A 56,352-nucleotide genomic window follows, 5' to 3' on the forward strand; every position below is an offset into this window, starting at 1 on the left:
CTTAATACATGCTCAGTTCGTTCTCTGAATTAACAAAACTTCTATCAACCAGTTCAGAACTGAAAATCTATTAAAGATTCCGTTCCGAACAGGTCTCACACGTTTGCTTGCCTGATTGTTAAAGAGCTTGGAAGCCTTGGCTTCCTTCACTGCGTCCGTGGCGTGTTGCCGTGTCCGCCGTGTCTGTGGAGGCGCATTCTAGAGATTTACGGGGGACCGTCAACACTTTTTTCATGTCTTTTTTATCAAACGGTCACGTTTTAGCCGGGACGGATGAAAAACCATCAAAAAAGGCCTAAAACGCTCAGTTCTTATGCAATACAGCTATCCCCCCACCCTGCGTTATCCGTAGTAAATACGCTAACGCAGGGCAGATACTTCACCCTCCACACACTTTTTCCTACTGATTTCGCTTTTATTCCCCAATCCCACCACCAACCCGCTGTGAACACAGATAAAAAAAGGCGCCTTGGGGCGCCTTTTTTATCTCGCGTAAGCGACTAGTGCTTACGAAGTTGCCAAATACTCATCACCAATCCAACTGCCACATAGATGACAGCCACACTCAATAGCACCAAAGGCGGATCGAGGAAGACAATCGCGAAGGCAATAATTACCCCTAGAAGCATCTTGAAGGGCACCCTGCCGATGTGAAACTCCTTAAACGAGTGGTATTTCACCGACGACACCATCAACAAGCCGGCCCCTGCAACAACAAAGGCCACCAACCAAGAGATATCTGCCCCCTCAATACCGCGACTGGCTCCCAGCCAGACCAGGGTTGCCACCAGGCCCGCTCCAGTAGGACTGGGCAGACCGATAAAGAAGCGCTTATCCGTGCTTTCCGCTTGCACATTGAACCGAGCCAGCCGCAGGGCCGCACAGGCCACATAGATGAAAGCAGCCGCCCAGCCAAACTTGCCAAGCCCGGACAACGCCCACGCATACGCCACCAACCCCGGCGCGACGCCAAAGGCCACACAGTCGGAAAGCGAGTCGTATTCCGCACCGAACTTGCTCTGGGTATTGGTCATTCGCGCCACCCCGCCGTCCATCCCGTCCAGGACGCCGGCAATGATGATCCCCAGAGCGGCATTCTCAAAATGCCCGTTCATCGCCGCCACGATGGCGTAGAACCCGGCGAACAGGGCCGCCGTAGTAAACAGGTTCGGCAGCAGATACACCCCCTTGCGGCGAGCACCTGTACGATGCTCTGCTTCCACGACCTCGAAGGTCTCCGGCGTATCCGTCGCTGTTGTCTTGTCGTTATCCTGCATGGCTATCCACCCATTAATGATGGCGTTAGTGTAACGCAGTGCCCGCAAACAAAAAACGCGGCCGAAGCCGCGTTTTTTTTGATCAAGACAAGCGCTTAGTTCTTGCTCTTGTCTACGATCTGGTTTGCCTGGATCCAAGGCATCATTCCGCGCAGCTTTTCACCCACCTGCTCGATGGGGTGCTCCGCATTATTGCGACGGGCCGCCGTCATGGACGGGTAGTTATGCGCGCCTTCAGCGATGAACATTTTCGCGTACTCACCGCTCTGGATGCGCTTGAGTGCATTGCGCATGGCCGCACGGGACTCATCGTTGATCACTTCCGGGCCAGTCACGTACTCACCGTACTCCGCGTTGTTGGAGATGGAGTAGTTCATGTTGGCAATGCCGCCTTCGTACATCAGGTCAACAATCAGCTTCAGCTCGTGCAGGCACTCGAAGTACGCCATTTCCGGGGCATAACCCGCTTCGGTGAGGGTCTCGAAGCCCGCTTTCACCAGCTCAACCGCACCGCCACACAGCACAGCCTGCTCACCGAACAGATCGGTTTCGGTCTCGTCCTTGAAGGTCGTTTCGATGATGCCGGTGCGGCCGCCGCCCACGCCACAGGCGTAAGACAGTGCCAGCTCTTTGGCGCTACCGGAGGCGTCTTGGAAGATGGCGATCAGGTCAGGGATGCCGCCACCTTTGGCAAACTCGGTACGCACGGTGTGACCCGGCGCTTTCGGGGCGATCATGATCACGTCCAGGTCGGCACGCGGAACGATCTGGTTGTAGTGAATGGCAAAACCGTGGGCGAATGCCAGGGTAGCGCCTTCTTTCAGGTTCGGCTCGATGTCGGAGGTGTACAGCTGCGCCTGGAATTCGTCAGGTGTCAGCACCATCACCACGTCGGCGGAAGCAACAGCGGACGGCACGTCCGTTACGCTGAGGCCATGGGCTTCGGCTTTGGCGATGGACGTGGAGCCAGTGCGCAGGCCAACGACCACATCCACACCGGAATCTTTCAGGTTGCAGGCATGGGCATGGCCCTGGGAACCGTAACCGAGAATGGCCACTTTCTTGCCCTGGATAATGGAAAGGTCGCAATCCTTGTCGTAATACACTTGCATGCTCATAGCTCTGGCTCTTTCAAGTTAGAAAAAAGGGGAACGGCTAGGCACGCAATACGCGCCCGCCTGATGGGCCAGTACTCTAGGGCATCCACTTTGTTGCGTAAAATGATATATTTGAAACATTGCATTCCATTATCTGCAACAAAAAAGCCGCGGCACCAACTGGGTACCCCATGGACACCAAACCCCTGCGCCTGTTCCTGACACTTGCCGACACCCTGCACTTCGGACGCACCAGCTCCATGTGCCACGTCAGCCCTTCCACGCTCAGCCGCACCATTCAGCAGCTGGAGGATGAGCTGGGCGTGCCGTTGTTCTACCGGGACAACCGCAGCGTCACTCTGACCCGTGAAGGTCAACGCTTTCAAGAATACGCCCGCGATACGCTAATGCGCTGGGATGGGCTGCGCCATGCCTTGCAAGAAGACCGCCGTATTCTGCAGGGTGAACTGAGCCTGTATTGCTCAGTCACCGCCAGCTACAGTTTTCTCTACGATTTGCTAAGCAGTTTCCGGCATCAATACCCACGCATTGAGCTCAAGCTGCACACCGGCGACCCTGCCCAAGCGGTACAGCGCGTCCAGCAGGGCGAGGAAGATATCGCCATTGGCGCGCGCCCCGATCACCTACCCGCCGGCATCGCCTTTCGCCCCATCGCCCGCTCACCGCTGCTATTTATCGCCCAAGCCGGGCAAACCCAACAAGCAGAACGGCTTAACGGCCCGGCTAACAAATCGGCCTGGGAAGACATCCCCATGATTCTCTCGGAGGAAGGGCTAGCACGGGACAGGGTCGACCGCTGGTTTCGCCAGCTTGGCGTCAAACCGCATATCTATGCGCAGGTAGGCGGCAACGAGGCCATCGTCAGCATGGTGAGCCTGGGTTTCGGGGTGGGAGTGGTGCCCAAGATTGTGCTGGATAATAGCCCTCTGGCCGGGCGCACCCGCCAACTGGATGTGCAACCCGCCCTGGCACCTTACGAGGTGGGGCTGTTTACTCAGGAGCGGCGCCAGGAAGAACCTCTCATCAATGCCTTCTGGTCGCAGCTGGGGGACACTTAAAACCAAAAAAACCGCTCCAAAGAGCGGCTTTTTCGTCTGGCATCCAACATCAGGCGTCGAGCGTTACTACAAACTCAACACTTTCTCGCCGCGGGCGATCCCGGACACGCCGGAACGCACCACTTCCAGCACTTGGGTTTCCCCGATGGCACCGATAAAGGCGTCCAGCTTGTCCGATGCACCGGTGAGCTGAATGGTATAGACCGTGCTGGTCACATCCACGATCTGGCCGCGGAAGATATCCACGGACCGCTTCACCTCGGCACGCTGAGCGCCAGTGGCCTTCACCTTGACCAGCATCAGCTCGCGCTCGATGTGCGCCCCCTCGGTGAGATCCACCAGCTTGACCACTTCGATCAGCTTGTTCAGGTGCTTGGTGATCTTCTCGATTTGCAGGTCATCACCGAAGGTGGTCAGCGTCAGCCGGGACAGTGTTTCGTCCTCGGTCGGCGCCACCGACAGGGTTTCGATGTTGTAACCCCGCTGGGAGAACAGACCGATTACCCGGCTTAGTGCGCCCGGCTCATTTTCCATCAGAATAGAAATAATTCGACGCATCAGGTCCGCTCCGTCTTGCTCAGCCACATATCGCGCATGGAACCGTCTGCAATCTGCATCGGGTACACGTGCTCGGTGGAATCAACATAAATATCCATGAATACCAGGCGATCTTTCAGGGCAAAGGCTTCATCCATGGCCCCGTCCAGATCCTCGATCTTGGTGATCTTCATGCCGACGTGGCCATAGGATTCAGCCAGCTTGACGAAATCCGGCAGGGACTCCATGTAGGACTGGCTGTGGCGGCCACCGTATTGCATGTCCTGCCACTGGCGGACCATGCCCAGTGCCTGGTTATTGATGTTGATAATCTTCACCGGCAAGCCGTACTGCAGGCAGGTGGAGAGCTCCTGAATATTCATCTGGATGGAGCCTTCACCGGTCACGCAGGCCACCGTGGCATCGGGGAACGCGAACTGCACCCCCATGGCCGCCGGTAGCCCAAAGCCCATGGTGCCGAGGCCGCCGGAGTTGATCCAGCGACGGGGCTTGTCATACGCGTAGTACTGAGCCGCAAACATCTGGTGCTGACCCACATCGGAAGTCACATAGGCATCACCCTTGGTGGCCTTGTACAACGCCTGCACCACCTGCTGGGGCTTCATGGGGCCGTCTTCATTGGTCTCATAACGCATGCCATGCACTTTGCGCCAGCCGTCGATTTCTTCCCACCAGCGCTCCAGCGCTTTACGGTCCGGCTCGCCACCGTGCTCATCCAGTGCCGCCAGCATCTCTTCCAGCACCTGATGCACCGGGCCCACGATAGGGATATGCGCCATGATGTTCTTGGAGATGGTCGCCGGGTCGATATCGATATGAATAATCTTGGCGCCCGGGCAGAACTTCTTGACGTTGTTGGTCACACGGTCGTCCAGACGGGCGCCCACCGCCAAAATCACATCAGAGCTGTGCATGGTCATGTTGGCTTCGTAAGTGCCGTGCATACCCAACATGCCCACGTTCTGACGATCAGTGCCGGGGAAGCCCCCCAGCCCCATCAGGGTATTGGTCACCGGGAAATTGAGACGGTGAGCCAGTTGCGTCAGCAGCTCGCTGCCCTCGCCCTGCACCACACCACCGCCGGCATAGATCACCGGGCGCTTGGCTTTCATCAACTCGTCCAACGCCTTGCGGATCTGGCCGGAATGCCCTCGACTGACCGGTGCGTAAGAACGCATCTTCACTTTCTTGGGGTATTCGTAAGGATTCTTGACGTTCGGTGCTGTCTGGTCCTTGGGAATATCCACCAGCACCGGGCCCGGACGGCCGGTGGTGGCAATGTAGAAGGCCTTCTTCATGATTTCCGGAATGTCTTTGGCGTCACGGACCATGAAGCTGTGCTTCACCACCGGACGGGACACGCCAATCATGTCGGTTTCCTGGAAGGCATCATCGCCAATCCAGTCTGAACGTACCTGCCCGGACAACACCACCATGGGAATCGAGTCCATGAAGGCCGTCGCCAGACCGGTAATGGCATTAGTGGCACCCGGGCCAGACGTCACCATCACCACACCGGCTTTGCCGGTGGCACGGGCGTAACCGTCTGCCGCATGGGTGGCCGCCTGTTCGTGGCGGACCAGAATATGGTTGACCTTGTCCTGCTGGAACAATGCATCATAAATGTGCAGTACGGATCCACCGGGATACCCGAAGATGTACTCCACTCCCTCGTCTTGCAGCGCACGGACCACCATTTCCGCGCCGGATAACATTTCCACGGTTGCTACCTCAAATCAGAATGCATACAACCCACTGCCACGCAGCGGGACGGTGTTCTAGCTGCCTGCGGATAAAGCACCGTATTTGGGTGCTCTGGGGTCCTGTCGGAGGTGGCCGACACGAACGCAGGCTGGGAGGGCGACACGGAGAATCTGCAAACCTGAAAGGGAATACTCCCGCTTTTAGGAATGAGAAACCTCCGGAGGCTCCCACAGCGGGACGAGAGTGCAGTGATACTGCTGGCAGGACATCGCGGTAACGGTGCCCCGGGTCCCGGCCTCACACACGCCGGTAAGCGAATGCGGGTCCCGATCTCCGGAAAGCCATAATTTTGGCAGAAATGTGCGGCCAATCAAAGCCCTTGATCGACTTTAGGTTGCAGAAAATCCCCTTATCACGTCATGCTAAAGTCTGATGGATCAACCGAAATCATAAGAAGACTGACACCATGACAAAATTCAGCCTGTTCCTCGGGTGCGCCCTGCTTGCCCTTTCCAGCCTGAGCCCCGCGGCCAAGTTTTATAAGTGGGTGGACGACAACGGCGTCACCCATTACGACGCACAACCCCCACAGGGCGGGAACGTGACCGAAGTGAACACCCGGGCCAATGCCAGCTCAGACCAGAGTGAAGCCATTGACGCTCTTGAGGCCAAACGCAGCGCAGCACAGAAGGCCAAAGAGGCGGCAGCTACCCAGGCCAGGGAAGAGAAACGACTGGAAACGGAGCCGGAAGCTGTGGCTCAAGAGCGGTGCGAACAGCACCGCAAGAATCTGGAAACCCTGACCAACAAGCCCACCGTACGGCGCAAGAACCCGGAAACAGGCGAGCTGGAAGTGATCGATCAGAAAGTTAGAGAGGATATGCTCGCCGAGACTCGTAGCGCCCTGGAGAAATGCGAAGGCCGCTAGGTGATACTAAGAGCCCTCCAACAAAAAAGCCGCCGGCGTTAAACCGGCGGCTTTTCTTTACCTGGCCCAAAAGGTTGATTAATGCCTAAAGGTAAAACGCTCCTCTTCCACCTCCACATGGATGGTATCGCCCTGAACGTACTCCCCTTTCAATAGCGATTGAGCCAACGGGTTTTCCAGCTGCTGCTGGATGGCTCGCTTGAGCGGCCGCGCCCCGTAGACCGGGTCGAAACCGGCATCCACCAGCTTGTCCAGCGCCTCGTTGCTGAGTGCCAGACCGATGTCCCGCTCCGCCAACCGCTTGCGCAGGAAGTCCAACTGAATCGACGCGATGCCCTTAAGCTGGTCCTTGGCCAGCGGATGGAACACCACGGTCTCATCCACCCGGTTGATGAACTCCGGCCGGAAGTGGCTGCCCACCACCTCCATCACCGCAGATTTCATCGCCTCATAATCACTACCGGATTCTGCATCAACGCCCGCCAGTTTCTGGATCAGGTCCGACCCCAGGTTCGAAGTCATCACTATCACGGTATTCCGGAAGTCCACCGTGCGGCCCTGGCCATCCGTCAGGCGCCCATCATCCAGCACCTGCAACAGAATGTTGAACACATCCGGGTGGGCTTTTTCCACTTCATCAAGCAACACCACCGAGTAAGGTTTGCGCCGCACCAGTTCGGTGAGGTAGCCACCCTCTTCATAACCCACATACCCCGGAGGCGCACCGACCAGCCGCGCCACAGAGTGCTTCTCCATGAACTCGGACATGTCGATGCGCACCATGGCCTCTTCGGTGTCGAACAGAAAATTCGCCAGCGCCTTGCACAGTTCCGTCTTGCCCACCCCGGTGGGACCCAGGAACAGGAAACTGCCGTTGGGCCGGTTCGGGTCCGACAAGCCAGCCCGTGAACGACGCACCGCGTTGGCCACGGCTTCCACTGCTTCGTCCTGGCCGACGACCCGGTCGTGCAGGGCCTCTTCCATGCGCAGCAATTTGTCTTTCTCGCCTTCCAGCATTTTCGACACGGGAATCCCGGTCCACTTGGCCACCACCTCAGCGATTTCCTCGTCGGTGACCTTGTTACGCAGCAACTGAGTTTCGGCCTGGGCCTGCTCTTCGCGGTCCTGGGCGTCTTTCACTTTCTTTTCCAGTTCCGGAATCTGCCCGTATTGCAGTTCGGACATGCGACTCAGGTCACCGGCGCGGCGGGCCTGCTCCATTTCCACGCGGGCCTGCTCCAGCTCAGCCTTGTACTCGGCGGCGCCTTGCAGTGCGGCTTTTTCTGCCTGCCAAATCTCTTCCAGATCCGCGTACTGTTTTTCCAGTTCGTCGATTTCATCTTCCAACTTTTCCAGCCGCTTGCGGCTGGCGTCGTCGTCTTCCTTGCGCAGCGCTTCGCGCTCCATTTTTAGCTGGATCAGCCGCCGGTCAAGGCGATCCATTTCTTCCGGCATGGAATCAATTTCCATGCGGATACGGCTGCCTGCTTCGTCAATCAGGTCGATGGCCTTGTCAGGCAACTGCCGGTCGGTAATGTAGCGGTGGCTCAGCCGCGCGGCGGCAATGATGGCGCCATCGGTAATATCCACGCCATGGTGCACTTCGTAGCGCTCCTTGAGCCCCCGCAGAATCGCAATGGTGTCTTCCACCGTGGGCTCATCCACCTGCACTTTCTGGAAACGACGCTCCAGCGCCGCATCTTTTTCAATGTACTGTCGGTATTCGTCCAGGGTGGTGGCACCCACGCAATGCAGCTCGCCACGGGCCAACGCCGGCTTGAGCATATTGCCCGCATCCATGGCCCCTTCGCCCTTGCCCGCGCCGACCATGGTGTGCAGCTCATCAATAAAGAGAATGATGCGCCCTTCCTGCTTGCCCAGCTCATTAAGCACGGCCTTCAGGCGCTCTTCGAATTCACCCCGGTATTTGGCACCGGCGATCAGGGCCGCCATGTCCAACGACAACACTTGTTTGTCTTTCAAACCTTCGGGCACTTCGCCGTTGACGATGCGTTGGGCCAAACCTTCCACGATGGCGGTTTTACCCACGCCCGGTTCACCGATCAGTACCGGGTTATTCTTGGTGCGACGCTGCAAAACCTGAATGGTGCGGCGGATTTCATCGTCACGGCCGATCACTGGATCCAGCTTGCCGGACTCGGCCCGCTCGGTCAGGTTGACGGTGTACTTGTCCAGCGCTTCGCGCTTGTCCTCGGCGTTGGGATCGTTCACCGATTCGCCCCCTCGGACTTCAACAATTTTCTCCGCCAGCACCTTGCGGGTCACGCCAGCATTCTTGAACAGCTTGCCCAGCTCCCCGTTATCGTCACAGGCGGCCAGCAATACCACTTCCGTGGACAAGTACTGGTCGCCACGCTGCTGGGATTCCCGGTCGGCAATGTTCAACATCCGGCCTGTTGCCTGACCCATCTGCACATCACCATTGAAGTTATTCACGGTGGGCAGCTTGTCCACAGCCATATTCAGGGCGGTAATCACATCCGCGCTGTTGGCGCCGGCTTTTTCCAGCAGGGGGCGAGCAGCGCCCCCCTGTTGCTGCATTAACGCCAACATCAGGTGGACCGGTTCAATAGTGCTATTTCCCTGCCCCACGGCCAAGGATTGCGCGTCTGAGAGGGCTTCCTGCAGGCGGGCGGTGAGTTTATCCATTCGCATTTTTACTCTCCTGTCCGGACGTGATCCGCAAGACGCCTCCCTGACGGCAAGGGCAGTGCGATCACCGGTTATCTATCAACTGAACGTTAAATGGGTCCGATTGGGCCAGATTCAAGTCAATGGGCAGTTGATCGCAGAGCGCAGCCAACGGAGCGGATTCACGTTGCTGCTTTTTAACCCAAAGAGGCCGCGCCCATGATTGGGACGCGGCCTCTTGAATTTCAGGATCTATCCAACTTCAGAGCGCAAGCACTCAATTGTCCTCGATCAACTAGCCACAGCTCCATCCAGCCAGATCAGCGACGCAAAGCGCCCCGTCTCGCCTTCCTTGCGGTAAGAGTAGAACCGGGACAGGTCACAGGCGGTGCACAGATCGCCACCGTGAACATCGTCAACGCCCAGCTGCGCCAACTCGATCATGGCGGCATGGGCCACGGAAAATCGCCAATGCCTGGGCGTGGCATCTTTCTTGAACGCGGGCTTAAACGCAGGCCGGCCTGCGGTGAAAGCCCGATACACGTCATCGCCCACCTGATAACACTGGCCACAGATGGCCGGACCCAGCCATGCACTCACGGCCTCACCGTTCGGGGCAATTTTGCCCACGCCTTCAGCGATAATGCCCGCCTGTAAACCACGCCAGCCAGCATGCACCGCCGCCACCGCAGAGCCATCCGTGCGGGCCAGCAAAACCGGTAAACAGTCCGCCGTTAGCACCACACAGGGCCAACGCTGTTGGTCGGTCCAAACGCCGTCTGCCTCATTGTCCTGTTCATCCGCCCGGATGACCCGCTTGCCGTGGACCTGCCACAACCAGGCGGCGGGATGATCTGCCTGCAGCAGTTTTTCCACATGATGACGAGCCTGCTCAACCCGGGCCGGCTGATCACCGCAATTCAAACCCAGATTGAACCCATGCCAAGGCTTGGGGGAGTGATGACCGGCACGAGTCGTCACGCACACCCGCACCGCCGGGTGGGGATTCCAGTCTGGGCATAGCCATTGACTCTTGTCAGGCAGTGACATTCCAGGCTCCTTGATCACAGAGGGGAGCAGACCCCTTCCGCCACCCGCAATTTGAACAACACGCCATGTTGAGACAGGCCGGGAGAACTGAAGTTTCCACCCATTTCGCCGCCTCCAATTCTCGCTGGCGCACTGGTCGCCATGTCTGATTGGGCAACATTGCCATGGATTCGGTGGGTGATATCCGTCACCGAAACAGCTTGCTGGCCCAGTAGCGTCTCACAGCGTTGCTGCAAGTATCCATCCAGCACCGCCCAAGCCGTTCCTTTCTCCGCGCTGTAGCTGATCGCATACGTCTGATCCCCCAATGGCTGGTCTTGATAGCCCTTGGCACCATCCCATGGGTGGTAACTGCTCGCACAGCCCGAAACCAGCAGCCACCCTGCGCCCCCTCGAGACAACGACATACCCTGCACCTCTTATCGTTCTTCTTCTTTGATGTCGTTTTCCAGTGCGGCAATCAGCCCCGTCATATCCGCCGGCAGAGGTGCCTCAAATTCACAATATTCGCCCGTGGCCGGATGAATCAGGCCCAGTTTTCGAGCATGCAGCGCCTGGCGGGGGAACTTGTGCAGCGCTTGGCGCAACGCTTCAGTGGCGCCGGCAGGCTGCTTGAGTCGGCCGCCATAAAGCGGGTCGCCCACCAGCGGGTAATTGCGGTGCGCCATGTGAACGCGAATCTGGTGGGTACGACCGGTTTCCAGCTGCACCTGAATGCGGGTGTGCGCTCGGTAACGATCCAGTACACGGTAGTGGGTAACCGCATTCTTGCCACCGGTCTTGACCACTGACTGTTTTTTGCGATCCACCGGGTGACGGCCCATGGGGGCATCTACCTTACCGCCACCGGTCATCACGCCCACCGCAATGGCCTCGTATTGCCGGAACAAGCTCTTGTCCTGAAGCTGCGCCACCAGGCTCTGATGAGCTTCCAGGGAACGCGCCACCACCATCAAACCGGTGGTATCACGGTCCAGCCGGTGAACAATCCCCGCGCGCGGCAAGCTGTTGAGCCGCTCATCAATGTGCAGCAGACCGTTCAGCAGAGTGCCATCAGCATGGCCTGCAGCCGGGTGGACCACCAGCCCGGTGGGCTTGTTGATCACCATCAGGTCGTCATCCTGGTACACCACATCCAGATCAATGGATTGAGGCTGATCATCCAGCTCCGGCTCGATTTCCACTTCCAGCGTCAGCGATTCATTGCCGGTCAGCTTCTCTTTGGGCTTGGTCTTGGCACCGTTGACCGTCAGCACGCCATTCTTGATCCAGGTCTGCAGGCGAGACCGGGAAAAGCCCTCAAACAGCTCTGCCGCCACCTGGTCTACCCGCTGCCCGGCGTGCTCCGGCTTCACCTGTTCGGTGCGCTGAATTTTTTCGCCGCCAAGATGTCCCATATAAAGGTTCCTCAACCTGTGCTTAAATACCGAATTCGCGAATTGTAACCCGTTCAACGAGGAAAGAATGCCACGACTTTTATGGCCACTACTGTGTGTACTGATTCTGGCTGGCTGCGCCGGCAACCCTGACGATCGCCCGGAACTCACTGAGGCAGACCAATATCGGGAGGCCAGCGAGTCCATTGAATCGAAAAACTACCTGACGGCCATCGACCAGCTCAAGGAGCTGGAGGCACGCTTTCCCTATGGAGACTATGCCGAGCAATCAGCACTGGACCTGATTTACGCCCAGTACAAATCTGTGGACTACCCGGCCACCGTGGTAGCGACCCAGCGGTTCATGCGCAATTACCCCGCGCATCCGCGCATGGATTATGCGCTCTACATGCGCGGGCTGGCCAACTTCAACATGGAGAAGGGCCTGTTCGACAACATGGTCACCTCCGACCGCTCCAGCAAGGATATGGACGCCGCGAAAGATTCCTTCCGCGACTTTGAGCGGCTCGTGGCCCGCTTCCCGGATAGCGAATACGCCCCGGATGCACGCGCCCGCATGGTTCACATCCGCAACCAACTGGCCCGTCAGGAGCTCCACGTGGCCCGTTACTACGCCCGCCGTGGCGCCATTGTCGCCTCCGTGAACCGGGCCCAGTACGTGGTCAAACACTACCAGCAAACTCCCGCCGTGGAAGAAGGGCTGGCGATTATGACCAAGGGCTACCAGCGATTAGAGCTGCCAGAACAGGCAGAAAGCAGCCGCGCCGTACTGGCCCTGAACTGGCCGGACAGTGCCTTTCTGGATAGCGACAAACAGGTGGACCTGGCTTGGTGGCCGGATGAGGATGAGGGGCTGCTGAGTCTGCTGACGTTCGATCTGCTTTAAGAGACGCCGCACGCCTCACGCTACAAGCAACACGCTAAAGAGCCCGCAACTGCGGGCTCTTTTTTTTACGTGAAGCATGTTGCGTGAGGCGTGCGGCGTCTCCTGTTAATCCCCCGGCCGCCAGCCGTTAGTGATCGGGTATCGCCGGTCCTTGCCAAAGGCACGCCGGCTGACGCGGGGGCCGACGGCGGCCTGGCGACGTTTGTACTCGTTGCGGTCGGTCAGTTTCACCACCCGGTAGACCGTATCGCGGTCGAATCCGTCACGGATAACCGCTTCAGCGCTCATGTCCTGCTCCACGTAACGCTCCAGAATGGCGTCCAACTCGTCATAGTCAGGCAGCGAATCGCTGTCTACCTGATCCGGGGCCAGTTCGGCGGAAGGTGGGCGGGTAATCACCCGATCCGGGATGATTTCCGCACCGGCCTGCTGGTTGCGCCAGCGGCACAGATTGAACACGGAGGTTTTGAAGACATCCTTCAATACCGAGAAGCCCCCGGCCATATCGCCATACAAGGTCGCGTAGCCCACCGCCATCTCGCTCTTGTTACCGGTGGTCAGCACCACAGAGCCATTCTTGTTGGAGAGCGCCATCAGCAGCACTCCGCGGCAACGGGCCTGAAGATTTTCTTCCGTGGTATCCCGGGCGGTGCCGGCAAATGACTCACTGAGAATATCCATAAAGCCATTGAACGCGGCCTCGATCGGCAACACGCGATAATGGACGCGCAAAGTACGCGCCTGCTTCTCGGCGTCTTCCAGGCTCATGGCAGAGGTGTACTGGAACGGCATCATCACCGCCTCTACCCGTTCCGGGCCGAGGGCATCCACCGCCACCGCCAGCGTCAGGGCGGAATCAATGCCACCGGACAGCCCCAGCAAAGCGCCCTTGAAACCGTTTTTATTCACATAATCACGGGTCGCCAGCACCAGCGCCTGGTACATACCCTCTTCCGGCCCCGGCAACGGCAATTCCTCACCGCACGGCTCGCAGTGGCCGTCTTGGCATTGCACATCCACCGGCACCAGCGCCTCGGTAAAACTGGCCGCCTGCACACAGCGGCTTCCCTGGCTGTTGCAGACAAACGAGGCACCATCGAAAACCAGCTCATCCTGCCCCCCCACCAAATTGCAATACAGCACCGGCAGCCCAGTTTCCCGGCTACGGGCTTGCACTTGGGCAAAACGCTCCTCGGCCTTATTGGTGCGATACGGAGAAGCATTCAGGTTCAAGATCAGGTCGGTGCCCGCCTGCAGCAACTGGGCCGCCGGGCCATCGTGCCAGATGTCTTCACAGATGGTGATGCCCAACGTCCAGCCATCGATATCAAAGGTGCAGGTGTCTGTGCCCGGTTGAAAATAACGTTTTTCATCAAACACCCGGTAATTGGGCAGGTGCTGCTTGAAATATTCATGACGGGGGCGGGTCTCCCCCGGAAATACCACCCCGGCAGCATTGCGGCGATGGCCGTTGCGCACAGCCGGGTAGCCCAGCACCACCGGCACTGAAATAGCCTCACCGATTGTGGCCAGCGCCGCATCGACACGGCTGTTCAGGCTCGGGCGCAGCAACAGATCTTCCGGCGGATAACCCGTTAGCATCAGCTCCGGAAAGAGCACCAGGTCCGCGCCCAGCAGTCGGCGTGCCTCATCCGCCGCCGCAATAACACGCTGGGCATTCCCTTCGATATCACCCACCAGCGCATTCTGCTGGGCCATAATAATTCGCATGATCAACCGGCCTTTCCTCAAGTGAGCGCTGATTGTACTCTTTAGCCGGCAATCGATGAATGCGCCTAGAACACAGAACACGGCAGCATCCGACAAAAACACCAAACCAAGGGGAGCTCCATGGGGCTGATTCGCCTGATTATTATCGCCGCCCTGATTTATCTGGCCTGGCAGGTCATAAAACGACTGCTCGCCCAGGCACGACCCAATGATTCCGGGAACGACGCAGGCAACCCGCAAATCATGGTGAAATGCGCCCAGTGCGGCGTTCATGTCCCAACGCCTGAGGCCTTCAGCCACAACGGACAACATTTCTGCAGCCAGGAGCACCAACGCCAATACCTGGAACACCATGACCGCTAGTCAGGGCTGGACCCCAGGGCGCATTTATAATGTCTACCGCATTGCCATCGCATGCGCTCTGCTGCTGCTGCATTACGGGCCGGACAAAGCCCTTATCGGCACCTATTTTCCCGCGCTTTTCGAGACCACCCTGTTTCTCTACTTGGGCCTGACGCTGGCCTCTGCCACCCTGGACAACAAACGGCATCACCGGGCCTTTCCCGTTTGGGCACAGCCGGCGGCATTAATCAGCGACTTGGTCATGCTGACTCTGGTGGTGCACTCTAACGGCGGCCTGGAGGGGGGGCTGGCCGTACTACTGCTGGTAACCGTTGCCGCCGGAAACATTCTTCTGCGTGGGCGCCAAGGCTTCCTTATCGCTGCACTGGCGACTCTGGCCGCCATGTTTGAGCAATTCTATTTTTCCATCCAGACACATCTGTCATCACCCTTCGCTTTAACCGAATCCGGCCTGCTGGGCATTGCGTTTTTTATGGTGTCGCTGATCATTCAGCAAATTTCCCAGCGACTGGAGCAAAGCGAAAAAATCACCAAACAACAACAAGTCGCCATTGAACGGCTGGAAGCGCTAAACCAGCAAATTGTGCAACGCATGCGCACCGGCATTCTTGTGTTCGACGAGACCTTTCATGTCCTCATGTCCAACCAGTCCGCCAATAATCTGTTTGATAGCCCCATGCTGGGCAATCATCTGCCCGAAGCCCTGACCAGCCGCTTTCAGCGCTGGCAGGACAACCCGCTCCTGCCTCTCACAACGCTACGTGTCTCGGAGCAATCCCCCGTATTAAGCCCGCGTTTCGCACAGCTGGACACCGGCCACGAAAACCTGACCCTGCTGTTTCTGGAAAACACCGCACAGGTGGCGCAGGAAGCCCAGCAGATGAACCTGGCGTCTCTGGGCCGCTTGTCCGCCACCCTCGCCCATGAAATCCGCAACCCACTCAGCGCCATCAACCATGCCTCAGACCTGCTGCTGGACGGCGAACCCAGCCCGGAGGACAAGCACCTTCTGCAAATCATTCGCAATCATGTGACCCGGGTTAACGGCATTATTCACGATGTACTGGACCTATCGCGCAGGCCCAGAGGACAAGCCGAGCGGTTTCCATTGCCGTCGCTCATTCAGGAAGTGGCAGCACAGTGGCAAATGAAAGACATTACTGGCCGAATTATTCTTCACTGCCAGCCTGACGTGGAAGTGCGTTTTGACCGCAGCCAGCTTATCCAGGTGCTGGACAATCTTATTGCCAACGCCCTGCGCCATGGTGGCGACAGCTGTGAAGTCACCCTGCGATGCGGACACCATGACCGCACCGGTCTGCCCTGGCTGAAAGTACAGGACAACGGGCACGGCATCAGCGCCGAAGCGCTGAGTTATCTCTTCGAGCCTTTCTACACCACCGCCAAAGACGGCAACGGCCTCGGGCTCTATTTATGTCGCGAATTGTGCCATGCCAACCAGGCCACACTGGACCTGGAAGAAACCCCGAAAGGCGCCAGCTTTGTGATAACCTTTGCTCACCCGCACCGACAATTCCAATAACAGAATTTCGACAGAATCGCCTATGAGTGCAGACATCCCCCACGTACTGGTTGTTGACGACGAAGCGGATCTGAGAGAACTGCTTGTCATTACCCTTGGCCGCATGAAACTCCAGGCCACCGCCGCCGACTCGCTCTCTGCTGCAAAGCAGCAGCTCAACGAGCAGCGTTACGACCTGTGTCTGACAGATATGAATCTGGGGGACGGTACCGGGCTTGAGCTTCTGCAGTTCATTTCGCAGCATTGTCCAACCATGCCCACCGCCGTTATCACCGCCTACGGCAGCATGGAAACCGCCACCGGCGCCATGAAATACGGCGCCTACGACTTCATTGCCAAACCGGTCGCCCTGGACCGCTTACGGCAGTTAATTGAAGACGGCCTGGGCATCAGCGAAACCGAAGAGCACCATGAGGACGAAGACAACCTGATCGGTGACGCCCCCAGCATGGTGGCACTGAAAACCCAGGTGCGGAAACTGGCCCGCAGCCAAGCGCCCATCTATATCAGCGGCGAGTCTGGGAGCGGTAAAGAACGCATTGCACGATTGATCCACACTCTCGGCCCCCGCCGGGAGAAACCCTTCGTCGCCGTCAACTGTGGTGCCATTCCGTCGGAGCTGATGGAAAGCGAATTCTTTGGCCACCGCAAAGGTGCCTTCACCGGCGCGGTGGAAGACCGGAAAGGTCTATTTCGTGAAGCCGACGGCGGCACCCTGTTTCTGGATGAAGTCGCAGACCTGCCGCTGCATATGCAGGTCAAACTGTTGCGAGCCATCCAGGAAAAGTCCGTGCGACCGGTGGGCGAAGCCAAAGAATTTCAGGTTAACCTGCGCATTCTCTGCGCCACCCACAAGAACCTGGAAGACGAAATGGAAGAGGGGCGCTTTCGGCAGGATCTCTTCTATCGGCTAAACGTCATTGAAGCCCATGTGCCGCCCCTGCGCGAACGGCGTGAAGACATTCCCAAACTGGTCCAGCATATTCTTAACCGGCTCAGCCAGGCCTGGGAAGTTCCGCCTCCCAGCGTTAGCTCTGACGCGGTAAGCGCCATTGAAAACTATTCATTTCCTGGCAATGTTCGGGAACTGGAAAATACCTTGGAGCGTGCTTTAACCCTGTGTGACGGCGACACCATTTTCCCGGAGCATTTGCGCCTGACGTCAGGCCGTTCATCCGCCGCCTCAAACCGCTATAACGCTGCAATATCGTCAACAGCACCACCGGCAAGGCCCAACGAGCAACCTCTGGAAGATTTTCTTCAGGAAATTGAAAAGCAGGAAATCCTCAAGGCTCTGGATACCACTCACTGGAACCGCACCGCCGCGGCCAAAAAACTGGGTATGACTTTCCGCTCTTTGCGTTACCGATTGAAAAAGCTGGAGCTGGACCGGGATGATGACGAAGCAGAAGATAAAGAATAAGGCCGGGGGTCAGTAAACGGCAGCTCACCAGTGATCAGCTGGGCGAGCAATTCAGCACTGGCTGGGGCCGCCACCAAACCATTACGGTAATGGCCTAACGCAGCAAACACACCTTTCGCGCCAGGCACCTGCCCGATAAACGGGATATCTCGCTCACAACCCGGCCGCACACCGGCCCAATGAAAAGCCGGCGAACAGGATGCCAGCTCCGGCCATAATGACGCAGCCAACCGCTCCAACTGATAACGACCAGCCACCGTCGGATACGTCGTCCGGTCACCTTTTCTCAACGTTGAGCCCACCAACACAGAGCCATCCTGCCGTGGGATAAGATAGCCACGCTCAGTCAGCATAACCGCAGGCACCTGACCGGGCTTCATGCGATACAGAAGCATCTCCCCTTTTGCAGGAAACAACGGCATCGTCAGCCCCAGCGGGAGCAACAGATCCGGCGCCGCATGCCCTGCACTGATGACGATAGTATCGCTTTGCCATTGCCTGCCATCCGCAGCCAAAACCTTTCCTCCTGACACAGCAGGGAGCACCTTGCTAACGGTCGCAGACTGGAAACAAACACCTCGGCGCCGCAAATACGCGCGCAACACTTTCAACAGGCCAGGGTTACGAATATTACCCAGCGTCGGGAACAACAGCCCCGCTCCAGCAGCAGACTCTCGCATCTGCTCGCTGGCAGACATAGCCTGCACAGGAACCTGCCAGCGCTGCGCCCACTGATGGGCACGAACAGCGTCATCACCAGCCGTTTCCACCCACAGGCCACCGCTATGCAGCAGCCCATTGCAATCCGGGGTACTTACCGAGTCGCATTCGGCCAGTATCTGTTGATAACGGGAAAAGGCGTCCACTGACAGGCGCGTCATCGCATCGCAATAACGCCAAGCATACAACGGGGAAAGAATGCCGCCACCGGCCCAAGAAGCCGGCGGATATTCAGACGGAGAATCAATGATCGTCACCCTTCTTCCACGCTGCGTAAGCTCAAACGCACAAAGAAGACCGACAACTCCACCACCTACAACGAGCACATCTGACATGGCAATACGGGGAAACGGAAGACATTAAGGAGGGCAACGATAGCATAACCGGCAAGTACATTCTCCCGTAGGCTCCCATAGCAATGCTAAAGGAGCCCAGCCCATGGTCCACTACCAACACCGGCAACAACAAGGACTCACACTGATAGAATTACTAACGACGATGACGATAGCGGGGATTCTCTCTGTCTGTGCCTCACATGCCTGGAACGACCTCATTCCACGCTACCAGGTTCGCACAGCCACAATGACATTACATAGCCTAATCCGGCAGGCTCGTGCCGGCGCGATTACCGATGGAAATCGCATGCTCTGCGATGGCCAGGCAGGCTGCAGCAAGTTCGAAAAAACGCAGATGGTCTGGATGGGGTTTGATCGGAATAATGACGGGGCATTGAAGGCGTCTGAAATTATTGAGCGCTACCAACTCCCCGGAGCAACTCGCTTGGTCTGGAAACGCTTCAAAGGGGATGCACTCGTATTTCACAACCGAGGCAATAGCCATTTCCAGAATGGCAGCTTCTATCTATGCAATCACGTCGCAGCAAGAAGAATTGTCATGAACTGGATTGGCCGCCCCAGAGTGGAAACGGCCAAGCCGGAAGACTGCGATTAATGCTCTTTCCAGGAATCATCAGAGCCAATAGTGCAGCCAGAGACTTTCATACAAGTCTGTCCCTCACTATTGATCTTCAACACTTCGGTGCCTGTCATTAAGCCCGTTTTCGGCGTTGTAGTAATTTCATACTGCTGGCTTCCTGTTCCTGTCACGGAGATTGCTGTCGTGAAATATTCACTATTGGCAAGCACAGGCGACAGATCAGACAACTTTGCATCTTTATAGGAAAAATTCTTGGCGCGGTAACGCTCCAGCGCCCCCGACAACGCCATCATCTCCCCTTGCGCTTCTGCCTGCCGGGTATCCTGAACATAGCGTGTATAACTTGGGTAGGCGATAGCGGCCAGAATGGCCACTATCACTACCACAATCATCAGCTCGATCAGGGTAAAACCACGGTGATTGAGCCGCCCATTACAGTGATTCCCAAGCATTACTCCTCCTCATCGCCAGGTGGCGCTTTGAACTCGTTAGCCTGAGTTTCATCCATTTGATACCAACGACGCTTTCGAAGATGGCTGTACCCCATATCCTGTTCGCCGACGACTTCCGTACCAACCACCACATCAATATTGCCTTCACCATCCGTTACAAGAACAGGAGAAGGAGGTGGGGTCGTCTGATCCAGATCCTCTCTACGGGAATCAGGTACAGTTCCGTCATTATTGGTGGCGGGTTTGGATGTCACAATATCCACCGTATGTAGGAACGATCGGCCGTAGCTTACGGCACATGGATTATCATCCAGGTCCTCCCCTTTCGGTGAATAAGTCGAAAACCGCAGCACACCATCAAAAACCACAGGCGATGACATAGATTTCTCTGCGGACTCCAAATAATAGAACCACCCCATATCCTTAGAGTCTGCCTCCCCGTTTGAGACATTTGTCATCTGACTCAAACTTACATCTTCAGGAGCCGTTATCGTTTGAGCCATCGCTGTTTTGTCCTTCACAACAAAGACTCCATCCTGGGTTTTTTCATCCAACGGATGGGAGCGATATCCGGATGCCGCCGCCACATACAACACTTTCTGACCGCCTTCATTCAGATACACCACAGATGGCGCATCATAAAAACGCCGATTCGTAGACGCTGAAGAGCCACCCAGACTGGCAAGCCGGTGAACCGAGTTATTTAAATTACCAGACTGATCAATATCTACTCGGAACAGTTGACCACCAAGGTCGCCAAAATACAAAAAGTCCGCGACTCCATCAAACTCTTTGTCGACAACCGAAATACCACCAGGCACGGACCACTTCAAATTTGCATTGCTCTTGCTTGTGCCCGACCAGATTAGGCTGCCATTTTCCGCATCGACGATATAGATCGCATTCCCCATGGAGTCCCCGGATACGCGCCCCATTCCCTGGCGATTGTCGTGCCCTGCCGGGTCATAGCCACCCCCAAACACCAAAACTGGCTTAGTTTCATCACCGACCGGAATTTGCGTCAACGTCGGGGTTGACCACGTCTGGCCTAAATCATCAAAGTCCCCGCTTCCGCCTTCAATAACAGAAAACTGCATTTTGGGGCTATTCAGGGACGTAACGTCAAGAGCGTAGTAATTACGCCCACCGCGACGCATTCCACCATAGATATACACGGCTTCAGGCTTATCCGTCACTGATTCGCCAGGCTTGCGCCATGAAACCCAGCTGCCATCCAGCCCATAGCTCTGCCGGGTATTATCGGTATTTAAACCAAGCTTATTTGTAGTCACTTCATCTGCCCGTTTAAGAAAGTCATGGGGCATGAAAGCAAATTCTTCTGAACCGTCGGAGACGTCAATCGCATGCAGCATCCCGGCATTATTTGAAACAAAGACAATATTGTTTTCGCTCTTGCCCCCATAATTCACCATCAGAGGCACACTGTGGAGAGGGTCGCCCCAAACCACCTTAAGCTGGTCCAGCAGTAAATTCAGATCGGCATCCGTCGCGGTAGAGTCAAGACCAAGATCGGTTTTTCCCAGATAACCCGTCGTACCCACTTGATCCCAATCAAGCTTGCTAAGGTTTTTATTGGCATTAGAGGTACTATAGAAAAGCTTCCGCTCACTGACCTCGTCACGGGCACCACCTACCTTCGCATCATAGCCATCAACAACTTCACTCCAAAAACTCTGGGCGGAGTTTTTAAAGTAACCCGTGCTTTCACTAACCGCTGCGCCGTTCTGGCCTTTTATTACACCGCCTTCAAGCTGGTAACGTTTCAGGTTCCCCTCCCAGAAACTACTACTGGTCGGTTCGAATACGGAATAGTAAAGCTGATCAAGGTGCTGAAAACGATTCATTTGGTTAATCGCCACACCAGGCGAAGCAATCGAACGCGAGTTTTCGTCAATCAAATCCAACTCATCAATAAAGGCTTGTGCCAATTGCTGTGCAGATTCAGCGTTATAGGTTTGCCCGCCACCTGCTTTTGACACACCTTCCATATCATCCTTATAGCCACCCATATAAAGACCGATATTAGAGGTGAACACCTCTCGCCCTTTTGCATTTGAGGTGCTATTAAGGTATTTGGCCGTCTTCTCCTGACAAGTGTAGCTACTGGAAATGCTGCCTGTCGCCGAGGAACACAAATTAGAAGGAAGCTCATCAAAATCCTTACTAGGAGCACCATCTGTCATCACAATCACATAGTTTGCTTCGCACTGGTTATTCATTTTCATCGGAGAGACATATCTCCCATCTTCAACGATGGGAGCAGGGTCAGCACAATAATTCTCCATGATTTCCTTGGTGCCAAACTCGAGCTTGTAATATCTACGATTAAAGAAAGACCCTTCTCGCACACAATCATTATTATCTATATTACAGTAATTAACCTCTTTTCTATTGATGACATTATTATAGTCCGGCACGGTTATCGGTCTCTGGGCATACTCCAGACAAACAAAATCCTGGCTGTAACCTCCCTCTCCGTCTTCACCATAAATAGGAGACTGCCCCATCATATAACGACGCATTTCATAGTAGGCTTCAGAAGTCGGAGTACCTCCAGTGGGGTCACTGGAGTGCTTATAGGTACTGACCACCGCATCTTTGAGAACTTGCGTTGTCTGGCTATCCACCTCCACAACAGGGACCATCACATGGCCACCATCGGTCTCGCCCCGGCGGAACCGGCTAACACCGATGCGCACTCCATTGGGCACATTATCAATCATCGTATTAAATGCATCTATCAGCATAACAATGCGTCGATTGTTCTCTTTATTACACCATTTGGGCTGATTGCCACTAAACCCTAAATCTGACTCACAGTACCTCATGCTGCCAGACGTATCTAAAAGAATCATCACGTTAGCCGCAGGCACATTATCATTGTTATCTGCCGTCGCTCGGGAAAAGAAAATTTCCGTATCATCGGCATAGAGGCTGGTTGGAAACAAACAAACCAACAACATTAAAAGAAGTGTTTTCCGGATTTTGTTCATAACTCCCCCTTATTCGATTTCCGAACCTGGCTTGAGGCCGCGTTTAAGCGCTTCCTGCAAATGATGATTATCAAGATTAAAACTGTTCATTTCGCTCTCACCAAGCATCGCAACCTTATAGTCCACATACACTGCGCCGCCTCCGGTGGTACTAATCTGCGAACCCGGAACAGGCTCATATCCATTAAGCTTACTGGCCGACGAGGACTGTAATAGCTGGCGTGAATCAAGGTAATCACCCTTAACGCATGCCCCAGCTTTATTTTTGTTCGAACTGGAGACGCAACGCTGCAACACAGCCCCGCCCCCCATGGAGGCATACAAATCTTCCCCGCTCATGGCATTCAGCTCGGAATACACTTCTGTTAACGCGGTTTCAGCCGCCTCAAACGTCATTGCATCTGCCTGGGTACCCGTGGCCACCTTCGCCGAAAACACACTGGACTTCATTGCTGACACCCCAAGCAGGGACACCACCACCAGAATTAGCAAAGCAACCACTAGGGCGGCGCCCTGCTGGCTTCGCCATGTCGTAATATTGCTATTCATACGGCATCCCATTGGTAGTTACGCATTTTGACTGTAGACATAAAAATACGGCGGACCGAACGATCTTCTGGTTCATCTACTGTCTTTGTCAGCACATAAAATTTTCGACTGCCATCACTTTGCGGCAATGAGTTACTCTCCTCTTTTAGAAGAAGCGAAAAGCGAACTGCGATAACCGGCGAGACACCTTGGTCTCCAGCCTCAACATAACGGCTCACATTGGCGTAGCCATCCTTGCTCTCATCAATGCCGTACAGCACCTCAAAGGCCTCAACGCCATCGAGCAGCACCACACCATTGCCCGCAGTCAAATTGCCTTGGCAAACAAGCTCCGCATCACCATTCACAAAATACGTGTTCACCACTTCCTCCAGGTCGCTCACGACGGAACCTTCGCAGTCCGACATTCCGTGGTAGCCCAGCGTCAACCGATCATAATCGTTGCCGTTTGCTGAGCCTGGCACTGCCCCGGTAGCCGCGAACCGAACCCCTTTTTCATCGGGTAATGCAGACATCCCGTCCATTTCAAGGCCGGCTCTACGCAGATCTGCCACCAAAAAGCGCACGAAAAGCTGCCCGTTTTCCTGAACACGTGACAGTGTCTGCTGTAAGGCGAAGGATTGCTGGTTGGCAATAAACAGCTGCAACGCGGCCCCAGTAATGAGCAAGCCGAGAAGCATCGCCACCATTAGCTCAACGAGGCTAAACCCTTTGCTTTTTTTCATCGTGCCACCTCCAACACTACGCAAGACGTGCCTTCATCCGTGTTTACGCCATCGTTGGTCATGCAATCACTTGGCTCATCGTCGTTCCAGCTAATGATTACACAGCTGATATCAGCAGCATGCTGGCATTCATCCACCGCTATTATTCCGCCAGGCAGTCGGTTCGCCGCCTGCCATTCCAGCAGGGTGATATCCCAAGTGGCCAGGTCGTCTGAAGAGCAAGAACTGGTGATGCAGTCATTTAGTGCCCCCGGTTTCTCCCCTGGGGTCGCACTCTCTTCTTCCCAGCTATCCACATTCGTGTAAGTGGCCATTGCGGTTTCATTGGCAAGAAACCGCTCAAGGGCATCTTGGCCAAGCAAGGTAGCCTGGGCTCGATTATTGGCATCTTCGGCCGTCTTCAATGCGGTAAGCTGCATTCCCGCATAGCCAAGCACCCCAATTGCCAGCACCAGCAAGGCGATCATTACCTCGATAAGCCCAACGCCACGCTGTTGTTTTCTTATGATCTTCATCAGCTGCAACTCTTCACTTCATTGGTGACCTTGCCAAACGGCGACACGGTAATCGTTCTGCCTTCCTCTCCACTACGGTCATCGCACAGAGAGAATTCCGCTTCGCCAGCACCTGATAACCCATTACTGCGAAATTCAATTTCATCGAGCCCGTCTTCGGAGACGATTTTGCCGCTACCGGTTGGCTGAAATTCCTGGTTTTCTTCGGTGATGACAGACGCTGGATACTCGATCATCCAACCCGCCCCCCAGTCACTACCGGAAATGGGCTTGAGGGTTACGTCGGTACGCAGGTTGACGGCCTGAATACGGGCCGTATTGATCGCCGTAATAAAATCAGCAGACGTAGAGCGAAGCGCATTTCTAGCCTGAAGGTCATTAAAGGCCGGCACGGCAATAGCCAAGAGAATGCCTGTCACTGCAAGGCCGATCATCAACTCAATGATGGTGAAGCCCGCCTGACTTCGAATTTTCAACCCTGTTTTCATCCCAGCCCCGGTCTATCGGTTTTTATTCGTGGTATCACTCTAGCAAGGCCGGATATGCCTTCAATTGAATGGAGACCAGCGGAGCATTGCCGCCACCGAACGGTATAAGCTGCTGAAAAACAATAGGTTTTGGTACTTTAGTGTGTGAGAGGCCTCACACTTTAATCGTAGACTGGCGCATTTTTTTGCCTAACATAAAGAACCAGCAATGGAGGCCAGGAATGAACGGTCGAAAAGGCGGGACAGACGCTACGGGCGTAGCGCCTTGGGCATGGAGAAACGGATATTTTCTTCACGGCCGGGGATTTCTTCGGCATCGTTGCCGCCCAGGCTTTTGAGAGTGGCAATCACCTGCTGCACCAGGTCCTCAGGCGCGCTCGCGCCAGCGGTAACGCCAACGGTGGTCTTACCCTTGAGCCAGTCCGCTTCGATCTGGGACGGCTCATCGATGAGGTAAGCAGCAGCACCACAGCGCTCGGCCAGTTCTCGCAGGCGATTGGAATTGGAGCTGTTCACCGAGCCCACCACCAGCACCAGCCCACACTCCAGCGCCAGCTGGCGCACGGCGTCCTGCCGGTTGGTGGTGGCGTAGCAGATGTCTTCGCGTTTGGGACCAAGGATGGCCGGGAAGCGCTGGCGCAGGGCATCGATAACCCTGGCGGTATCGTCCACACTGAGGGTCGTCTGGGTGACAAAGGCCAGTTTGCTTTCATCGCGCACCGCCAGGTTCGCCACATCGGCTTCGTCTTCCACCAGATAGATGTCGCCGCCATAGGAGGTATCATACTGGCCCATGGTGCCTTCCACTTCCGGATGGCCCGCGTGGCCAATCAGGATACTTTCGCGGCCTTCACGGGCATAACGGATGACTTCCATATGCACCTTGGTGACCAACGGACAGGTAGCATCGAAGACCTGCAGCTGGCGCCGTTCGGCCTCTTCCTGCACCGCTTTGGAGACACCGTGGGCGCTGAAGATAACAATGGCGTCGTCCGGCACTTCGTGCAGCTCTTCCACGAATACCGCGCCGCGCTGGCGCAGGTCTTCCACCACATAGCGGTTATGCACCACTTCGTGACGAACATGGATCGGCGGCCCGAACACTTCCAGCGCCCGGTTGACGATGTCGATGGCACGGTCCACCCCGGCACAGAAACCGCGGGGGTTGGCGAGACGGATTTCCATAAACAATCCTGCTTGGCTAATGCCGCCATGGGAATGAAGTAAAGTGTAACCGGGAAGCTGCCGGGTCTGCGACCCTGCCTAAGACAAGGGCATGGACCTGCAGTGTAGTCTAATTCAGCGTGACCGGCTGCTCGGGGGCGTAGCGCTCAATACTGATAATGTCTACCTCAAAGGTAAGATCCCGGCCCGCCAGCGGGTGATTGAAATCTACCATCACCCACTCCTCGTCAGCCTTGCTAATCACGCCTGGCAACTCGGCACCGGCCGCATCGGCGAAGCTGAGCACCATGCCGGGCTCCAGGGAATCGTGCTCGGCGAAGGTGTCGCGGGTGAAATGCTGCACATTTTGCTCGTTGTAATCGCCAAAGGCTTTGGCGGCTTCAAGAAAAACGCTGCGGCGATCTCCAGCCTTAAGCCCGCGGATAGCGTTCTCAAACCCTGGCAGTAGAGACTCGTCTCCCCACACAAAAGAGGCGGGGTCACCATCGAAGGTGGAATCCAGGTCTGTGCCATCCATCAGACGCACGGCAAAGTGCAGGGTGATACGGGTCTCCGGCCCTGCGCGCAGTAACTCAGTCATTGTCTTTGGGCTCCTTTCTGGCCCCCAGCAGCATATCCAGCAGTATCAGTGCTGCACCGATAGTGATGGCGGTATCAGCAATATTAAAGGCCGGGAAGTGATAATCGCCCCAATAAAAATCGAGAAAATCCACCACGTGCCCCAACACCAGCCGATCATAAAAATTACCCAAAGCGCCGGCCAGAATCAGTGACAGGGCCATACCTTGCAGCTTTTCGGCGGCAGTGAGACGTGCCAGCCAGATCAGAATCATCACCGAAGCACCTACGGCGATAGCGGTAAAAAACCAGCGCTGCCAGCCACCGGCATCGGCCAGAAAGCTAAAGGCCGCCCCGCTGTTATAAGCCAGGGTCAGGTTAAAGTGCGGAAACACCTCCAACCGTTCATAAAGCGAAAACACCGCGACCACTTCATGCTTGGTCCACTGATCCAGCGCGATAATCAGCCCGGTCAGCCACAACCAGGATAACTGGCCGGGCAACCATTTTTTTGTACTGCCCGGCGTCTGGCGTCCGGCATCCGGCGTATTATCAGGCATAGTGTCGAACCTCACCGCTGCCATCTACATTGGCGATACAGCGCCCGCACAATTCCGGGTGCTCGGCGTGGCTGCCCACGTCCGGCTGATGGTGCCAGCAGCGGGCACACTTAGTGTGAGCCGAGGCCAGCACCTGCACTTTCAAGCCCGCCACGGCGGCTTCTTCCAGCTCAGCAGGTGCGTCAGCCAACGGCTTGAGAACAGCATCAGAGGTAATGGTGACAAAGCGCAGCTCATCGCCAAGACGCTGCAACAGCGCCTCTTTCTCCGAATCCACGAACAACACCACCTCGGCACTCAGGCTACCCTTGATCAGCTTGGCAGCGCGGGCGCCTTCGATTGCCTTGTTCACCGCCTGCTTGGCGTCCTGAACCTTATCCCAGAATGCCCGGCCCATGTCTGCATCGTCGGCCAGCGCGAATAGGCCGTCGTACCATTCGGCCAGGAATACGGAATCCAGTCGGTCACCGGGCAAGTTCTCGTAGATTTCCTCGGCAGTGAAGCTAAGCACCGGCGCCATCCAGCGCACCAGCGCCTGCGCGATATGGTACAAGGCGGTCTGGCAAGAGCGCCGTGCCACGGAATCGGCCTGGGTGGTGTACTGGCGATCTTTGATGATATCCAGATAAAAGCCGCCCAGATCCAGCGCGCAGAAGTTATGCAGCTTCTGGTAGACCTGATGAAAGTGATACCCCTCGTACAGTTCCTTGATCTCAGCCTGCACTTGCAGGGCACGGTCCACGATGTAGCGATCCAGTGCCAGCATCTGTTCCGGCTTCAAGGCATCGGTGGCCGGCTCGAACCCGCTCAAATTGGAAAGCAGGAAACGGCTGGTATTGCGGATACGGCGATAGCTATCGCCCATCTGCTTGAGGATGTCCTTGGACACGGACATCTCGCCCCGATAGTCCGTGGCACACACCCACAGGCGCAGAATATCTGCACCCAGATCGTTCCAGACTTCCTGCGGGGCAATCACGTTACCCACCGACTTGGACATCTTGCGGCCATGCTCGTCCACGGTGAAACCGTGAGTCAGCACCGTGCTGTAGGGCGCCGCATCGCGAATCGCCAAGCTGGTCAACAGTGACGACTGGAACCAGCCACGGTGCTGGTCCGAGCCTTCCAGATACAAGTCCGCCGGAGCCCGCAGTTGCTCGCGCTGATCCAGCACACAATAGTGGGTCACACCGGAATCGAACCACACGTCCAGCGTATCGGTGACCTTGCTGTACTGATCCGCTTGCTCGCCCAGCAGCTCCGCCGGATCCAGATCGAACCAGGCATCAATACCCTCTTTCTCCACCCGCTCGGCCACTTGTTCGATCAGGGCCGGAGTGTCCGGGTGCAGCTCGCTGGTTTCTTTATTAACAAAAAGGGCAATGGGCACGCCCCAGGTGCGCTGGCGGGAGATACACCAGTCCGGGCGATCGGTAAGCATGCCCTCGATGCGCGCCTTACCCCATTCGGGCAGCCACTGCACCTTGTCGATTTCCTGACGGGCGCGAGGCAACAGGCCCGCCTGATCCATGGACACAAACCACTGCGCCGTAGCACGGAAAATCAGGGGCGTTTTATGGCGCCAGCAATGCGGGTAGCTGTGCTCAATTTTCGCCAGCTTCACCAAATTACCGATGTCTTTCAGCGCCTCGATCACCGGCTCGTTGGCCTTGCTTACATGAAGGCCTCCCACCACTGGCAGATCGTCGCGGAACAGGCCGTTATCCAACACCGGGCTGATCGGGTCCAGGTCATATTGCTTGCCCACCACAAAGTCATCGGCACCATGACCCGGGGCAGTGTGCACCAAGCCAGTACCGGCGTCGGTGGTCACATGCTCGCCGAAGATCACCGGCACTTGGGCTTCCAGGAACGGATGCTGCAAGGCCAGCATCTCCAGCTTATTGCCTGTCACTGTCGCTGAGCGAGACACATTTTCCAGCCCCCAGCGCGCCACCAAATCATCGGCCAGCGCCTCAGCCACCAGCAGCTCACGGGCTACGCCGTCCAGCTCGCCGGAGAGCAGCACATAATCCAGCTCCGGATGCACTGCCACCGCCCGGTTGGCTGGCAGAGTCCAGGGCGTGGTGGTCCAGATTACCAGCGCCGGTTCGCCCGCCTCGATACCCGAGCGCGCAACAAAGTCAGCGACATCGACTACCGGGAAGGCCACATCAATGGCCGGCGAGGTTTTGTCTTCGTATTCCACTTCCGCTTCCGCCAGCGCGGAGGCGCAATCCAGACACCAATGCACCGGCTTGAAGCCTTGTTGCAGGTGACCGTTGTCCACGATCTTGCCCAGCGAGCGGATGATGTTCGCCTCAAAGGCAAAATCCATGGTCAGGTAGGGGTTATCCCAATCGCCAAACACGCCCAGACGCATAAAGTCGGACTTTTGCCCGGCCACCTGTTTGCTGGCGTATTCGCGGCACTTCTTGCGGAAGGTGCCAGCGTCCACTTTGTGCCCGGCCTTGCCGACTTTCTTCTCCACCATCAGCTCGATGGGCAAGCCATGACAATCCCAGCCCGGCACATAGGGGGCATCGAAGCCCGCCAGCGTGCGGGACTTGACGATCATGTCCTTGAGGATCTTGTTCACCGCATGGCCGATATGAATATCGCCGTTGGCGTAGGGAGGGCCATCATGAAGAATGAACTTGGGCCGACCGGCAAAGGTCTCGCGAATCTTCTGGTACAGCTGCTTTTGCTGCCACTCTTTGAGCCGCGCAGGTTCACGCTGGGACAGGCCGGCTTTCATCGGAAAGCCGGTTTGGGGAAGGTTTAGCGTTGCCTTGTAGTCCGTCATGATTCCGCTTATTACACCGTAGGCATATCAAAAAAAGCCCGAACCGCGTCCACATCCTGCCGGATGGCAGTTTTGAGTTGGTCCAGATCCGCGAATTTTTCTTCCGGGCGCACATAATGGCGAAAAGCCACGGTCAGGTGTGCGCCATAAAGGCTGTCTTGATGCGTGTGCTGCGCGTCGCCCGAACCAGAACCACCCACCGAATCACTGTAATCCAGCAGATAGACCTCCAGGCGATTTTCCGTGCCATTCACCGTGGGCCGGGTGCCCATATTGGCCGCGCCCGGCTGGTCGGTGAGTCCGGCGCCGGTAACCGTCACCGCAAACACGCCGTGCAAAGGAGACTGCAAACGCTTAAGAGCCAGATTGACCGTGGGTAAGCCCAGAGTCCGGCCAATCTTGTCACCATGACGCACCCGGCCACTGATCGAAAAAGGCCGGCCCAGCAACTGTTCGGCCAAAGCGAAATCACCGTCACACAGCGCTGCCCGCACCCGGGTACTGGACACCCGCTCGCCGTGAACTTCACAGGTGGCGGTATCCGTCACCGCAAAGCCGAACTGCTCACCAGCCTGCTGCAGGTAGGAAAAATCCCCATCCCGGCCACAGCCAAAGCGGAAATCGTCCCCCACCACCAGATATTTCACGCCCAGCCCCTCCACCAACAGGGCTTTGACAAAAGCCTCTGCGGTCAGCGACCGAAAACGCTCGTCGAAGCGTACGCACAATACCTGATCCACCCCGGCCTCGCGCAAAGCAATCAGCTTGTCACGCAATGACATCAGCCGCGGTGGCGCGGTCTGCGGGGAAAAGAACTCCTGGGGCTGAGGTTCGAACAGCATCACCGTGGATTTCACCCCACGGCGACGGGCCTCTGCGATCACCTGATCCAGAATGCGCTGATGGCCCTGATGCACCCCATCGAAATTACCGATGGTGGCCACACAGCCGCGATGCGTATCGCGCAGATTGTGAATGCCGCGAATCAGTCGCATCTCATCCTCGTATCAAAAGACGCTCGATTATACAGAGTTGCGCAGGCACACGACACACGCCAAGGCGCCACAATGCGAAATCGCTAGCGACGCAGATGGCGCACCCGCAAGCCCAGTATCACCAGGGACAACAAATAAATCGCTACGCCAGTGCCAACAATCAGCGACAACCAGCCCACCCGATGCCACACCCCGGCTTCATGCCACACCGTAGTCTGCAACGACAGCCAGTAACAAGCCGCCACCATTGCCGCGCCCGCCAACAGCATTCGACACCACTGCAAGGCCCAACCCGGCAGCGGCTGGTACACCCCGCTACGCCGTAGCCCCAGGTACAGCAACCCGGCATTCAACCAGGCCGACAGCGCCATGGCGGTGGCCAGCCCCACATGGCGCCACTCCCATACCAGCACCGCACCCAACAGCATGTTCGCTAGCATGGCCAACACCCCGATGCGCACCGGAGTGCGGGTGTCCTGGCGGGCATAAAAGCCTGGCGCCAGCACTTTAATCAGCATGGCCGCCAACAAGCCGGCACTGTAAGCGCGCAGGGAGGCCGCCGTTTTCGTCACATCAAAGGCAGAAAACTCACCGTATTGGAATAAGGTGGACAACAGCGGCTCGGCCAACGCGAACAGCGCCAGCGCCGCCGGCAAGCCAATCAGCAACACCATGCGAATAGCCCAATCCAGGGTGCGCGAAAACGACTCCGGGGAAGCATCCGCATGCTTGCTGGACAAGCTGGGCAGAATCACTGTGCCGATGGCCACCGCAAAAATGCCCAACGGCAGTTCGATCAAGCGGTCCGTGTAGTACAGCCAGGTCACCGAGCCGGTTTCCAGCATGGAGGCCAGAATCGTATTGACCAGAGAATTGAGCTGATAGACGGACGCCCCAAACAACGCTGGCGCCATCAGTTTCATGATCTTGCGCACACCCGGGTCACCCCAGCCCATGCGCGGAATGGGCATCAGGTTCAGCCGGGCCAAAAACGGCAACTGGAATAACAACTGCACCACCCCGGCGATCAACACACCCCAGGCCAGCGCCACCGCCATGCGATCTTCGCTAAAGTGCGGCGCCAGAAACAGGGCGCAGCCGATCAGGCTTAGGTTCAACAGCACCGGAGTAAAGGCCGGCACCGCAAAGCGGTTCCAACTGTTAAGAATGCCGCCGGCAAACGCAGTGAGAGCAATAAAGAACAGATAAGGGAAGGTCAGGCGCAGCATTTCCACCGTCAGCGCCCGTTTTTGTGGGTCGTCGCCAAAACCAGGCGCAAACACCCAGATAATCGCAGGGGCAGCCAGCACACCCACCAGCGTTACCAGCACTAGGGTGCCGCCCAGCGTCCCCGCCACCCGATCCACCAGCAATTTGGTGGCGGCCATACTGCCATTGCTACGGTATTCGCTAAGCACTGGCACAAAAGCCTGATTAAACGCCCCTTCAGCAAACAACCGGCGCAGGAAGTTCGGAATTTTCAGGGCCACAAAAAACGCATCCGCCCCGGCGGAGGCGCCCAGCATGCGGGCAATCACCACATCGCGCACCAATCCCAGCACCCGCGACAGCATGGTCATGGTCGCCACCACGGCGGTGGAGGCCAGTAAACCTGCCTTTTTCGGGGGTTGCTCGGGGCTATCAGTCATGGTCACTCCAGGAAACCGGTGAAGGTTAACGAAAGGCCACCCAAACCGCCAGAGAACCGCGTGCCAATCATCATTTCGGCAGGCTTTTCCCATTGACACAGGCCGCCTTGATCGGCATAGTTGCGCGTCTTTAGACCGTGGCCCGTGTATTTTTTGACCATAGATTGGCTTCCAATACTCAGGTCGGCCCACAGGGCCAGTGTCGTAAACCGAATTTGACCTCGAATTTTAGATAGGAGCAGGACCTTGGCTAACTCACCGCAAGCACGCAAGCGTGCGCGTCAGGCGGAAAATCGCCGTCAGCACAACGCAGCGATGCGCTCCATGGTGCGCACATACCTGAAGAAGGTGAACGCGGCTATTGCGTCCGGCGACCAAGGCAGCGCTCAGGAAGCTTATAACCAAGCGGTGTCTGTGCTGGACAAAGCCACTCGCAAGGGCAAGTTTCACCCGAACAAGGCCGCTCGCCACAAGAGCCGCCTGAACACCAAGATCAAGGCGATGGCTGCCTAAGCTCTTTGGTGGACATAAAAAAACCGGCCTTGAGCCGGTTTTTTTATGTCTGAAAATCAGTAGCAAGTTGCGAGGAGCGAGTTTCGAAAATCCAAACCGGTCTTGCCTTTCGCTTCTCGAAACTCGCTCCTCGCTTGCGCGTCAAGCCTCCGGCGTCAGGCTTCCGGCGTCAAACACCACCAGATTATCCCGGTGGATCAATTCTTCCTCATTCATAAAGCCCAGAACATCAGCGATCTCGGCGCTTTTCTTGCGACAAATCCGCCGCGCATCCGCCGCATCGTAATTCACCAGGCCACAGCCGACCCGCTCGCCTTGCTCATCCTCACACGCCACCATCTCACCACGGGAAAACTGGCCAAACACATCCACCACGCCCACCGGCAGCAAGCTCGAGCCGCCATCACGCAAACGCGCCACGGCGCCAGCATCCAGCACCAGACGTCCGCGCATTTGCAGGTGCCCCGCCAACCACTGCTTGCGAGCATTCATGGGCGAGGTATCGGGAAGTAACGTCGTGCCCGGCCCCTGACCGTCTGCCAGCTCAATCAGCACTTGCGGGCTACGCCCGGAGGCAATGGTGGTAATGGCCCCGGAACGCGCCGCCAACTTGCCGGCCCGCACCTTGGTGGCCATGCCTCCGCGCCCCAACAAACCGCCACCGCCAGCAACGCGTGCAATGGTCGGGTCCGAGGCCTGGGCCTCGCGGATTAGATTAGCACCGGCATTACTGCGTGGATCCGCGTCAAACAAACCGTCCTGATCCGTGAGGATCAGCAGCCGATCTGCCTCCACCAAATTCGCCACCAGCGCCGCCAGAGTGTCGTTATCACCAAAGCGAATTTCGTCGGTGACCACGGTGTCATTCTCGTTCACCACCGGCACCACACCAAACCCCAGCAGGGTCAGCAGCGTGGAACGGGCATTGAGATAGCGCTTACGGTCGGAAAGATCATCATGGGTCAACAACACCTGGGCGGTGTGCAATTGATGCTGCTGAAAGCGGGACTCCCAGGCCTGCACCAGACCCATTTGCCCCACCGCGGCGGCAGCCTGAAGCTCGTGCACGGACTCCGGGCGCACCGACCAGCCCAGCCGGGTCATTCCCTCGGCCACGGCCCCGGAGGAGACAATAACCACCTCGATGCCGCGCTCACGCAGGGCCACCATGCGGTCCACCCAAGTTTGCATGAGCGCGCAGTCCAACCCCTTGCCGTCATTGGTCAGCAGAGCACTGCCAATCTTGATTACCCAACGCTGGCGATCCGCCACGCTCACTCCTTATTACCGGGGCTGAACATCGATTATTCGCTTACTACCCGTGCATCACCGCAGACCTCTACGGCTCGTAGACGATTTCCACATCGTGATCGTCATCATCGTCGTCATCACTATCATTTTGACGAGCGCGGCGGGCTTCGACCTTGAGCTCCTGCACCTTTTCGCGAGCCTCTTCCTCAAGGCGGGCACGCAAATCCAACTGGGCCGCGGCGTAGGCCGGATCTTCTGTCTCCAGCCGGCGACGATCCTCAATGGCATTCATCAAGGCGTAAACCAGATCTTCACAGCCAACGCCAGCAGCGGCGGAAATTTTAAACACCGGCCCCTGCCAGCCCAACTCATCCACAATGGCATCCGCCTGCGCTTGGGCTTCGTCATCGGCCATCAGGTCGATCTTGTTGAATACCAGCCAGCGCTCCTGCTCAGCCAGCGCCGGGGAAAACCGGTCCAGCTCATCAGCAATCGCATCAATATGATTCGCCGGACTGGAACCGTCCATGGGCGCCAGATCCACCACGTGCAACAACAAACGGGTGCGCGCCAAATGCTTGAGGAAACGGATCCCCAAGCCAGCACCATCCGCCGCCCCCTCGATCAGGCCGGGAATGTCCGCCACCACAAAACTGCGGTAGCGGTCCGCCTTCACCACCCCAAGATTCGGGATCAAGGTGGTAAACGGGTAATCCGCCACTTTCGGCTTGGCCGCGGAAATAGCACGAATCAGGGTGCTTTTGCCCGCATTGGGCATGCCGAGCAGCCCCACATCCGCCAGCACCTTCAATTCCAGGCGCAAGCGCCGGGACTCACCAGGCTTGCCCTTGGTGGTTTTTCGTGGCGCCTGGTTCACACTGCTCTTGAAGTGGATATTCCCCAAGCCACCCCGGCCCGCCTGGGCCACCATCACCGGCTTGTCGGTGGCCGTCAGGTCCGCCAGCACCTCTTCGGTATCCAGATCCACCACGGTGGTACCGACCGGCACATACAAAATAACGTCATCCGCGGACTTGCCCGTCATCTGCCGCCCCTTGCCCGGCTCACCATTGCGCGCCTTGAAGTTACGGTCGTAGCGGTAATCCACCAGGGTGTTGATATTGGTGTCGGCCTGTACAAAGACATGGCCGCCAGCGCCACCGTCACCGCCGTCCGGGCCACCGAACTCCACGTATTTCTCGCGACGAAAACTCAGACAGCCGTCTCCGCCTTTTCCAGCATGGACATCAATAGTGGCTTCATCGACAAATTGCATGGGGAACAGACTCTCAACGGGGTAGATGCCATTTTACGGCATAGGGTACGGCTTGGAACACGAAAAACACATACAAAAAAGCCCCGCGGGCGAGAGCCTCACGGGGCTTTTCAGGATCCCGGCAGGATCAGGCCACAGGCTCGATTACCACATATTTGCGGCTCAGCGGACCTTTGACTTCGAACTTCACACGACCGGTTTCCTTGGCAAAGATGGTGTGGTCTTTGCCCATACCGGTGTTACCACCAGCGTGAAATTTGGTGCCGCGCTGGCGAACAATGATTTCGCCTGCACTGACAACCTGGCCGCCATAGCGTTTCACGCCAAGGCGCTTACTCTGCGAATCGCGACCGTTACGAGTACTACCACCGGCTTTTTTATGTGCCATGTCTCAATCCTCTCTACTCAATTTCTAAAAATCAGGTCTTAAGGATCAACCCTGGATCCCGGTGATTTTCACCGCAGTGTACCACTGACGGTGACCCTGTTGCTTACGGGAATGCTTACGGCGACGGAACTTCACAATTTTGATCTTCTTGTGACGGCCCTGCTCCAGCACTTCCGCGGTCACCTTGGCACCATCCAGCATGGGCTGGCCGACTTTCACGTCGTCACCATTGGCAACCAGCAGCACCTGGTCGAAATCAACGGATTCGCCGGTGGCTACTTCAATTTTCTCGATGCGGACAACATCGCCTTCTTCAACGCGATACTGCTTACCACCGGTTTTGATTACTGCGTACATGTGTGTGCTCCAGCACAACTCCACTCAGGCGGGCGATCCACGGCGTCCACATCACTGTAACAGTGCAGGAAACAGCCACCACCACTTGCAAGCCAGGCAGAGGATGAAATTGGGTCGCGAAGTGTACGCGAAGCGCCGCCACCCCACAAGCCTTTCCTGCACGTCTTGACCCAGTAATCACGGGGGCTGCGGTTTCCTTGACTACCCGCCAGCCACTGCTAGCATTGCCCGCTGTCGCGCCACCCTTTGTCTGGACCTGAATACATGGATTTCAAGGCTATCTATGCCGTCGTCGATGACGACTTCGAGGCGGTGAACCAGTTTATCAGTCACCACCTGGATTCCAACGTCCCCCTGATCCGCGAAGTGGGCGATTACATCATTCAATCCGGCGGCAAGCGGCTACGCCCGCTGATCGCCGTCCTCTGCGCCCGGGCCTCCGGCTATCAGGGCGATCGCCATGTAGACGTGGCCGCGATCATCGAATTTCTGCATACCGCCACCCTGCTGCATGACGACGTGGTGGACGAGTCCAACCTGCGCCGCGGGCGCCCCACCGTCAATGCGGTGTGGGGCAACGCCGCCAGCGTTCTAGTGGGCGACTTCCTGATTTCCCGCGCTCTGCAACTGATGGTGGCCCTACGGCACCCGCGCCTGCTGGACATTTTTTCCCAGAGCACCAACACCATTTCCGAAGGGGAAGTCCTGCAGCTGATCAATGTGCGCGACCCCAACACCAGCGAAGAGAACTACATGCGGGTGATCCATCACAAAACCGCCAAAATGTTCGAATCCGCCGCGGAAACCGGTGCGGTACTGGGCGCAGATGATGTCAACGACCATGTGGACGCCTTTGCCACCTACGGCCGCCACCTGGGCATCGCTTTCCAGCTGATCGACGACGTACTCGACTACCAGGGTGACGCCAGCGAACTCGGCAAGAACGTGGGCGACGACCTGGCCGAAGGCAAGCCCACCCTGCCGCTGATCTACACCATCGCCAACGGCTCCCCCGAACAGGCCACCCTGATCAAGGACGCCATTCGCAGCGGCGGACTGGAGCATCTCGAACAAATCGTTGAAACCGTTCGGGCCAGCGGCGGTCTTCAATATACGGTGGACAAAGCGGCAGAACAGACCCGCATCGCCCTGGAGGCCATTGCCCAGGTGCCTGCCTCACCCTACAAGGATGCACTCTTCCGCCTGGCGGAAGAGTCGCTGAAGCGTACCTACTGAGCGTACAGACCAAGGAGTTACCATGCTGCGTGCAGCCCTGATTTTGACCGCGACCACCCTGTTTGCCGGGTGCGCCCTGAGCCCACAAATGATCAACGTGACCCCCAAGGCCAACGTTGAAGCCGCCAATGTCGGCCACAACCAACCGGTTAAGGTCATTGCCGTGGATTCCCGTGACCAGGCGGCTTTCGGCACGCGTGGCGGCGTCTACAAGGAAACCGCCCTGGTGCAACCCGCCAATGACGTAAAAGCCGCCATCGAAGAGGCCGTGCGCAAAGGCCTGCAAACCCAGGGCTTTAACGCCTTCAACGCCGGCGACGACGCCACCCGCCTGGAAGTCCGTCTGGAGCAGCTGGACTACGTGCCCGAAGAAGGCTCGGTAGTGAACGAAGTGACTCTATCGCTAACCCTGTTAGCCGAAGCCAGCCGTGACAACGTGGTCCATACCGGCACCTACAAGAGCAGCGTGGTCCACGATCTGCCGCTTACCCCCACCGCTGATCGCAACCAGGCCATGGTCAACGAGATCCTCAGCGGCGCCATCACCCGGATGCTGAACGACCCCGAAATGCAAGGCTTCCTGGCCGGCAACGACACCCCCTGATGAACCGCGTATTGATTCACTACTGCAGCAGGGATCCCCTGCAACTGGCTGCTGCGTAGCGGCTGGTATGCGCAAGAACTGCTGGCCACCTTCAGCGATGAGCTGGACGAAGTCGCCCTGCAACCGGGGACCTGCGGCGTATTCTGAATTGAAGCCAACGGCCAGCAAATCTGGGAGCGCAAACACGATGGCGGGTTTGCGGAGATTACCGAACTAAAACGGCGAGTGCGCGATGCCGTCTGCCCGGAGCGGAAGCTTGGGCATATTGATAAATAGTTAGCAACAAGCCGCATAGCTCAAGCTACAACGCGCCATATGCTTGCGATTAACAAAAACAGCTGTAGTCGCGTGGCGACACTTACGTTGCGGCGAGAGAGGCCGATTCTTCGGGAAAGCTCCCCGGCGCGTTGCGGTTTATAGCTTGAGGCTTGCAGCTACTCATTCTCCGGCCGCACCTCTATTTGCGGCTCTTCACTGCCAAATGGCACCGCCACGGTAAACAGCAACGGCTGGCAACACACCTGGCAATCCTCCACGTACTCCTGCTCCTCCACCGACGGGTCCACCAACACCTCAATGGACTCCCAACAATGGGGGCACTGAACGGTCACCGGCAGCAATCCGTCCATCAGGCCTCCCCTGCCGACGGCAATACCAGCTCGGCTATCCAGTCTGGCACCTGATCCTCCGCCCAAGACTCTGGTTGACCCTGCCCCCAGACCGGCCCGGGCCAGCAAGGGTCATCCACAAAACGCGCGATGATATGGATATGTAGCTGCGGCACCATGTTGCCCAAGGCGCCAATGTTGATCTTGTCCGCCCCGGTAACCCGCTCAAGTTGGCCTGCCAACGTATTCACCTGTGCCAGCAACGCCTGCTGCTCGCCCTCGGGCAGATGGTGCCACTCGCGCAGCCCATCGCGCTTGGGCACCACGATAATCCAGGCAAACCGCTGATCGTTCATCCAGCGCAACCAACACAGATCCGTTTCTCCCAAAGGGCGGGTATCGACAGCAAGACGGGGATGAAGCGTGGCCATAATTCCTCCTGGTAACAGGTCTTGAAACACCGCTTGGCATCAAGCACCTGACGTCATTCTATGGGCGATAATCCGAGGGACTACGTGCCGTCCAGCGCCTAAAGGCCCGAGCAAAATTGGACGCATCCGAATACCCCAGCGTCATCGCAATTTCGTCCACTGTTTTTTCGGACTGGGTCAAATACTCCACCGCCAACCCTTTACGCAGACCATCCAGCACTTCCTGATAACTGGTACCCAACTGCTGCAGCTTGCGCTTCAACGTGCGCGACGACATGTGCAGCTCACCTGCCACCTCTTCCACCCCAGGGAAGCGGCCACCACCGCCCAGAATGATGCGCCGCACTTGCCCAAGCAACGGCGGCGGCAGCTTGATGCTGGCCATCTCCTGCTCGCACTGATCCGCCGCCATTCTCGCCAGGCGTGGATCCGCAAACTGCAGCGGATATCGCATCCGCTCCACCGGAAAACGCATCTGGTTATACGCACAGTCGAAATACACCGGCACCGGCATCACTTCACGCATTCGCGCGAAATACGCCGGCTCCGGGTAGGAGAAACGCAACTCACCAACCACATCCAGCCCCGGCACCAGCTTCTCGCCCATGAAATGAAAACTGGAAAACAGACTCTCCATGATCAGCGGCGCCAACTCCCCCAGCGCCAATAGCTCGTTGATCTGCATCACGGCCATGTCGCCATCGGTAAAGGTTTCCAGCTGTACCAGTGTGCTGCGGGTGCGGAAGTATTTGACCGCCAGCTCCAGTGCCTCACCTAGCGTGGCACTGCTCATGGCGGCATAGCCGAGAAAACCATGGGACGACAGGGTCATGGACGCACCCAGCTCCCAACCCAGCCAGGGCTCGCCGGACAACGCAATTGCCCGGGCCGCCACCTTCTCAAAATCCTGAGCGGTAATGCGCGCCTGCGGATCACGCCAGCACCCGGGCTCAATGCGAGTATCTGCCAGCAGCGTTTCCGTGGCCACACCGCGCCGGGACAACACATCCAGCAGCAACGCCAGATACTCTGCTGATACGGAGTACTCCGTCGGGTCCATTTTTAGAATTGTCATGACTGCATTCCGATTTCGCTCTACTGGCCCCAAATGACCGAGTGGATCACCATAGCGTCACCGCGCAAAAGTGACAAGTAACTGTCGTGTACTTGCCAACAAACCAAGCGCTTGGTAGGTTCCTTGTTATTCACATTAAGGCTCGGGAGAGAGCAGCATGAGCACACCATCATTAAAAGGGAAAACCCTGTTTATCACCGGTGCCAGCCGCGGCATTGGCAAGGCCATCGGGGTGCGCGCCGCCCGCGACGGCGCCAACATTGTCTTGTTCGCCAAAACCACCGAACCGCACCCGAAATTACCCGGCACCCTGTACACCGCCGCTGACGAGATTCGCGAAGCCGGTGGCACGCCACTAGTCTGCGTGGGCGACATCCGTCACGAAGACCAGCTGCAGGCCGCCGTGGACAAGGCTGTCGCCACCTTCGGCGGTATCGATATTCTGGTCAACAACGCCAGCGCCATTGCTCTCACCGGCACAGAAGCCACCAGCATGAAGTCCTACGACTTGATGCACCAGATCAACAGCCGTGGCACTTTCCTGGCTAGCAAGCTATGCCTGCCCCACCTGCGCAAGGCAGAGAATCCGCACATCCTCAACCTGTCACCACCGCTCAACATGACACCACACTGGTTTGGCCGCCACGTGGCCTACACCATGGCCAAGTACGGCATGAGCCTGTGCGTTCTGGGTATGGCCGATGAATACCGGGGAAAAGTCGCAGTGAACGCACTGTGGCCGAAAACAGTGATCAACACCGCCGCCGTTCAGAACCAACTCGGCGGCGTTCCGGCAGTACAGGCGGCTCGCCAACCCTCCATCATGGCCGATGCCGCCCACGCCATCCTGTCACGCCCCATGGAGACAGCGTCCGGGCAATATTTCATTGATGAGGAGATTCTGAGAGAAACGGGCACCACGGACTTCGGCCCGTACCGGGTCGACCCAGCAATGGAAGACAACCAGCTGCTACCGGACTTTTTCCTGGACTAGCCAACACCACAGGGCAGGCCTGCGAGACGGGGTTACCAAAATTGTCACTTGCTGCCGCACCTCGCTCGCCACCCTGTACTCTTTTTCATAGCATTTTTTTAAATCATTGTTATAAAAAGAAAAAAGCAGCAACCCGAGACTGGCACAGTTCTCGCTTTATTGATCCCAAACCACAGGGAACAGTGCCATGAGCAAGATACTGACCTTACACAAACACCGCCCTGAAACAGCCCTGAAGAACCTGAACCGGCTCACCGGGCTGGATTTTCAGAGCTGGCCGGAATCGCTGGTCGACAACGGCGACGCCACAGTGCGTGCGCAGGACAGCGAAGACACGGACAGGCCGGCCGCCCCGCAACGCGTCAGCCGACAAGGCTGACACAAGCATTCAGGCAACCGACTGCACGCAAAGCAGAATCAGTAGTTGGAAATCAATTTGTCGGAAGATTTCAAGGCCGCGCCACGCCGCTGCATGAACAGCTCTTCCACCACATGGGTCATGGAGGGGTCCGCCAAACGCAAAGAAATCTGCACCTGCTCTACCTCGGCACTCAGCTTCAAGCGAATAGACCCGGACAGCAGGGCACTGCCCTCGCCGCCCACATCGGCCGTATCCACCAACACCGCCTTGTCATTCTTATTATCGATATAGCGCACCAATAGCTGCACCTTGCCCGGCGAACCCGCGATACGCACCCAGGACGCCACATTAAATTCCGCCTCCCATTGACGGGCACGGCCCGGGCGGCCATCCGCCCAAATTCGGGAGGGCACCTTGGCGATAAACTTTTCAATCATGTCGCTCTCTCTAAGCCGGTACAGTCTTTTTTGCCAGTGTACGCATGGGACGAAATCCCGACCATGGTCGGTTTGGCGTACTGACTTTGACGGATATCACACCTTGGAACTTCACCGTCACTTTTCTAGTGTCCAATTGTTAGACAGCCTCCAGCTGCTCTATCCAAAAGAATCCTTACTCTTTGTCCACGCAGCGCGACAAACGTTGCAGCGAAATTTTTTCTTTTTCACCGAACAACGTTAAGGAATGATCGAAATGGGCGAACTGAAAGATCTCCGCGAACAAAGCGAATCTCTGGTAAACCGTGCCAAGGAACTGGGCAACAAGCTCTACCTGGCAGGCTTGGGCGCCTATGAAAAGGCAGAAGAAGGCTCTGAAGAGCTGCTCAGCAAATACGTCGAAAACGGCTCCAAAGCCTTTGGCGACGACGCTGAAAGCAAGCCTAAAGCCCTGCTGGCAAGCCGCGGCGCCCTGGTTGCTGCCCGCGAACTGCTCGACAGCGCCCCGGAAAAGCGTCAGGCCCTGTACGAAAAGCTGCTGGAAGCCGGCAAGAAAGAGCGCGGCGAGAAAGCTGAAGAAACCAATGAATACCTGCTAGCCGGCCTGGGCGCTGTTGCCACGGCCCGCGAAGAAGGCGAGAAACTGTTCAACGAACTGGTTTCCACCGGCGAAAAGCGCGCCTGATTCTGTTTTTCCATTAAAGATGTAAACCGTGTTGTTTTAACTCTGCTTACTCTCCTTTTGGGGGCCCCTATTTGGGCCCCTTTTCTTTGCCTGATTCTCCCGCACAACCAACGCTCACCTTCACCCTTCTGGCACCATTTCACCTTGTGCACAGGGCTCACATGACGCTAGCCTTGATTCAGCAGGAAACAGAACCGCAGACATAACAAGAAAACCCGCGAGGTTTTACCATGGCCGACGACCGTCGCCGAAAACGCCCCACCACCGCTACCGGCCGATTGTTTCGACTCACCGGCATGACCACCTCTATCGCTACCCGCGTGGCGGGTCATCAGGTCAAGGGACTGTTCCAGTCGGATCAATCCAAGGCCGCCGACCGGGAAAAGCTGCTGCAACACATCGGCAAGGAAGTGGCGGCAACACTGGGGGAAATGAAAGGCGCGGTGATGAAAGTCGGCCAAATCGCCTCGCAAATGCAGGACATCCTGCCCGCCGAAATCAGCGACCAGCTGAAAGTCCTCCAGAACGCCTCCGCCCCCATGCCATTCCATGTGATCCGCCGGCAGCTGGAGCGCGAACTGGGCGCCCCACTAAACGAATTATTCACCCGATTCGATGAACAACCTTTTGCCGCCGCATCCATTGGCCAGGTACACCACGCGGTGACCCCGGACGGCGCCGAGGTGGTGGTAAAAGTGCAGTATCCTGCGGTCAAGGAATCCATCGACTCAGACATGAAACACCTGCGCCGCATTCTACGCCTGGGCAGCTTACTGAAAGTGGATGAAGCGGCACTGGATGCGGTATTTCGGGAAATTCGCAACCAGCTCCACGAAGAACTGGATTATCGACAGGAAGCCACCAATTTAGAGCACTTCCAGGCCTTCCACCGGGACCAGCCCTGGCTGGTGATCCCCCAGGTTTTTGCGGCGCTTTCCAGCGAAAAGGTGCTGACCCTGAGCTACGAAACCGGCACCGCGCTGGATCAGGTCGACGACGCGCACGGCTTCGACCAAGACACCCGCAACCAACTGGGCGAGCGCCTGTTCGATGCCATCGGCCAGCAGATCTTTCAGTTCCGTGCGGTCCACTGCGACCCCCATCCCGGCAACTTTGCCTTCCGCCCGGATGGCACCATCGTGATCTACGATTTTGGCGCAGTGAAGCGCCTGCCTGAACAGGATGCCGAATTACTGAAACGCCTGGTACGCACCGCCATCAACAAGGAATGGGACACCCTGGACACCCTGTTGCTGGAACTGGGCGCTCGCAAGAAAGACACGCAGGTCAGCGGTGATTTTTATGCGGTCTGGATCGAACTGCTACTGCGAGCTTTTGATGACGAACCCTACGATTTTGGTCGCTCCCAGCTGCACACCGACATCATGCGCCAAGTGAAACGCACGCCACTGGAGCAAATGCTCAAATTCCAGCCCTCCTCGCGCAGCCTGTTGATTGAGCGTGTGATTAGCGGGCACTACTGGACCATGATGAAGCTCGGCGTGAACACTGCTTTTCGTCCCAACCTGAAGAAAGCGATCGATACCGCTACCCCCGGGGACTAGCCCACGCCAGCCACGCAGCAAGCTTACCCTGCCTATAACGTGTTACGTGAACCGTGTAGCGGCCGCAAAGCAGCACAAAAAAGCCCCTCATTGGAGGGGCTTTTGCTTTACCGTTTGTACAACAGCAATTAGAACGCGGAACGCAGACCCACGCTGATACCGGAAATTTCTTCTTCATCGGTATCCACATAGCGCATGTATTCCAGGTTCGCGCCAACGGTCTCTGTGATATTGAAGTCCAGGCCGGCACCGTAAGACTCGTCTTCAAACGTTTCCGTATCGCTGTAGGAGTAGTCCACTCCAGCAACCGTGCCATTCGCCGACACCTTGCCTTTCACCTTGGTATAACCACCGATGATATATGGGCGGATTGTTTCACCAATAGGCGCACCGAGCTTCACGTAGCCCCCGTACAAGTGATCCATTTCGAAATCCGCGATACCTTGGGAGTCTTCATCAAACCCCAAACCACCACGCGCTTCCAGCGCCAGAAAATCCGTGAACTCAAAACCGGCATTGACGGTAGCCGAATCGATTTTCAGGGTGTCCGTGTCGTATTCTTCATTGTCGTACTGAATCTGGCTGTAGTTACCGCCAATGTACGGACCGGCTGCAAACGCACCCGGGGCAGCAATCAGTGAACAGGACAGAACCAGTGCATTACGCATAATGACTTTCATACAGGACTCCTTTATTCCGTTAAGTCACCCATTTCGAGACCTTGTTTGTCGCACAGTTCCAGTGATTACGGTAAATTCTGTAAAATGAATCAATAACACCAACTCCGTATCCACATAACAGTGATAACAGGATCGGGAATGACACAGGGATTCGTCATCTTCAGGCAGTGGATTGCCAGCCTTTTACTGCTCGTGCTGGCCGCCTCAGCGCACAGCTTGACCCTCAGCGATGACCAGGACAGCTACCAGGCGTCACTCGGCATGCGATGGCTCGCCGACGCACAGCACGCCTACAGCCCGAAAATGGCCCTGCAGGCTTTTCTCGACGGCGAGGGCGAAGAAATTCACGACAAGTATCCCTCACTGGGCTTTCGTGAAGGGCCGCAATGGTTCCTCGTGCCGATCGACAACCAAAGCAGCCAGGCATTGTGGTTTGCGCGCCTTGGCCGCCCGCACCTGGATTATCTCGACCTCTACCTGTTTGACCGGCAAGGCACACGTCTGTGGCACAATCGCCTTGGCGATCGCGTTCCTTTCGGCACCCGCACCTTTGCCCACAATCACCTGGTCTCCACGCTCAACTTGCCTGTGAATTCGCAGCGCTATCTGCTACTGCGCGCCCAGGGTGACAACGTGATTGAGCTACCTGTCTCGTTGATGTCTCCCATCGCTTTCAATCAGCAAGACACCCAAGTCTCCATTTTTCATGGGCTGTATTTCGGCGCCATGGTGGCCATATTCCTGTTCAACCTGCTGATCTTTGTTTCAATACGAGACCGCAGCTACCTGCTTTACGTTCTCTACCTGGGGACCTTCACCCTGAACCTGCTCACCCGGGAAGGCCTGAGTTATCAGTGGTTGTGGCCCCAGGCCACGCTATGGAACCATTACTCATTACCCGTACTGAATCTGCTCACGCTGGCGTTTTCAATTCTGTTTACCTGCCAGTTTTTGGAATTAAAAAAACGCGTCCCCGCGATCAACCGCTGGCTGGTGACAACCGCCAGCGCATTAGTGCTATTCGCACCACTCACACTGGTCAATTTTCATTTTTTCATTCAGGCCAGCACCGCTGTCATTCTGCCCTGGCCGCTTATCGCCATCGCCCTGTCTATCTGGCTGATCCAGCAAGGTTATAGTCCTGCCCGCTATTTTTTACTGGCATTCACCGCCGTAGCACTGGCCACCATCGCCTATATTCTGAAAACGTTTCAGCTTATCGATGGCGGCTGGATACTGGAAAACATCATGCAGCTGGGCACTTTTACCGAAGCGCTGCTATTGTCCTTTGCGCTGGCGCATCGCATGACCGTATTGAAAAGCGAGAACGCCCGCATTCAGCGCGAAGCCAACGAAGTACTGGAACAACGCGTCACCGAACGCACCGGCGAACTGAATGCCGCACTCAGTGCCCGCAGCGAATTTCTGGCAGTCATGAGCCATGAAATCCGCACGCCGCTAAACGGCATTATCGGCACCGTGGACATGCTCAAGGGCACCCCCCTGGATGATGACCAACGCCACAACCTGAACGTGATTGAACAGTCTGGAAACAGCCTGCTGAACCTGATCAACGACATTCTCGATTATTCCCGCATCGAAGCGGGGAAAATGCCCATCGAGCAAACCAGCTTCAACCTGTTCAACCTGATTAATGAATCCCTGGCCCTGTTCCAGCACAAGGCCCACGTTCACTCCAACACCCTGACCCTGGAGATTGCCCCCCACGTAGGCGAACGCTGCCTGGGTGACCCTGTGCGACTGCGACAAATTCTGGTGAACCTAATCAGCAACGCGGTGAAATTCACCGACAATGGCACCATCACCGTGCAAGTACAGCGGGATCCGGACAATGCGGATTACGCCTTTTTTGAAGTACAGGACAGTGGCATCGGCATTTCTGAAGAGCAGCAACACCGGCTTTTTGATCACTTCCAGCAAGGCGACAGCTCCACCAGCCGGCGTTATGGCGGCACCGGCCTCGGGCTTGCTATTTGCCGGCAACTGGTGGAAATCATGGGCGGAGAAATTGGTGTCGACAGCCGACCCAAGCAAGGCTCCCGCTTCTGGTTCCGCCTGCCGCTACCGTCCACAGACCCCGCCGACACCTTCACCAGCGAACCTGTGGCGGACAACCTGCCAAGCCTGCCCGGTGGCCGATTGCTGATCGTTGATGACAACCACATTAACTTGATGGTGGCCGAAGGGCTGTGCCAGAAACTGGGCTACGAAACGGAAGTTGCGGAAAGTGGACTGGAAGCCATCGCCGTCTTGATGTCCGCCGAGACCCACTTCGACCTGGTATTAATGGATTGCGAAATGCCAGACATGGACGGCTTTGAAACCTCACGAGCGATTATCAAGCTGCAACAGGAAGGCCGCCTGCCCTGGGTGCCCATTATCGCCCTAACCGCCCACGCCATACCCGACAAAATCCATGCCTGCCACGATGCTGGCATGATCGGGCATCTGGCCAAGCCGGTGAACCTGGCGCGACTACAAGCCACCTTGCGGAAAATCCTGCGCGACGCAGGGACTCCCCCACCGAAAACCCAAAAACGTTAATGGCGGAAACGCCTAATTCAGCCCTTTGAGCAGCGAGTCCACAATACGCTCAAGGTCATCCAGCGAGGCGCACTGGCGGGCCAGCCGGCAATGGGGCAAATAACGATCCATCACCGCATCGCCGCTGTTCCAGCGCGAACGGGCTTCCGGATTCAACCACCACACCTGCTTCACTCGCCGACGAATCTGGGCCAACACCTCTGCCCCCTCCGGGAGGTAGTTGTTGCGGGCATCGCCCAGAATGATAACCGTAGTGTGGCCATCCAGCTCCCGCTCGCAACGGCGCCAGAAATCCGCAAACATCTCGCCGTAATCGGTACCACTGCCAGAAAGACGATCCAGCACCCGCCCCACCGCCACATCTGGACTGTAGCGCTGAAAGTCCTCACTGATTTCATCAAAGCGTGAGGCAAACGCAAAGCTGCGCACCCGTGGTAGCACGTCATTCATGGCATAGAGAAACTGGAGCAGAAAGCGGGCCGCATCACTCACCGAGCTGGACACATCGCAAATCACCATCACCCGACTTTTCTGCACGGGCCGCTGTCGCCAGTGCAAACGGGCCGGAACACCGTCATGACGAATACTCCCCACCAGCGTACGCCGGGCATCCAGCATGCCGCGCCGACTTTTCTTCATGCGCCGCTGATGCAGGCTGGCCAGACGCCGCGCCATACGGCGCACCAGGCTTTTAACTTCCTGAAATTCGCGTAAATGCCGAAACGGGACCGCACGCATGGTTTGCTCGCGCAGCGCCCTGCCCTTGCCCACACCGTGTAACAGAAACTGGCGCCGCACATGATTGGCCGCCTGCTCTCGCACTTCGCGCCGCCACTGGCGCAATGTATCTGCCTTCGCCTGCCGGGAGGCATCGCCTTGGTCCAGCTGCAAAATCCGGTCACCCACCGCACCCATGCCCATATTCATCAACAGCCGGCGGGTATACAGGCCCTGCTGGGTAATCACCTCCATCTGGGTGAAATCCATTTGTGCCGCAGCCTCCGCCAGACTCTGGTCCAGCTCAGCAGGGGTTTGTGTCGTCAGGTCGGGGACGCCATTTTCCTCGCCATTGCCCGCCACCCCGTCATCGCCTTGGGATGGAATATTTCCTTCGCGAGCGACCTCTACCGGCGCCGGCATAGCACCGTTTTGCGATGAGGCTGACGCCTCATCAGACGATACGGCAAAGAATCGCGCAAAGGTTTCCTCAAAGGCAGGACGATCCTCTTCGCGCTTTACCAGCGTCATCGCCAAGGCGTCATGAAAACGCTGCTGCCCCTGATAGCCCACCAGCGCTGCCGCATCCATGCTCTGGGTCGCCTCATCTGGCGATATCCGCAAGCCGGCTCCTCTCAGTGCCTGCACAAATTCAGAAAGGCGACGGACCGGCATCAGCGTTTGCCCAGCTTGCGCAACCAGGCAGGCAATAACTCCCGCGCCAGGGTCACGTCCTGTTCGGTCTTCAAGACCAGGTTCAACGTATCCGCCACCTGCTCCTGTTCCAGCGAATCCGCATGCAACAACACCAATGCCCGGGCCCAATCCAGGGTTTCAGAAATGGCCGGCAATTTTTTCATGTCCTGCTCGCGAAGGTACTGAATAAACGCTACCAACTGCTCGCGCAATCGTGCATCCAGATCCGGGACCCGTGCTGCCACGATATTCGCTTCCAGCTCGGCTTCGGGGTAGGGAATATACAAGTGCAAACAGCGGCGCTTGAGCGCATCGGAGAGCTCACGCTGATCGTTACTGGTCAACAGCACCAGGGGCTGATGGCGCGCCTTGACGGTGCCCAGTTCAGGGATGGAAATCTGGAAGTCCGATAGCAGCTCAAGAAGAAACGCCTCGAATTCCTGGTCCGCCTTGTCGATTTCATCAATCAACAGCACAGCGGGTTCATCGCTGCGTAACGCATGCAACAGAGGGCGAGGTTCCAGGAATTTTTCGCTGTAAAACGCCTCGCCCAGATCCCCCAGGCGATCCATGCTAGCTTCCAGGCTATCCGTATCGGCCAGCATCCCGCCCAACTTGTCGCGCAGCAGCTGCGTGTACAACAACTGCTTGCCGTACTTCCATTCGTACAGCGCCCGGCTTTCATCCAGCCCTTCATAGCACTGCAACCGAATCAGCGGCGCCTCCAGGAATGCAGCGGCCGCTTTGGCCAGCTCGGTTTTTCCCACTCCCGGCGGGCCTTCCACCAGCACCGGCTTGTGCAACTGCGCAGCCAGATACACCGCCAGCGCAATACGCTCGCTACAGATGTAACCCTGCTCGGAGAAGCTGCGAATAATATCTTCGACGGAATCAATACGGGTCTTCATGGGTGCTCCTGCAACAGACCTCAGAGGGTAGCGCAGGAAGCTCTGGCCGGGAATGGCATCTGCACGCCTGAAACGTGGAGGGAAACGTGAGAGAAGATAGCGGGGAGCTAGAAACCGTGTTGCGAGACACTCAGTGCAGGGTGATATTGCCCGCCAGCACCACAGGGGCGATCTCGTTCACCTCTTCCACAATGGGGTCACCATCCATGCTGGACACGTCAAAGCGGGCCGACGTGACATCGCCATCAATCATGTCGGGTATGGCGTCGAGAAAGACGTCCACATGCTCGGAACCAAAATGGATTTCCAACGCATCCAGGTTTGACCACTGCTGCCACACCATAATCACTCTGGGTGCATCCGCCTGCAGGTATACCTCATAGGCCAGACACCCACACTCTCCCCGCGACGCACTGGCAAGCGCCTGCACCAGCTCCAACGCATGGGGCTGTTCGTCTTCTTTCACGGGAAAGGAGCCTTTCACTATGATCATGGAGGGTCACTACGCTGGGAAAACGACCATTGTAGCACAATCGCGCCACCGCTGCCCGGACCCTCCCTGTCTTCAGGGCATGAAATCAGCTACAGGCTATCGCAAAACTGCACCGAATCGGAGACAGGCACCCGGCCTACCCGAGCCTGGTTTGCCGCGATGTCCGGGTCCTCATACCCAAAGCTAATCCCCAGCACGATGGCCGTGCTGGATGGAATTCTCAGCATCTCCCGCACGTCGTCCGGGTAGTAACGCATGCTGCCCTGGGCACAGGCCCCCAGCCCATAAGCGCTCATGGACAGCAGCAGCGACTGCACATACATGCCCACATCCAGGCCCACGGTGACGCCAAAATCCCGCTCCATGCCGATAAACGCCACGTGGGGCGCATCGAACAACTCGAAATTACGCAATTCAGCCCGCTGCCGCCCGGGGCGATCTTCGCGGGCAATACCCATGCTGCCATAGAGCGCCATGGCACAATCCACCTGACGCTCTCGGTAAACGCCTTCGAATCGAGGCAGGCTGTCGTAGTCTGGCGCAAACGGCACGCCGCTGGTGACCTTCTCCACCATGCGCTCGCGCAGCACATCGCGGGTCGCCCCGGAGGCCACCCACACTTTCCAAGGCTGGATATTGCAGTTTGAGGGGGAATGCTGGGCCAGAGAAAACACCGCATCCAGCACCTCTTGAGGCACTGGCTTGTCGGTAAAGCCGCGTACGGAACGGCGCTGGATCATGGCATCAGCCAGGGAAATATCGTGGGCGGTCATGGAAGGCTCCTGTCAAAACTCGCTCCGAGTCTACCGGGGCAAGAAGACAGACACGATGACCGTAGTGATCAGGCCGCTTGTTCGGACGCGTCACGCATTGCTTGGCAGATCTGGTCGATCACCGGCGCGGCCAGCTCCATGCGACCATCGCAGCCATCCACACCCAAGCGCCGGGCGCACGCTGGGCAAAGCACATTGAACACCAGTTCATTACCGTGGCTACGGGCGGGCAACACGGCCCAGTTATCGATCCGAGCCTGCTGACCGATACGGTGGTAATAATCCAGATTCACCTCACCACCGGGTTCAAAATCAAAGGTGACAGGGCAGCGGCTGCAATTAAGCCACATGTCATACAGCGCTGCTGCGTCGTATGGGTCCTTCGGATCGAACGGCATCGCCACCTCCTGTGGCAATCGACAGCAACGTTGCGGTATTAACGCTGCTGGATTAGCGACCCTTTTTAGTGCATTTTTCGACACAAACCCACGAATTACGTCACAAACAGCCATTTCATAGCCGATTACCTACCGCCATCTGCCTACCGCCCAGCGCCATCATTTCCAGCTGCAGGCAAGCATGATCGGCCACCATACGGCGCGCCGCCGGGCTGCTGTCGAGCATGGAAATGCCGGCGCCGAACATGATCGCAATGGCCGCTTGCGCCTCTTGTTCCGCTGGCACCTGCACCCGCCCCTGGCTGGCGACCGCCTGGCGCACGTCTTCGGCCAGCTCATCCACCAGCAGCTGTAATTCGCGCTGAATTCTCAACCGGTAGCGGTCATGGCTGCCCAAACGCTGCTGCACCAGCAGCCGAAAATCATTGCCGTTCTCTGCAATGTAACGGGAAAACCGCCCCACCAGCTCCTGCACCGCCTGGGCCGCACCGATTTCAATCATGCTGCGCCGTTCGTACTCCATGGCCGAGCGCAGCCGAAAACAGCAGGAATCGATCAACGCCAATCCCAGCGCGTCCATATCCGGGAAATGGTTATACAGGGACGTGGCCGCCAGGCTGGATTCCCGGGCCACTTCGCGCAGGCCCAGGCTGTCCAGTCCTCGCCCGCCCGCCATAAGATGTCGGGCGGATTCCAGAATCCGCTCCCGGGTTTGCCGCTTCTGGCGCTGCCGCGCTGTTTCAGCCATAACAGTATCACTAACAAATGTTAGTTAAATAATCCCATAAATCATAAGCAAGGCGCAACCAATGGGCGATTACAAAACAATCTTTGACAAACACTTGTTAGCTGGAACAGAATTCACCTTACAGATGTAAGGCCGAAGATTTGTCACCCGGCCTGATCACGGCGCATGATCAGACAGCGCTACAACACAAACTGCCTGCCCGAGCAGGCAGCAAGGAAGCACAAGGGGAAAACAATGAACTATTTCGTTACCGGTGCCACCGGGTTTATCGGCCGTTTTCTGGTTGGCCGCCTGCTGAAACGCGACGATGCCCGTGTTTTTGCCCTGGTTCGCTGTGGCTCCGAGTACAAGCTGGACGCCCTGCGCAGCCGGCTTGGCGTGGACGCAGACCGTCTGGTGGCCATTCATGGCGACATCAACGAAAAGCTGCTCGGCGTCAGCAAGCGCGACCAGGATGACCTGAACGGGCAAATCGATCATTTTTTCCATCTGGCCGCCATTTATGACCTGACCGCCGATGAAAACACCCAGCGCTACACCAACATCGAAGGCACCCGGCAAACACTGAAACTGGCTGAGAAAATCCAGGCCGCCCGCTTTCACCATGTCTCCTCCATTGCCGCCGCCGGCCTTTACGACGGCACCTTCACCGAGGACATGTTCGAAGAAGCTACCGGGCTGGATGACGCCTACCTGCTGACCAAGCACGAATCCGAAGCGCTGGTGCGCCAGGAAAGCAAAATCCCCTGGCGCATTTATCGCCCAGCCATGGTTGTCGGACACTCCGAAACCGGCGCCATGGACAAAGTGGACGGCCCCTACTACCTGTTCAAATTCATCCAGAAGCTGAAAGACGTGCTGCCCAACTGGGTGCCCCTGATCGGCGTGGAAGGCGGACACTTCAATGTGGTGCCAGTGGATTTCGTGGCGGACGCCCTGGAGCACATTGCGCACCAACCCGATCACGATAGCCAATGCTTCCACCTGACTGCAGACCGCAGCTACAGCCTGGGGGAAATCATGGACATCGTTGCCGGTGCCGCCCAGGCTCCACGCATGGCGCTAAAACTGGAAAACCGCCTGTTCGACGTGGTACCCGGTTTTATCCGCAAAAGCGTCAGCGCCCTGACCCCCAACCTGCTGGTCAATGCCGCGTTAGACAACCTGGACATTCCGCCCTCGGCCATGAAGTTCCTCACCTTCCCCACCGAGTACGACAACAGCCGCGCCAAAGCCGCCCTGGCAGGCACCGGCATCGCTGCGCCCGAGTTGGAAAGCTATATCCAACAACTGTGGGATTTCTGGGAAAACCACCTGGACCCGGACCGCGGTGAGCGCAAAGATGAACTGCAACCCCTGCCCACCCTGCCTGAACGGGTGGAAGGCAAAGTGGTCATGGTTACCGGCGCCACCTCCGGCATCGGCAAGGCCAGCGCGCTGAAACTGGCTCGCGCCGGCGCCACGGTGCTGGTGATTGCCCGTACCGCCGAAAAACTGGAAGAAACCCTGCATGAAATCGACCAGCTGGGCGGCACCGCACAGGCCTACAGCTGTGACGTATCCGACCTGACCGACGTGGACAACCTGGTGCAACAGGTTCTCGCCGACCATGGCCAAGTGGACATTCTGGTGAACAACGCCGGGCGCTCCATTCGACGTTCCGTGGTGCATGCGTTTGATCGTTTTCACGATTATGAACGCACCATGCAGCTGAACTATTTCGGTGCCCTGCGGCTGATCATGCAGCTGATGCCCAGCATGATCGAAAATGGCAGCGGCCACGTGATCAACATTTCCAGCATCGGCGTACTCACCAACGCGCCCCGCTTTTCCGCCTACGTGGCATCAAAAGCGGCGCTGGATGCGTTCACTCGCTGCGCAGCCAGTGAGCTCGCCCATGAAGGGATCAGGTTCACCACCATCAACATGCCGTTGGTTCGCACCCCGATGATTGCGCCCACCAAAATCTACAATCACGTCCCAACCATCAGCCCGACCCAGGCGGCGGACATGATTTGTGACGCCATTGTGCGTCAGCCAAAACGCATTGCCACCAACCTGGGAGTCATGGGGCAGGTGATGCACTTCATCACCCCCCGGGTTACCGAAACCATCATGAACACCGGATACAAGCTGTTCTCGGATTCCACTGCAGCACTGGGAGACAAGGAAGGCTCGCCGAAGAAGATTCGCCGCGAACAGGCAGCCTTCTCACGGCTGTTCAAGGGGATTCATTGGTAAAGGAAGACGCTTCACGCGGACAAAAAAAGGCCCCGTTTCCGGGGCCTAATTGTTTCCGGAGACAACCGGAAGCATACGCAGCGGGATCAAATCCCGCAGCCATAGTGCCGCCCCTTGCTCCACCCCGCCTTGATATGGGTCAGGGTTTCTTTATTTCGTCTGGCCAACCAATAGCGCGCGCAGCCTACAGGTTACTCAGCGCCACACTCGCCACCCGCTTGAGCCGCCAGTAACGGCGCCAACGACGGAGGCGAATACGCCGGCCCCTTCAGCACCTTGCCCCGCGCATCCTTCATCGGCTTACCGTCGGCGCCCAGCTTACTCATGTTGCTGCGATGCACCTCTTCACAGCAGGCATTGAGGTCGATACCAAAGGTATGCCCTGCGCCGTAGGTAACATAGTTGATATCGGTAAGCGCATCCGCTACCTCAACCAGGTCCACCTGAAAGCCACCCAGCGCCTCCAACTGCTCGCGGGCCTGGGCCAACGTCGCCAGAAACGCCTGCTGACTATCACTGGCATTCTGGCAGGTCGCTTCGGCCAGCTCATGAAACTCCTCCAGCAGCAGGGCGAGCCGCAAACGCACGGTCGCGTCGTCCGGCACCACCGGCTTCGGCTCCACCGGCAGGGAAAAAGCCCGATGAAAGGCGCCCACCTTGTGAAAATTACTGGCGCTATTTTTTACTGGCACTTCTTTCACTGGCATGAATCTCCTCCAGAAACGCCAAAATTTCGCGGTTTACTTCCGCCGCCTGCTCCATCTGGATCCAGTGACCGCACTGATCCAGCATGACCGTACGCAGGTCAGGAATATAATCTGGCATGCGCTGCAGAGCTTTCTGACCAAACATGATCACTGGGTCCTGCAAGCCACCGATAAACAAGGTCGGCATGGCAATCTGCCAGTGACTGTCCTCGCGGCTTTCTTCCCAGGAGGCATCCATCGCGCGGTACCAGTTGATCGGCCCGGTAAAACCACTGTGTTCAAAACGCTCCACGTAGTAAGCCAAATCTTCCTCGCGCATCCAGCGCGGCTGGGTATCCGGGACCGGCATGGATTGAAGAAAACCGGTGTCATCGGGCTTCGCATTGAAATCCGCAATACCCTCCGCCGACAAACCATGGAAGATACATCGCAAGCTATGTGCCACATCGGTTTCCAGCTCCTGCTCCGGTAACGCCGGTTGCTGGAAATAGAGCATGTAGAAGAAACGATCTTCAAACAGCTTGCGCATGGCGGCGGTGGGCGGCTCCGGGGCCGGCCCACCATAGGGAACCGACATGCCAATCACGGCTTTGATGGTTTGCGGGTGCTGCCGCGCGACCTGCCAGGCCAAACCGCATCCCCAGTCATGCCCCATCAAAATGGCACTTTCGTAGCCCAGGGCCTGAATCAGCGCCATCACGTCCTCCACCAGCAGACTCTGCCGATAGGAATCTGCCTCTTTCGGGCCACCGGTAAAACCATAACCGCGCAAATCCGGGGCTACCGCGTAATAACCGGATTGGGC

At 57.2% G+C, this 56,352-nt stretch carries 56 protein-coding genes and 1 pseudogene (1 of these 57 only partly in view); 17 read left to right on the forward strand and 40 right to left on the reverse strand.

Annotated elements, in window-relative coordinates; translation table 11 throughout:
• Positions 1-500: 500 nt before the first annotated feature.
• Together pssA and ilvC are read right to left on the reverse strand one after the other, a co-directional pair.
• Positions 501-1,277 carry a CDP-diacylglycerol--serine O-phosphatidyltransferase gene (gene pssA, locus ABNH18_RS03345; RefSeq protein ID WP_349381463.1) on the reverse strand — a complete coding sequence of 259 codons (777 nt, stop codon included), beginning with the start codon at positions 1,275-1,277 and terminating at the stop codon, positions 501-503.
• 95 nt (positions 1,278-1,372) lie between these two features.
• Entirely contained in the window at positions 1,373-2,389 is a 1,017-nt protein-coding gene (gene ilvC / locus ABNH18_RS03350) for a ketol-acid reductoisomerase (protein WP_349381549.1), read from the reverse strand.
• Positions 2,390-2,565: 176 nt separating this feature from the next.
• Between ilvC and ilvY the strand changes: the two genes are divergently transcribed.
• Positions 2,566-3,453, forward strand: coding sequence for an HTH-type transcriptional activator IlvY (ilvY, locus tag ABNH18_RS03355; RefSeq protein WP_349381464.1), 888 nt, complete (start codon positions 2,566-2,568; stop codon positions 3,451-3,453).
• A gap of 66 nt (positions 3,454-3,519) precedes the next feature.
• Here the strand turns inward: ilvY and ilvN are convergent, their stop codons facing one another.
• Positions 3,520-4,011 (reverse strand): acetolactate synthase small subunit, encoded by a 492-nt coding sequence (gene ilvN / locus ABNH18_RS03360; RefSeq protein ID WP_349381465.1) that lies wholly within the window; start codon positions 4,009-4,011, stop codon positions 3,520-3,522.
• Positions 4,011-5,732, reverse strand: a complete 1,722-nt coding sequence (locus ABNH18_RS03365) for an acetolactate synthase 3 large subunit (protein WP_349381466.1) — start codon at positions 5,730-5,732, stop codon at positions 4,011-4,013. Before ABNH18_RS03365 ends, ilvN begins: the two co-directional genes overlap by 1 nt.
• A gap of 449 nt (positions 5,733-6,181) precedes the next feature.
• On the opposite strand from ABNH18_RS03365, the gene ABNH18_RS03370 reads away from it, so the two are divergent.
• A complete protein-coding gene (locus tag ABNH18_RS03370) occupies positions 6,182-6,643 on the forward strand; it encodes a DUF4124 domain-containing protein (RefSeq protein ID WP_349381467.1) in 462 nt (153 codons plus the stop codon).
• Positions 6,644-6,721: 78 nt separating this feature from the next.
• On the opposite strand, the gene clpB is transcribed toward ABNH18_RS03370, so the two are convergent.
• The 4 genes from clpB to rluD form a co-directional block, all read right to left on the reverse strand.
• Entirely contained in the window at positions 6,722-9,319 is a 2,598-nt protein-coding gene (gene clpB, locus ABNH18_RS03375; protein WP_349381468.1) for an ATP-dependent chaperone ClpB, read from the reverse strand.
• 267 nt (positions 9,320-9,586) lie between these two features.
• Positions 9,587-10,345: a peptidoglycan editing factor PgeF gene (pgeF, locus tag ABNH18_RS03380; protein ID WP_349381469.1), complete on the reverse strand. Its 759-nt coding sequence runs from the start codon at positions 10,343-10,345 to the stop codon at positions 9,587-9,589.
• Between the two features lie 14 nt (positions 10,346-10,359).
• A complete protein-coding gene (locus ABNH18_RS03385; RefSeq protein ID WP_349381470.1) occupies positions 10,360-10,752 on the reverse strand; it encodes a hypothetical protein in 393 nt (130 codons plus the stop codon).
• A gap of 12 nt (positions 10,753-10,764) precedes the next feature.
• Complete coding sequence (gene rluD, locus ABNH18_RS03390; protein WP_349381471.1) at positions 10,765-11,742, reverse strand: 23S rRNA pseudouridine(1911/1915/1917) synthase RluD; 978 nt, start codon at positions 11,740-11,742, stop codon at positions 10,765-10,767.
• A 67-nt stretch (positions 11,743-11,809) separates the two neighbouring features.
• On the opposite strand from rluD, the gene ABNH18_RS03395 reads away from it, so the two are divergent.
• Positions 11,810-12,628 carry an outer membrane protein assembly factor BamD gene (locus ABNH18_RS03395; RefSeq protein ID WP_349381472.1) on the forward strand — a complete coding sequence of 273 codons (819 nt, stop codon included), beginning with the start codon at positions 11,810-11,812 and terminating at the stop codon, positions 12,626-12,628.
• A 105-nt stretch (positions 12,629-12,733) separates the two neighbouring features.
• On the opposite strand, the gene ABNH18_RS03400 is transcribed toward ABNH18_RS03395, so the two are convergent.
• Positions 12,734-14,359, reverse strand: coding sequence for an NAD+ synthase (locus ABNH18_RS03400; RefSeq protein WP_349381473.1), 1,626 nt, complete (start codon positions 14,357-14,359; stop codon positions 12,734-12,736).
• Positions 14,360-14,479: 120 nt separating this feature from the next.
• On the opposite strand from ABNH18_RS03400, the gene ABNH18_RS03405 reads away from it, so the two are divergent.
• From ABNH18_RS03405 to ABNH18_RS03415, 3 genes are read left to right on the forward strand one after another with little or no spacing between them, the layout of a single operon-like run.
• Complete coding sequence (locus ABNH18_RS03405; protein ID WP_349381474.1) at positions 14,480-14,722, forward strand: PP0621 family protein; 243 nt, start codon at positions 14,480-14,482, stop codon at positions 14,720-14,722.
• Positions 14,712-16,265: a sensor histidine kinase gene (locus ABNH18_RS03410; RefSeq protein WP_349381475.1), complete on the forward strand. Its 1,554-nt coding sequence runs from the start codon at positions 14,712-14,714 to the stop codon at positions 16,263-16,265. Before ABNH18_RS03405 ends, ABNH18_RS03410 begins: the two co-directional genes overlap by 11 nt.
• A 22-nt stretch (positions 16,266-16,287) precedes the next feature.
• Positions 16,288-17,688: a sigma-54-dependent transcriptional regulator gene (locus ABNH18_RS03415; protein ID WP_349381476.1), complete on the forward strand. Its 1,401-nt coding sequence runs from the start codon at positions 16,288-16,290 to the stop codon at positions 17,686-17,688.
• On the opposite strand, the gene ABNH18_RS03420 is transcribed toward ABNH18_RS03415, so the two are convergent.
• On the reverse strand, positions 17,628-18,743 hold the full coding sequence (locus ABNH18_RS03420; RefSeq protein ID WP_349381477.1) for an NAD(P)/FAD-dependent oxidoreductase: 1,116 nt from the start codon (positions 18,741-18,743) through the stop codon (positions 17,628-17,630). The genes ABNH18_RS03415 and ABNH18_RS03420 overlap by 61 nt on opposite strands.
• A 103-nt stretch (positions 18,744-18,846) precedes the next feature.
• Here ABNH18_RS03420 and ABNH18_RS03425 point away from each other — a divergent pair, with 103 nt between their 5' ends.
• On the forward strand, positions 18,847-19,359 hold the full coding sequence (locus ABNH18_RS03425; RefSeq protein ID WP_349381478.1) for a GspH/FimT family pseudopilin: 513 nt from the start codon (positions 18,847-18,849) through the stop codon (positions 19,357-19,359).
• Here the strand turns inward: ABNH18_RS03425 and ABNH18_RS03430 are convergent.
• From ABNH18_RS03430 to ABNH18_RS03490, 13 genes are all read right to left on the reverse strand, one after another.
• Positions 19,356-19,796, reverse strand: a complete 441-nt coding sequence (locus tag ABNH18_RS03430; protein ID WP_349381479.1) for a type IV pilin protein — start codon at positions 19,794-19,796, stop codon at positions 19,356-19,358. The two genes, ABNH18_RS03425 and ABNH18_RS03430, sit on opposite strands and share 4 nt — an antisense overlap.
• Positions 19,796-22,810, reverse strand: a complete 3,015-nt coding sequence (locus ABNH18_RS03435) for a PilC/PilY family type IV pilus protein (RefSeq protein WP_349381480.1) — start codon at positions 22,808-22,810, stop codon at positions 19,796-19,798. The genes ABNH18_RS03430 and ABNH18_RS03435 overlap by 1 nt, the downstream gene beginning before the upstream one ends.
• Positions 22,811-22,819: 9 nt before the next feature.
• The gene (locus ABNH18_RS03440; protein WP_349381481.1) at positions 22,820-23,359 is read right to left on the reverse strand and encodes a PilX N-terminal domain-containing pilus assembly protein; all 540 of its coding nucleotides are present in this window, start codon (positions 23,357-23,359) and stop codon (positions 22,820-22,822) included.
• Positions 23,356-24,084, reverse strand: coding sequence for a PilW family protein (locus ABNH18_RS03445; RefSeq protein ID WP_349381482.1), 729 nt, complete (start codon positions 24,082-24,084; stop codon positions 23,356-23,358). The genes ABNH18_RS03440 and ABNH18_RS03445 overlap by 4 nt, the downstream gene beginning before the upstream one ends.
• Entirely contained in the window at positions 24,081-24,599 is a 519-nt protein-coding gene (gene pilV / locus ABNH18_RS03450; RefSeq protein ID WP_349381483.1) for a type IV pilus modification protein PilV, read from the reverse strand. The genes ABNH18_RS03445 and pilV overlap by 4 nt, the downstream gene beginning before the upstream one ends.
• Positions 24,599-25,075, reverse strand: coding sequence for a GspH/FimT family pseudopilin (locus tag ABNH18_RS03455; protein WP_349381484.1), 477 nt, complete (start codon positions 25,073-25,075; stop codon positions 24,599-24,601). Before ABNH18_RS03455 ends, pilV begins: the two co-directional genes overlap by 1 nt.
• A 261-nt stretch (positions 25,076-25,336) precedes the next feature.
• A complete protein-coding gene (ispH, locus tag ABNH18_RS03460; protein ID WP_349381485.1) occupies positions 25,337-26,272 on the reverse strand; it encodes a 4-hydroxy-3-methylbut-2-enyl diphosphate reductase in 936 nt (311 codons plus the stop codon).
• Between the two features lie 109 nt (positions 26,273-26,381).
• Positions 26,382-26,852: an FKBP-type peptidyl-prolyl cis-trans isomerase gene (locus tag ABNH18_RS03465; protein WP_349381486.1), complete on the reverse strand. Its 471-nt coding sequence runs from the start codon at positions 26,850-26,852 to the stop codon at positions 26,382-26,384.
• The gene (gene lspA, locus ABNH18_RS03470) at positions 26,845-27,390 is read right to left on the reverse strand and encodes a signal peptidase II (RefSeq protein WP_349381487.1); all 546 of its coding nucleotides are present in this window, start codon (positions 27,388-27,390) and stop codon (positions 26,845-26,847) included. Before lspA ends, ABNH18_RS03465 begins: the two co-directional genes overlap by 8 nt.
• Positions 27,383-30,196, reverse strand: a complete 2,814-nt coding sequence (ileS, locus tag ABNH18_RS03475; RefSeq protein WP_349381488.1) for an isoleucine--tRNA ligase — start codon at positions 30,194-30,196, stop codon at positions 27,383-27,385. The genes lspA and ileS overlap by 8 nt, the downstream gene beginning before the upstream one ends.
• Before the next feature lie 11 nt (positions 30,197-30,207).
• Positions 30,208-31,191 carry a bifunctional riboflavin kinase/FAD synthetase gene (ribF, locus tag ABNH18_RS03480; protein WP_349381489.1) on the reverse strand — a complete coding sequence of 328 codons (984 nt, stop codon included), beginning with the start codon at positions 31,189-31,191 and terminating at the stop codon, positions 30,208-30,210.
• Between the two features lie 83 nt (positions 31,192-31,274).
• Complete coding sequence (gene murJ, locus ABNH18_RS03485; protein ID WP_349381490.1) at positions 31,275-32,840, reverse strand: murein biosynthesis integral membrane protein MurJ; 1,566 nt, start codon at positions 32,838-32,840, stop codon at positions 31,275-31,277.
• Between the two features lie 2 nt (positions 32,841-32,842).
• The gene (locus ABNH18_RS03490) at positions 32,843-33,001 is read right to left on the reverse strand and encodes a hypothetical protein (RefSeq protein WP_349381491.1); all 159 of its coding nucleotides are present in this window, start codon (positions 32,999-33,001) and stop codon (positions 32,843-32,845) included.
• 85 nt (positions 33,002-33,086) lie between these two features.
• Between ABNH18_RS03490 and rpsT the strand changes: the two genes are divergently transcribed.
• On the forward strand, positions 33,087-33,353 hold the full coding sequence (gene rpsT / locus ABNH18_RS03495; protein ID WP_011587742.1) for a 30S ribosomal protein S20: 267 nt from the start codon (positions 33,087-33,089) through the stop codon (positions 33,351-33,353).
• Positions 33,354-33,494: 141 nt separating this feature from the next.
• Here rpsT and proB read toward each other — a convergent pair whose 3' ends face one another.
• The 4 genes from proB to rplU form a co-directional block, all read right to left on the reverse strand.
• Positions 33,495-34,625, reverse strand: coding sequence for a glutamate 5-kinase (gene proB, locus ABNH18_RS03500; RefSeq protein ID WP_349381492.1), 1,131 nt, complete (start codon positions 34,623-34,625; stop codon positions 33,495-33,497).
• A 67-nt stretch (positions 34,626-34,692) separates the two neighbouring features.
• The gene (cgtA, locus tag ABNH18_RS03505; protein ID WP_349381493.1) at positions 34,693-35,880 is read right to left on the reverse strand and encodes an Obg family GTPase CgtA; all 1,188 of its coding nucleotides are present in this window, start codon (positions 35,878-35,880) and stop codon (positions 34,693-34,695) included.
• 127 nt (positions 35,881-36,007) lie between these two features.
• A complete protein-coding gene (gene rpmA / locus ABNH18_RS03510; protein WP_349381494.1) occupies positions 36,008-36,268 on the reverse strand; it encodes a 50S ribosomal protein L27 in 261 nt (86 codons plus the stop codon).
• Between the two features lie 45 nt (positions 36,269-36,313).
• A complete protein-coding gene (rplU, locus tag ABNH18_RS03515; protein WP_007148862.1) occupies positions 36,314-36,625 on the reverse strand; it encodes a 50S ribosomal protein L21 in 312 nt (103 codons plus the stop codon).
• Between the two features lie 264 nt (positions 36,626-36,889).
• Here rplU and ABNH18_RS03520 point away from each other — a divergent pair, with 264 nt between their 5' ends.
• The 3 genes and pseudogenes from ABNH18_RS03520 (at position 36,890) to ABNH18_RS03530 (ending at position 38,741) form a co-directional block, all read left to right on the forward strand.
• On the forward strand, positions 36,890-37,861 hold the full coding sequence (locus tag ABNH18_RS03520) for a polyprenyl synthetase family protein (RefSeq protein ID WP_349381495.1): 972 nt from the start codon (positions 36,890-36,892) through the stop codon (positions 37,859-37,861).
• 22 nt (positions 37,862-37,883) lie between these two features.
• Positions 37,884-38,465, forward strand: coding sequence for a YajG family lipoprotein (locus ABNH18_RS03525; RefSeq protein WP_349381496.1), 582 nt, complete (start codon positions 37,884-37,886; stop codon positions 38,463-38,465).
• Positions 38,465-38,741, forward strand: a pseudogene (locus ABNH18_RS03530) (Rdx family protein). The gene ABNH18_RS03525 and the pseudogene ABNH18_RS03530 overlap by 1 nt, the downstream one beginning before the upstream one ends.
• A gap of 158 nt (positions 38,742-38,899) precedes the next feature.
• Here the strand turns inward: ABNH18_RS03530 and ABNH18_RS03535 are convergent.
• The 3 genes from ABNH18_RS03535 to ABNH18_RS03545 are packed head-to-tail and all read right to left on the reverse strand — an operon-like array spanning position 38,900 to position 40,579.
• Positions 38,900-39,094 (reverse strand): CPXCG motif-containing cysteine-rich protein, encoded by a 195-nt coding sequence (locus ABNH18_RS03535; protein WP_349381497.1) that lies wholly within the window; start codon positions 39,092-39,094, stop codon positions 38,900-38,902.
• Positions 39,094-39,504: an HIT domain-containing protein gene (locus tag ABNH18_RS03540; RefSeq protein ID WP_349381498.1), complete on the reverse strand. Its 411-nt coding sequence runs from the start codon at positions 39,502-39,504 to the stop codon at positions 39,094-39,096. The genes ABNH18_RS03535 and ABNH18_RS03540 overlap by 1 nt, the downstream gene beginning before the upstream one ends.
• A 58-nt stretch (positions 39,505-39,562) precedes the next feature.
• A complete protein-coding gene (locus ABNH18_RS03545) occupies positions 39,563-40,579 on the reverse strand; it encodes an AraC family transcriptional regulator (RefSeq protein ID WP_349381499.1) in 1,017 nt (338 codons plus the stop codon).
• A 157-nt stretch (positions 40,580-40,736) separates the two neighbouring features.
• Here ABNH18_RS03545 and ABNH18_RS03550 point away from each other — a divergent pair, with 157 nt between their 5' ends.
• On the forward strand, positions 40,737-41,573 hold the full coding sequence (locus ABNH18_RS03550) for an SDR family oxidoreductase (RefSeq protein WP_349381500.1): 837 nt from the start codon (positions 40,737-40,739) through the stop codon (positions 41,571-41,573).
• 187 nt (positions 41,574-41,760) lie between these two features.
• Positions 41,761-41,952, forward strand: a complete 192-nt coding sequence (locus tag ABNH18_RS03555) for a hypothetical protein (RefSeq protein WP_349381501.1) — start codon at positions 41,761-41,763, stop codon at positions 41,950-41,952.
• A 38-nt stretch (positions 41,953-41,990) separates the two neighbouring features.
• Here the strand turns inward: ABNH18_RS03555 and ABNH18_RS03560 are convergent, their stop codons facing one another.
• Entirely contained in the window at positions 41,991-42,371 is a 381-nt protein-coding gene (locus tag ABNH18_RS03560; protein WP_349381502.1) for a hypothetical protein, read from the reverse strand.
• Between the two features lie 256 nt (positions 42,372-42,627).
• Between ABNH18_RS03560 and ABNH18_RS03565 the strand changes: the two genes are divergently transcribed.
• Together ABNH18_RS03565 and ABNH18_RS03570 are read left to right on the forward strand one after the other, a co-directional pair.
• The gene (locus tag ABNH18_RS03565; RefSeq protein ID WP_349381503.1) at positions 42,628-43,056 is read left to right on the forward strand and encodes a hypothetical protein; all 429 of its coding nucleotides are present in this window, start codon (positions 42,628-42,630) and stop codon (positions 43,054-43,056) included.
• A gap of 230 nt (positions 43,057-43,286) precedes the next feature.
• Positions 43,287-44,621: an ABC1 kinase family protein gene (locus ABNH18_RS03570; RefSeq protein ID WP_349381504.1), complete on the forward strand. Its 1,335-nt coding sequence runs from the start codon at positions 43,287-43,289 to the stop codon at positions 44,619-44,621.
• A 128-nt stretch (positions 44,622-44,749) separates the two neighbouring features.
• Here the strand turns inward: ABNH18_RS03570 and ABNH18_RS03575 are convergent, their stop codons facing one another.
• Complete coding sequence (locus ABNH18_RS03575) at positions 44,750-45,301, reverse strand: porin family protein (protein ID WP_349381505.1); 552 nt, start codon at positions 45,299-45,301, stop codon at positions 44,750-44,752.
• Positions 45,302-45,439: 138 nt separating this feature from the next.
• Between ABNH18_RS03575 and ABNH18_RS03580 the strand changes: the two genes are divergently transcribed.
• Positions 45,440-47,866 carry a hybrid sensor histidine kinase/response regulator gene (locus tag ABNH18_RS03580; RefSeq protein ID WP_349381506.1) on the forward strand — a complete coding sequence of 809 codons (2,427 nt, stop codon included), beginning with the start codon at positions 45,440-45,442 and terminating at the stop codon, positions 47,864-47,866.
• A gap of 12 nt (positions 47,867-47,878) precedes the next feature.
• Here ABNH18_RS03580 and ABNH18_RS03585 read toward each other — a convergent pair whose 3' ends face one another.
• The 6 genes from ABNH18_RS03585 to ABNH18_RS03610 all read right to left on the reverse strand — a co-directional run bounded on the left by ABNH18_RS03585 (position 47,879) and on the right by ABNH18_RS03610 (position 52,599).
• Positions 47,879-49,207 (reverse strand): VWA domain-containing protein, encoded by a 1,329-nt coding sequence (locus tag ABNH18_RS03585; protein WP_349381507.1) that lies wholly within the window; start codon positions 49,205-49,207, stop codon positions 47,879-47,881.
• Positions 49,208-49,257: 50 nt separating this feature from the next.
• The gene (locus ABNH18_RS03590; protein ID WP_349381508.1) at positions 49,258-50,187 is read right to left on the reverse strand and encodes an AAA family ATPase; all 930 of its coding nucleotides are present in this window, start codon (positions 50,185-50,187) and stop codon (positions 49,258-49,260) included.
• Between the two features lie 130 nt (positions 50,188-50,317).
• On the reverse strand, positions 50,318-50,680 hold the full coding sequence (locus ABNH18_RS03595; protein WP_349381509.1) for a putative quinol monooxygenase: 363 nt from the start codon (positions 50,678-50,680) through the stop codon (positions 50,318-50,320).
• A gap of 89 nt (positions 50,681-50,769) precedes the next feature.
• Positions 50,770-51,453: a nitroreductase gene (locus ABNH18_RS03600; protein ID WP_349381510.1), complete on the reverse strand. Its 684-nt coding sequence runs from the start codon at positions 51,451-51,453 to the stop codon at positions 50,770-50,772.
• Positions 51,454-51,521: 68 nt separating this feature from the next.
• Complete coding sequence (locus tag ABNH18_RS03605) at positions 51,522-51,851, reverse strand: hypothetical protein (RefSeq protein WP_349381511.1); 330 nt, start codon at positions 51,849-51,851, stop codon at positions 51,522-51,524.
• 115 nt (positions 51,852-51,966) lie between these two features.
• Positions 51,967-52,599, reverse strand: a complete 633-nt coding sequence (locus ABNH18_RS03610) for a TetR family transcriptional regulator (protein ID WP_349381512.1) — start codon at positions 52,597-52,599, stop codon at positions 51,967-51,969.
• Positions 52,600-52,833: 234 nt separating this feature from the next.
• Here ABNH18_RS03610 and ABNH18_RS03615 point away from each other — a divergent pair, with 234 nt between their 5' ends.
• Positions 52,834-54,840 (forward strand): SDR family oxidoreductase, encoded by a 2,007-nt coding sequence (locus ABNH18_RS03615; RefSeq protein WP_349381513.1) that lies wholly within the window; start codon positions 52,834-52,836, stop codon positions 54,838-54,840.
• 191 nt (positions 54,841-55,031) lie between these two features.
• On the opposite strand, the gene ABNH18_RS03620 is transcribed toward ABNH18_RS03615, so the two are convergent.
• On the reverse strand, positions 55,032-55,547 hold the full coding sequence (locus ABNH18_RS03620; protein ID WP_349381514.1) for a pyrophosphohydrolase domain-containing protein: 516 nt from the start codon (positions 55,545-55,547) through the stop codon (positions 55,032-55,034).
• Positions 55,516-56,352, reverse strand: partial view of an alpha/beta fold hydrolase gene (locus ABNH18_RS03625; protein ID WP_349381515.1) — the 3' portion only. The gene runs 147 nt beyond the window's last position; only the last 837 of its 984 coding nucleotides appear in the window; the start codon falls outside the window, past its right edge — the gene reads right to left on this strand; it ends in the stop codon at positions 55,516-55,518. Before ABNH18_RS03625 ends, ABNH18_RS03620 begins: the two co-directional genes overlap by 32 nt.

The organism is Alcanivorax sp., assembly GCF_040118815.1.
Lineage (GTDB): Bacteria > Pseudomonadota > Gammaproteobacteria > Pseudomonadales > Alcanivoracaceae > Alcanivorax.

Excerpts from the sequence above, each read along its gene's own strand:
- ABNH18_RS03615 (WP_349381513.1), top strand. The coding sequence starts at position 52,834 with ATGAACTATTTCGTTACCGGTGCCACCGGGTTTATCGGCCGTTTTCTG.
- ABNH18_RS03560 (WP_349381502.1), bottom strand. The coding sequence starts at position 42,371 with ATGATTGAAAAGTTTATCGCCAAGGTGCCCTCCCGAATTTGGGCGGAT.
- ABNH18_RS03610 (WP_349381512.1), bottom strand. The coding sequence starts at position 52,599 with ATGGCTGAAACAGCGCGGCAGCGCCAGAAGCGGCAAACCCGGGAGCGG.
- ABNH18_RS03405 (WP_349381474.1), top strand. The coding sequence starts at position 14,480 with ATGGGGCTGATTCGCCTGATTATTATCGCCGCCCTGATTTATCTGGCC.
- ABNH18_RS03385 (WP_349381470.1), bottom strand. The coding sequence starts at position 10,752 with ATGTCGTTGTCTCGAGGGGGCGCAGGGTGGCTGCTGGTTTCGGGCTGT.
- ABNH18_RS03540 (WP_349381498.1), bottom strand. The coding sequence starts at position 39,504 with ATGGCCACGCTTCATCCCCGTCTTGCTGTCGATACCCGCCCTTTGGGA.
- ABNH18_RS03575 (WP_349381505.1), bottom strand. The coding sequence starts at position 45,301 with ATGAAAGTCATTATGCGTAATGCACTGGTTCTGTCCTGTTCACTGATT.
- ABNH18_RS03550 (WP_349381500.1), top strand. The coding sequence starts at position 40,737 with ATGAGCACACCATCATTAAAAGGGAAAACCCTGTTTATCACCGGTGCC.
- rpmA (WP_349381494.1), bottom strand. The coding sequence starts at position 36,268 with ATGGCACATAAAAAAGCCGGTGGTAGTACTCGTAACGGTCGCGATTCG.
- rplU (WP_007148862.1), bottom strand. The coding sequence starts at position 36,625 with ATGTACGCAGTAATCAAAACCGGTGGTAAGCAGTATCGCGTTGAAGAA.
- ABNH18_RS03600 (WP_349381510.1), bottom strand. The coding sequence starts at position 51,453 with ATGACCGCCCACGATATTTCCCTGGCTGATGCCATGATCCAGCGCCGT.
- ABNH18_RS03580 (WP_349381506.1), top strand. The coding sequence starts at position 45,440 with ATGACACAGGGATTCGTCATCTTCAGGCAGTGGATTGCCAGCCTTTTA.
- ABNH18_RS03570 (WP_349381504.1), top strand. The coding sequence starts at position 43,287 with ATGGCCGACGACCGTCGCCGAAAACGCCCCACCACCGCTACCGGCCGA.
- ABNH18_RS03440 (WP_349381481.1), bottom strand. The coding sequence starts at position 23,359 with ATGAATAGCAATATTACGACATGGCGAAGCCAGCAGGGCGCCGCCCTA.
- rluD (WP_349381471.1), bottom strand. The coding sequence starts at position 11,742 with ATGGGACATCTTGGCGGCGAAAAAATTCAGCGCACCGAACAGGTGAAG.
- ribF (WP_349381489.1), bottom strand. The coding sequence starts at position 31,191 with ATGCGACTGATTCGCGGCATTCACAATCTGCGCGATACGCATCGCGGC.
- ABNH18_RS03425 (WP_349381478.1), top strand. The coding sequence starts at position 18,847 with ATGGTCCACTACCAACACCGGCAACAACAAGGACTCACACTGATAGAA.
- ABNH18_RS03535 (WP_349381497.1), bottom strand. The coding sequence starts at position 39,094 with ATGGACGGATTGCTGCCGGTGACCGTTCAGTGCCCCCATTGTTGGGAG.
- ABNH18_RS03565 (WP_349381503.1), top strand. The coding sequence starts at position 42,628 with ATGGGCGAACTGAAAGATCTCCGCGAACAAAGCGAATCTCTGGTAAAC.
- ileS (WP_349381488.1), bottom strand. The coding sequence starts at position 30,196 with ATGACGGACTACAAGGCAACGCTAAACCTTCCCCAAACCGGCTTTCCG.
- ABNH18_RS03545 (WP_349381499.1), bottom strand. The coding sequence starts at position 40,579 with ATGACAATTCTAAAAATGGACCCGACGGAGTACTCCGTATCAGCAGAG.
- ABNH18_RS03410 (WP_349381475.1), top strand. The coding sequence starts at position 14,712 with ATGACCGCTAGTCAGGGCTGGACCCCAGGGCGCATTTATAATGTCTAC.
- ABNH18_RS03395 (WP_349381472.1), top strand. The coding sequence starts at position 11,810 with ATGCCACGACTTTTATGGCCACTACTGTGTGTACTGATTCTGGCTGGC.
- ABNH18_RS03445 (WP_349381482.1), bottom strand. The coding sequence starts at position 24,084 with ATGAAAAAAAGCAAAGGGTTTAGCCTCGTTGAGCTAATGGTGGCGATG.
- lspA (WP_349381487.1), bottom strand. The coding sequence starts at position 27,390 with ATGCCTGATAATACGCCGGATGCCGGACGCCAGACGCCGGGCAGTACA.
- ABNH18_RS03370 (WP_349381467.1), top strand. The coding sequence starts at position 6,182 with ATGACAAAATTCAGCCTGTTCCTCGGGTGCGCCCTGCTTGCCCTTTCC.
- ispH (WP_349381485.1), bottom strand. The coding sequence starts at position 26,272 with ATGGAAATCCGTCTCGCCAACCCCCGCGGTTTCTGTGCCGGGGTGGAC.
- ABNH18_RS03620 (WP_349381514.1), bottom strand. The coding sequence starts at position 55,547 with ATGCCAGTGAAAGAAGTGCCAGTAAAAAATAGCGCCAGTAATTTTCAC.
- pssA (WP_349381463.1), bottom strand. The coding sequence starts at position 1,277 with ATGCAGGATAACGACAAGACAACAGCGACGGATACGCCGGAGACCTTC.
- ABNH18_RS03415 (WP_349381476.1), top strand. The coding sequence starts at position 16,288 with ATGAGTGCAGACATCCCCCACGTACTGGTTGTTGACGACGAAGCGGAT.
- clpB (WP_349381468.1), bottom strand. The coding sequence starts at position 9,319 with ATGCGAATGGATAAACTCACCGCCCGCCTGCAGGAAGCCCTCTCAGAC.
- ABNH18_RS03590 (WP_349381508.1), bottom strand. The coding sequence starts at position 50,187 with ATGAAGACCCGTATTGATTCCGTCGAAGATATTATTCGCAGCTTCTCC.
- ABNH18_RS03435 (WP_349381480.1), bottom strand. The coding sequence starts at position 22,810 with ATGAACAAAATCCGGAAAACACTTCTTTTAATGTTGTTGGTTTGTTTG.
- ilvC (WP_349381549.1), bottom strand. The coding sequence starts at position 2,389 with ATGCAAGTGTATTACGACAAGGATTGCGACCTTTCCATTATCCAGGGC.
- ilvN (WP_349381465.1), bottom strand. The coding sequence starts at position 4,011 with ATGCGTCGAATTATTTCTATTCTGATGGAAAATGAGCCGGGCGCACTA.
- ABNH18_RS03595 (WP_349381509.1), bottom strand. The coding sequence starts at position 50,680 with ATGATCATAGTGAAAGGCTCCTTTCCCGTGAAAGAAGACGAACAGCCC.
- pilV (WP_349381483.1), bottom strand. The coding sequence starts at position 24,599 with ATGAAGATCATAAGAAAACAACAGCGTGGCGTTGGGCTTATCGAGGTA.
- ABNH18_RS03520 (WP_349381495.1), top strand. The coding sequence starts at position 36,890 with ATGGATTTCAAGGCTATCTATGCCGTCGTCGATGACGACTTCGAGGCG.
- ABNH18_RS03525 (WP_349381496.1), top strand. The coding sequence starts at position 37,884 with ATGCTGCGTGCAGCCCTGATTTTGACCGCGACCACCCTGTTTGCCGGG.
- ABNH18_RS03605 (WP_349381511.1), bottom strand. The coding sequence starts at position 51,851 with ATGCCGTTCGATCCGAAGGACCCATACGACGCAGCAGCGCTGTATGAC.
- ABNH18_RS03490 (WP_349381491.1), bottom strand. The coding sequence starts at position 33,001 with ATGGTCAAAAAATACACGGGCCACGGTCTAAAGACGCGCAACTATGCC.
- ABNH18_RS03555 (WP_349381501.1), top strand. The coding sequence starts at position 41,761 with ATGAGCAAGATACTGACCTTACACAAACACCGCCCTGAAACAGCCCTG.
- ABNH18_RS03420 (WP_349381477.1), bottom strand. The coding sequence starts at position 18,743 with ATGTCAGATGTGCTCGTTGTAGGTGGTGGAGTTGTCGGTCTTCTTTGT.
- ABNH18_RS03400 (WP_349381473.1), bottom strand. The coding sequence starts at position 14,359 with ATGCGAATTATTATGGCCCAGCAGAATGCGCTGGTGGGTGATATCGAA.
- ABNH18_RS03465 (WP_349381486.1), bottom strand. The coding sequence starts at position 26,852 with ATGACTGAGTTACTGCGCGCAGGGCCGGAGACCCGTATCACCCTGCAC.
- cgtA (WP_349381493.1), bottom strand. The coding sequence starts at position 35,880 with ATGCAATTTGTCGATGAAGCCACTATTGATGTCCATGCTGGAAAAGGC.
- murJ (WP_349381490.1), bottom strand. The coding sequence starts at position 32,840 with ATGACTGATAGCCCCGAGCAACCCCCGAAAAAGGCAGGTTTACTGGCC.
- ABNH18_RS03430 (WP_349381479.1), bottom strand. The coding sequence starts at position 19,796 with ATGCTTGGGAATCACTGTAATGGGCGGCTCAATCACCGTGGTTTTACC.
- ilvY (WP_349381464.1), top strand. The coding sequence starts at position 2,566 with ATGGACACCAAACCCCTGCGCCTGTTCCTGACACTTGCCGACACCCTG.
- pgeF (WP_349381469.1), bottom strand. The coding sequence starts at position 10,345 with ATGTCACTGCCTGACAAGAGTCAATGGCTATGCCCAGACTGGAATCCC.